General features: G+C 73.2%; 55 protein-coding genes and 2 pseudogenes (1 of these 57 only partly in view). 28 read left to right on the plus strand and 29 right to left on the minus strand.

All coding sequences use genetic code 11. The features are described from left to right. The coding region (locus ABTY56_RS06960; protein WP_350627321.1) for a serine hydrolase domain-containing protein at nt 1–981 on the minus strand (981 nt) is incomplete at its 3' end. Nucleotides 982–1236: 255 nt separating this feature from the next. Between ABTY56_RS06960 and ABTY56_RS06965 the strand changes: the two genes are divergently transcribed. Continuing rightward, nucleotides 1237–2580 carry a sensor histidine kinase gene (locus tag ABTY56_RS06965; RefSeq protein ID WP_350627322.1) on the plus strand — a complete coding sequence of 448 codons (1344 nt, stop codon included), beginning with the start codon at nt 1237–1239 and terminating at the stop codon, nt 2578–2580. Further along, nucleotides 2544–3194: a LuxR C-terminal-related transcriptional regulator gene (locus tag ABTY56_RS06970; RefSeq protein WP_350627323.1), complete on the plus strand. Its 651-nt coding sequence runs from the start codon at nt 2544–2546 to the stop codon at nt 3192–3194. The genes ABTY56_RS06965 and ABTY56_RS06970 overlap by 37 nt, the downstream gene beginning before the upstream one ends. A 7-nt stretch (nt 3195–3201) precedes the next feature. Here ABTY56_RS06970 and cutA read toward each other — a convergent pair whose 3' ends face one another. The 6 genes and pseudogenes from cutA to ABTY56_RS07000 form a co-directional block, all read right to left on the minus strand. Continuing rightward, nucleotides 3202–3531: a divalent-cation tolerance protein CutA gene (cutA, locus tag ABTY56_RS06975; RefSeq protein ID WP_350627324.1), complete on the minus strand. Its 330-nt coding sequence runs from the start codon at nt 3529–3531 to the stop codon at nt 3202–3204. Nucleotides 3532–3648: 117 nt separating this feature from the next. Continuing rightward, complete coding sequence (locus tag ABTY56_RS06980; protein ID WP_350627325.1) at nt 3649–4581, minus strand: class I SAM-dependent methyltransferase; 933 nt, start codon at nt 4579–4581, stop codon at nt 3649–3651. Nucleotides 4582–4924: 343 nt separating this feature from the next. Then, on the minus strand, nt 4925–5518 hold the full coding sequence (locus tag ABTY56_RS06985) for a GNAT family N-acetyltransferase (protein WP_350627326.1): 594 nt from the start codon (nt 5516–5518) through the stop codon (nt 4925–4927). 23 nt (nt 5519–5541) lie between these two features. Then, nucleotides 5542–5791 (minus strand): annotated as a pseudogene (locus ABTY56_RS06990) (imine reductase family protein); the annotation flags it as partial. 14 nt (nt 5792–5805) lie between these two features. Further along, a complete protein-coding gene (locus ABTY56_RS06995; RefSeq protein WP_350523740.1) occupies nt 5806–6228 on the minus strand; it encodes a DUF350 domain-containing protein in 423 nt (140 codons plus the stop codon). Nucleotides 6229–6367: 139 nt separating this feature from the next. Further along, nucleotides 6368–6856 (minus strand): LURP-one-related/scramblase family protein, encoded by a 489-nt coding sequence (locus tag ABTY56_RS07000; protein WP_350627327.1) that lies wholly within the window; start codon nt 6854–6856, stop codon nt 6368–6370. Between the two features lie 142 nt (nt 6857–6998). Here ABTY56_RS07000 and ABTY56_RS07005 point away from each other — a divergent pair. Together ABTY56_RS07005 and ABTY56_RS07010 are read left to right on the plus strand one after the other, a co-directional pair. Further along, a pseudogene (locus tag ABTY56_RS07005) lies at nt 6999–7496 on the plus strand (GNAT family N-acetyltransferase); the annotation flags it as partial. Nucleotides 7497–7806: 310 nt separating this feature from the next. Beyond that, nucleotides 7807–9627, plus strand: a complete 1821-nt coding sequence (locus ABTY56_RS07010; RefSeq protein ID WP_350627328.1) for an NHL domain-containing thioredoxin family protein — start codon at nt 7807–7809, stop codon at nt 9625–9627. A gap of 112 nt (nt 9628–9739) precedes the next feature. On the opposite strand, the gene ABTY56_RS07015 is transcribed toward ABTY56_RS07010, so the two are convergent. Beyond that, the gene (locus ABTY56_RS07015; protein ID WP_350627329.1) at nt 9740–11047 is read right to left on the minus strand and encodes a M18 family aminopeptidase; all 1308 of its coding nucleotides are present in this window, start codon (nt 11045–11047) and stop codon (nt 9740–9742) included. A 400-nt stretch (nt 11048–11447) separates the two neighbouring features. Continuing rightward, complete coding sequence (locus ABTY56_RS07020) at nt 11448–13277, minus strand: acyl-CoA dehydrogenase (protein ID WP_350627330.1); 1830 nt, start codon at nt 13275–13277, stop codon at nt 11448–11450. Between the two features lie 213 nt (nt 13278–13490). On the opposite strand from ABTY56_RS07020, the gene ABTY56_RS07025 reads away from it, so the two are divergent. Together ABTY56_RS07025 and ABTY56_RS07030 are read left to right on the plus strand one after the other, a co-directional pair. Beyond that, nucleotides 13491–13994, plus strand: coding sequence for an SseB family protein (locus ABTY56_RS07025; protein WP_502893040.1), 504 nt, complete (start codon nt 13491–13493; stop codon nt 13992–13994). A gap of 161 nt (nt 13995–14155) precedes the next feature. Beyond that, nucleotides 14156–15124 carry a pirin family protein gene (locus ABTY56_RS07030; RefSeq protein WP_350627331.1) on the plus strand — a complete coding sequence of 323 codons (969 nt, stop codon included), beginning with the start codon at nt 14156–14158 and terminating at the stop codon, nt 15122–15124. Nucleotides 15125–15215: 91 nt separating this feature from the next. Here ABTY56_RS07030 and ABTY56_RS07035 read toward each other — a convergent pair whose 3' ends face one another. The 5 genes from ABTY56_RS07035 to ABTY56_RS07055 form a co-directional block, all read right to left on the minus strand. After that, the gene (locus tag ABTY56_RS07035) at nt 15216–15920 is read right to left on the minus strand and encodes a hypothetical protein (protein ID WP_350627332.1); all 705 of its coding nucleotides are present in this window, start codon (nt 15918–15920) and stop codon (nt 15216–15218) included. 19 nt (nt 15921–15939) lie between these two features. After that, on the minus strand, nt 15940–16650 hold the full coding sequence (locus tag ABTY56_RS07040; RefSeq protein WP_350627333.1) for a class I SAM-dependent methyltransferase: 711 nt from the start codon (nt 16648–16650) through the stop codon (nt 15940–15942). 434 nt (nt 16651–17084) lie between these two features. Further along, complete coding sequence (locus ABTY56_RS07045; protein ID WP_350627334.1) at nt 17085–17837, minus strand: DUF4097 family beta strand repeat-containing protein; 753 nt, start codon at nt 17835–17837, stop codon at nt 17085–17087. 19 nt (nt 17838–17856) lie between these two features. After that, the gene (locus tag ABTY56_RS07050) at nt 17857–18501 is read right to left on the minus strand and encodes a response regulator transcription factor (RefSeq protein ID WP_350627335.1); all 645 of its coding nucleotides are present in this window, start codon (nt 18499–18501) and stop codon (nt 17857–17859) included. Continuing rightward, nucleotides 18492–19817: a sensor histidine kinase gene (locus ABTY56_RS07055; protein WP_350627336.1), complete on the minus strand. Its 1326-nt coding sequence runs from the start codon at nt 19815–19817 to the stop codon at nt 18492–18494. Before ABTY56_RS07055 ends, ABTY56_RS07050 begins: the two co-directional genes overlap by 10 nt. A 201-nt stretch (nt 19818–20018) precedes the next feature. Between ABTY56_RS07055 and ABTY56_RS07060 the strand changes: the two genes are divergently transcribed. Beyond that, nucleotides 20019–20348 carry a hypothetical protein gene (locus ABTY56_RS07060; RefSeq protein WP_350627337.1) on the plus strand — a complete coding sequence of 110 codons (330 nt, stop codon included), beginning with the start codon at nt 20019–20021 and terminating at the stop codon, nt 20346–20348. Nucleotides 20349–20454: 106 nt separating this feature from the next. Here ABTY56_RS07060 and ABTY56_RS07065 read toward each other — a convergent pair whose 3' ends face one another. From ABTY56_RS07065 to ABTY56_RS07075, 3 genes are all read right to left on the minus strand, one after another. Further along, entirely contained in the window at nt 20455–21276 is an 822-nt protein-coding gene (locus tag ABTY56_RS07065; protein WP_350627338.1) for a protein phosphatase 2C domain-containing protein, read from the minus strand. A gap of 318 nt (nt 21277–21594) precedes the next feature. Further along, nucleotides 21595–22230, minus strand: a complete 636-nt coding sequence (locus tag ABTY56_RS07070) for a TIGR03086 family metal-binding protein (protein ID WP_350627339.1) — start codon at nt 22228–22230, stop codon at nt 21595–21597. Beyond that, nucleotides 22227–23102, minus strand: a complete 876-nt coding sequence (locus ABTY56_RS07075; protein ID WP_350627340.1) for an alpha/beta fold hydrolase — start codon at nt 23100–23102, stop codon at nt 22227–22229. Before ABTY56_RS07075 ends, ABTY56_RS07070 begins: the two co-directional genes overlap by 4 nt. A gap of 166 nt (nt 23103–23268) precedes the next feature. On the opposite strand from ABTY56_RS07075, the gene ABTY56_RS07080 reads away from it, so the two are divergent. Continuing rightward, nucleotides 23269–23910: a TetR/AcrR family transcriptional regulator gene (locus ABTY56_RS07080; RefSeq protein ID WP_350627341.1), complete on the plus strand. Its 642-nt coding sequence runs from the start codon at nt 23269–23271 to the stop codon at nt 23908–23910. Here the strand turns inward: ABTY56_RS07080 and ABTY56_RS07085 are convergent. Together ABTY56_RS07085 and ABTY56_RS07090 are read right to left on the minus strand one after the other, a co-directional pair. After that, entirely contained in the window at nt 23907–25223 is a 1317-nt protein-coding gene (locus tag ABTY56_RS07085; RefSeq protein WP_350627342.1) for an amidase, read from the minus strand. The two genes, ABTY56_RS07080 and ABTY56_RS07085, sit on opposite strands and share 4 nt — an antisense overlap. Nucleotides 25224–25245: 22 nt before the next feature. Further along, the gene (locus ABTY56_RS07090; protein WP_350627343.1) at nt 25246–25476 is read right to left on the minus strand and encodes a hypothetical protein; all 231 of its coding nucleotides are present in this window, start codon (nt 25474–25476) and stop codon (nt 25246–25248) included. 264 nt (nt 25477–25740) lie between these two features. Between ABTY56_RS07090 and ABTY56_RS07095 the strand changes: the two genes are divergently transcribed. Beyond that, complete coding sequence (locus ABTY56_RS07095; RefSeq protein WP_350627344.1) at nt 25741–26664, plus strand: LPXTG cell wall anchor domain-containing protein; 924 nt, start codon at nt 25741–25743, stop codon at nt 26662–26664. A 69-nt stretch (nt 26665–26733) separates the two neighbouring features. Here ABTY56_RS07095 and ABTY56_RS07100 read toward each other — a convergent pair whose 3' ends face one another. Further along, nucleotides 26734–27372, minus strand: a complete 639-nt coding sequence (locus ABTY56_RS07100; RefSeq protein WP_350627345.1) for an ATP-binding protein — start codon at nt 27370–27372, stop codon at nt 26734–26736. A 230-nt stretch (nt 27373–27602) separates the two neighbouring features. Between ABTY56_RS07100 and ABTY56_RS07105 the strand changes: the two genes are divergently transcribed. The 11 genes from ABTY56_RS07105 to ABTY56_RS07155 all read left to right on the plus strand — a co-directional run bounded on the left by ABTY56_RS07105 (nt 27603) and on the right by ABTY56_RS07155 (nt 40277). Then, the gene (locus ABTY56_RS07105) at nt 27603–28442 is read left to right on the plus strand and encodes a hypothetical protein (RefSeq protein ID WP_350627346.1); all 840 of its coding nucleotides are present in this window, start codon (nt 27603–27605) and stop codon (nt 28440–28442) included. 201 nt (nt 28443–28643) lie between these two features. Beyond that, a complete protein-coding gene (locus ABTY56_RS07110) occupies nt 28644–29399 on the plus strand; it encodes a YcnI family copper-binding membrane protein (protein ID WP_350627347.1) in 756 nt (251 codons plus the stop codon). A 77-nt stretch (nt 29400–29476) separates the two neighbouring features. Continuing rightward, the gene (locus tag ABTY56_RS07115) at nt 29477–30154 is read left to right on the plus strand and encodes an SCO family protein (protein ID WP_350627348.1); all 678 of its coding nucleotides are present in this window, start codon (nt 29477–29479) and stop codon (nt 30152–30154) included. After that, nucleotides 30154–30660: a copper chaperone PCu(A)C gene (locus ABTY56_RS07120; protein ID WP_350627349.1), complete on the plus strand. Its 507-nt coding sequence runs from the start codon at nt 30154–30156 to the stop codon at nt 30658–30660. The genes ABTY56_RS07115 and ABTY56_RS07120 overlap by 1 nt, the downstream gene beginning before the upstream one ends. 13 nt (nt 30661–30673) lie before the next feature. Then, nucleotides 30674–32704 carry a copper resistance CopC/CopD family protein gene (locus tag ABTY56_RS07125; protein ID WP_350627350.1) on the plus strand — a complete coding sequence of 677 codons (2031 nt, stop codon included), beginning with the start codon at nt 30674–30676 and terminating at the stop codon, nt 32702–32704. A 14-nt stretch (nt 32705–32718) separates the two neighbouring features. Then, entirely contained in the window at nt 32719–34107 is a 1389-nt protein-coding gene (gene efeB, locus ABTY56_RS07130; RefSeq protein ID WP_502893049.1) for an iron uptake transporter deferrochelatase/peroxidase subunit, read from the plus strand. 213 nt (nt 34108–34320) lie between these two features. Next, a complete protein-coding gene (gene pheA, locus ABTY56_RS07135) occupies nt 34321–35256 on the plus strand; it encodes a prephenate dehydratase (RefSeq protein ID WP_350627352.1) in 936 nt (311 codons plus the stop codon). Nucleotides 35257–35773: 517 nt separating this feature from the next. Next, nucleotides 35774–37048 (plus strand): serine--tRNA ligase, encoded by a 1275-nt coding sequence (serS, locus tag ABTY56_RS07140; RefSeq protein ID WP_350627353.1) that lies wholly within the window; start codon nt 35774–35776, stop codon nt 37046–37048. A gap of 98 nt (nt 37049–37146) precedes the next feature. Further along, nucleotides 37147–38004, plus strand: coding sequence for an HAD family hydrolase (locus ABTY56_RS07145; RefSeq protein WP_350627354.1), 858 nt, complete (start codon nt 37147–37149; stop codon nt 38002–38004). Nucleotides 38005–38243: 239 nt separating this feature from the next. Beyond that, a complete protein-coding gene (locus tag ABTY56_RS07150; protein ID WP_350627355.1) occupies nt 38244–38975 on the plus strand; it encodes a FadR/GntR family transcriptional regulator in 732 nt (243 codons plus the stop codon). A 63-nt stretch (nt 38976–39038) separates the two neighbouring features. After that, a complete protein-coding gene (locus ABTY56_RS07155) occupies nt 39039–40277 on the plus strand; it encodes a CynX/NimT family MFS transporter (protein ID WP_350627356.1) in 1239 nt (412 codons plus the stop codon). A 104-nt stretch (nt 40278–40381) separates the two neighbouring features. On the opposite strand, the gene ABTY56_RS07160 is transcribed toward ABTY56_RS07155, so the two are convergent. From ABTY56_RS07160 to ABTY56_RS07190, 7 genes are all read right to left on the minus strand, one after another. Next, nucleotides 40382–41098 (minus strand): ABC transporter permease, encoded by a 717-nt coding sequence (locus ABTY56_RS07160; RefSeq protein WP_350627357.1) that lies wholly within the window; start codon nt 41096–41098, stop codon nt 40382–40384. A 67-nt stretch (nt 41099–41165) separates the two neighbouring features. After that, nucleotides 41166–42083, minus strand: coding sequence for an ABC transporter ATP-binding protein (locus ABTY56_RS07165; protein ID WP_350627358.1), 918 nt, complete (start codon nt 42081–42083; stop codon nt 41166–41168). Between the two features lie 11 nt (nt 42084–42094). Then, nucleotides 42095–42994: an ABC transporter permease gene (locus ABTY56_RS07170; protein ID WP_350627359.1), complete on the minus strand. Its 900-nt coding sequence runs from the start codon at nt 42992–42994 to the stop codon at nt 42095–42097. Beyond that, nucleotides 42978–43991 (minus strand): ABC transporter ATP-binding protein, encoded by a 1014-nt coding sequence (locus ABTY56_RS07175; RefSeq protein ID WP_502893041.1) that lies wholly within the window; start codon nt 43989–43991, stop codon nt 42978–42980. The genes ABTY56_RS07170 and ABTY56_RS07175 overlap by 17 nt, the downstream gene beginning before the upstream one ends. Nucleotides 43992–44164: 173 nt before the next feature. After that, entirely contained in the window at nt 44165–44782 is a 618-nt protein-coding gene (locus ABTY56_RS07180; RefSeq protein WP_350627361.1) for a hypothetical protein, read from the minus strand. A 155-nt stretch (nt 44783–44937) separates the two neighbouring features. Further along, nucleotides 44938–45825 carry an LLM class flavin-dependent oxidoreductase gene (locus ABTY56_RS07185; RefSeq protein WP_350627362.1) on the minus strand — a complete coding sequence of 296 codons (888 nt, stop codon included), beginning with the start codon at nt 45823–45825 and terminating at the stop codon, nt 44938–44940. 70 nt (nt 45826–45895) lie between these two features. Next, complete coding sequence (locus ABTY56_RS07190) at nt 45896–46819, minus strand: serine/threonine-protein kinase (RefSeq protein ID WP_350627363.1); 924 nt, start codon at nt 46817–46819, stop codon at nt 45896–45898. Nucleotides 46820–46906: 87 nt separating this feature from the next. Between ABTY56_RS07190 and ABTY56_RS07195 the strand changes: the two genes are divergently transcribed. The 7 genes from ABTY56_RS07195 to ABTY56_RS07225 all read left to right on the plus strand — a co-directional run bounded on the left by ABTY56_RS07195 (nt 46907) and on the right by ABTY56_RS07225 (nt 54466). After that, nucleotides 46907–47452: an RNA polymerase sigma factor gene (locus tag ABTY56_RS07195; protein WP_350627364.1), complete on the plus strand. Its 546-nt coding sequence runs from the start codon at nt 46907–46909 to the stop codon at nt 47450–47452. After that, nucleotides 47449–48330 (plus strand): hypothetical protein, encoded by an 882-nt coding sequence (locus ABTY56_RS07200; protein ID WP_350627365.1) that lies wholly within the window; start codon nt 47449–47451, stop codon nt 48328–48330. The genes ABTY56_RS07195 and ABTY56_RS07200 overlap by 4 nt, the downstream gene beginning before the upstream one ends. Before the next feature lie 94 nt (nt 48331–48424). Continuing rightward, the gene (locus ABTY56_RS07205; protein ID WP_350627366.1) at nt 48425–49111 is read left to right on the plus strand and encodes a hypothetical protein; all 687 of its coding nucleotides are present in this window, start codon (nt 48425–48427) and stop codon (nt 49109–49111) included. Between the two features lie 412 nt (nt 49112–49523). After that, nucleotides 49524–50171 (plus strand): DUF433 domain-containing protein, encoded by a 648-nt coding sequence (locus ABTY56_RS07210; protein ID WP_350627367.1) that lies wholly within the window; start codon nt 49524–49526, stop codon nt 50169–50171. Further along, nucleotides 50168–50629 carry a DUF5615 family PIN-like protein gene (locus ABTY56_RS07215; RefSeq protein WP_350627368.1) on the plus strand — a complete coding sequence of 154 codons (462 nt, stop codon included), beginning with the start codon at nt 50168–50170 and terminating at the stop codon, nt 50627–50629. Before ABTY56_RS07210 ends, ABTY56_RS07215 begins: the two co-directional genes overlap by 4 nt. 121 nt (nt 50630–50750) lie before the next feature. Continuing rightward, nucleotides 50751–51395: an SIMPL domain-containing protein gene (locus ABTY56_RS07220; RefSeq protein WP_350627369.1), complete on the plus strand. Its 645-nt coding sequence runs from the start codon at nt 50751–50753 to the stop codon at nt 51393–51395. Between the two features lie 404 nt (nt 51396–51799). Next, nucleotides 51800–54466 (plus strand): S53 family peptidase, encoded by a 2667-nt coding sequence (locus ABTY56_RS07225; RefSeq protein WP_350627370.1) that lies wholly within the window; start codon nt 51800–51802, stop codon nt 54464–54466. A 100-nt stretch (nt 54467–54566) separates the two neighbouring features. Here ABTY56_RS07225 and ABTY56_RS07230 read toward each other — a convergent pair whose 3' ends face one another. Further along, on the minus strand, nt 54567–54755 hold the full coding sequence (locus ABTY56_RS07230) for a hypothetical protein (protein ID WP_350627371.1): 189 nt from the start codon (nt 54753–54755) through the stop codon (nt 54567–54569). Nucleotides 54756–55009: 254 nt separating this feature from the next. Here ABTY56_RS07230 and ABTY56_RS07235 point away from each other — a divergent pair, with 254 nt between their 5' ends. Next, entirely contained in the window at nt 55010–55876 is an 867-nt protein-coding gene (locus ABTY56_RS07235) for an HAD family hydrolase (protein ID WP_502893042.1), read from the plus strand. Between the two features lie 4 nt (nt 55877–55880). On the opposite strand, the gene ABTY56_RS07240 is transcribed toward ABTY56_RS07235, so the two are convergent. Continuing rightward, nucleotides 55881–56103 carry the end of a phosphate ABC transporter ATP-binding protein gene (locus tag ABTY56_RS07240; RefSeq protein ID WP_350627373.1) on the minus strand. Its footprint extends 683 nt past the window's final position, so the window shows 223 of its 906 coding nt (coding positions 684–906); the start codon falls outside the window, past its right edge — the gene reads right to left on this strand; its stop codon occupies nt 55881–55883.

The following is a 56103-nucleotide window of genomic DNA, read 5'->3' on the forward strand; positions in this document are numbered from 1 at the left end:
CAGCTGCGCGGTCATCGCCGGGTCGAGGATCCGCCGGCCGTCCGCACCGCCCTGCGGGAGCAGGGCCACCAGCAGCTTCGCCAGGTCGGCGGCGGTGGTGACGGCGGCGGCGCCGGTGGGCGTCCAGGGGCCGTAGAGGCCCTTGGTCTCGGTCTGGCCGTCACCCTCGGGCCGGTAGCCGTGGGCGAGTTCGGCGTCGACGGCGGCCGGGTGGGGCTGGGTGAAGGTGGTCCGGTCCATGCCGAGGGGCTGCAGGACGTGCCGGGCGACGTACTCGTCGAAGGGCTGTCCGGCGACCACCTCGACCAGGTAGCCGGCGAGCGCCACGCCGTAGTTGTCGTACGCCGCGGCGGTGCCGGGGGCACGAACCCGGTCGGGCTGGTGGGCGGCGAGCGAGGCGCCGAGGCCGGCGGTGTGCTCGGGTCCGGCCTCGGCGAGGCCCATGAAGGTGTCGTCGAATCCGCCGGTGTGGGTGAGCAGGTTCTCGACGGTGACCGGCCGGCCGGGGTAGCTGTCCCTGATCCTGAAGGCGGTCAGGTAGCGGTTGACGTCGGCGTGCAGGTCCAACCTCCCTGCCCCGACCTGCTGGAGGACGGCGATCGCGGTGAAGACCTTGGCGTCGGAGCCCATGAAGAAGGCGGTCCGGCTCGGGTCGACCGGCTTGCCGGTCGGCACCTCCGCCACCCCGTAGCCGCCGGAGAAGACCTCGTGCCCGCCGGCCACCACGGTCACGGCGGCGCCCGGGATCCGGTGGTCGGCGAGCAACTGCGGGAGGAGCCGGTCGAACAGGGTTCTGACGCCGGCGGTGTCCGGCGGTGCCACCGCACCCCCCGTCGACCCGGTGGCGCTCCCCGCCGTCGACCCGGTGGCGGCCCCGCTCGCCGCGTGGGCCGGAGTCAGGCCGTAGAGGAAGAGACCGAGCGCGGCCAGGACCAGGATCAGGCGGATCAGCGGACGGCGGGCGGCGGGGCGCTTGGGCATGGCGAACTCCCTTGTCTGAAGGCGTGGTTGCGGAAGCTCGGAGATCCCCGTGGCGGGCCGCTTCCCGATACCGGGGACACTAGGCCGGGGGCCGGGTGCCGGGGCATGGCCCCTGGGCGTCGATCGGGAGGTGTACCCAGGTACCCCCGACAGGGGTCCAGGGCCCAGTGATCGCCCCGGGGGAGTACGGCAGTCTGGGTGACCGAAGGGCAGGGACGGCGGCCGCGAGGCCGGCACCGAGGGGGAGGAACGGTCATGGGCGGCAGCACCGGCACCACGGTCGGGAACGAGGAGCGCGGCACCCACAGGGATCCGATCGGCCATCTGCGCAGGGGCGTACGGGACATGCTGCGCAGCACGGCGCTGTCCTGGTTCGTGCTGCCGCAGCTGCTGCTGTCCGTCGCCGTCTCCGTCACCGCGAGCCTGGGGGGCCTCGGGGTGGGCGCAATGCTGGTGGCGCCGACCACGATGGCGGTCCGCCGGCTCGCCGGAAGGCGGCGGGACCTGGCCGAGCGCTGGTCCGGCGTCCGGATCGCCGACCCGTACCTGCCGCAGCCCGAGGTCGAACCGGGGTTCCGGGGCGCCTGGCTGCGCTGCCAGGCGCTGCTGGCCGATCCGGCGACCTGGCGGGACCTGGCCTGGCTGGTGGTCGATCCGGCGATCGGCCTGACCCTGGCGCTGGTCCCGGTCGGGCTGGTCCTCTGGGGCGCGTTCGGCCTGCTGCTGCCGTGGCTCTGGGAGCCGATCGTCTCGCACGGCGGCAACAACTGGTACCTGTGGATCCACGTGACCGACGCCGCGAGCGGCCGGCTCGCCGCGGTGTTCGCCGTCCCGGTCGCGCTGGCCGGCGTGGCCGTCGCACCCGCCGTGCTGCGCGCCCACACCGCGCTCACCAAGTCCCTGCTCGGTCCGACCGCCCGGGCCGAGGCCCTGGCCGCCCAGCGCAAGGTGGCCCACCTGACCGAGACCCGGCGGGACGCGCTGACCACCCAGGCGGCCGAACTGCGCCGGATCGAACGGGACCTGCACGACGGCGCGCAGGCCCGGCTGGTGGCCATGGGGATGAACCTGGGCGTCGCCGAGCGGCTGGTCGAGCGCGACCCGCAGGCCGCCAAGCAGCTGCTCGCCGAGACCAGGCAGGCCTCCGCCAGCGCCCTCGACGAGCTGCGCGACCTGGTCCGCGGCATCCACCCGCCGGTCCTGGCCGATCGCGGACTCGCCGACGCCGTACGGGCGTTGGGCATGAACAGCCCGCTGAACGTGACGGTCTCCGCCGAACTGCCCGGCCGCGCCGAGCCCCCCGTCGAGTCGGCCTTCTACTTCGCCGTCTCCGAAGCCCTCACCAACGCCGCCAAGCACTCCGGCGCCACCCACGTGGACGTCCAACTCTGGTACGAGGACGGACTGCTGAAGGCCCAGGTGACCGACGACGGCACCGGCGGCGCCGACCCCTCGCGCGGCACCGGCCTGCGCGGCATGGAACGGCGGCTTGCTACCTTCGACGGCGTCCTGGCCGTCCGCAGTCCGCTCGGCGGCCCCACGACCCTGACGATGGAGCTGCCGTGCGAGTTGTCCTCGCCGAGGACCTCTTCCTCCTGAGGGACGGTCTGGTCCGGATGCTGCAGGCCTACGACTTCGAGGTCGTGGCCGCGGTGGACACCGGACCCGACCTCCTGCAGGCCCTCCTCACCGAGCGCCCGGACGTGGCCGTCGTCGACGTGCGACTGCCCCCGACGTTCACCGACGAGGGCCTGCAGGCCGCCCTGGAGGCGCGGCGGCAGGTGCCGGGGCTGCCGGTGCTCGTGCTCTCCCAGTACGTCGAGCAGCTCTACGCCAAGGAGTTGCTCGCCGACGGCACCGGCGCCATCGGCTACCTGCTGAAGGACCGGGTCTTCGACCCCGACGAGTTCGTGGCGACGGTCCGGCGGGTGGCGGCCGGGGGCACCGCGCTCGACCCGCAGGTGATCGCCATGCTGGTCAGCAACACCGAACGCTCCAAGCCGCTGGACCGGCTGACGCCGCGTGAGCGCGAGGTGCTGGAGCTGATGGCGGAGGGCCGCTCGAACGGGGCGATCGCCGAGCGGATGGTGATCACCGAGCGGGCGGTGAAGAAGCACACCGCCAACATCTTCCTCAAGCTCGACCTGCCGCCCTCCGAGGAGGACCACCGGCGGGTGCTCGCGGTGCTGGCCTTCCTGGACGTCGCGCCCTGATCCGCCGCTACCGGGCCGTCTCCGCGGCCAGCCACCCCAGGTAGCCGGGGCTGCCGGCCACCACCGGCACGGCGATCACCTCGGGCGTCTCGTACGAGTGCCGCTCGGCGACGAACGCGCCGAGCCGGTCGGCCAGTTCGACCCGGGTCTTGAGGTCGATCCGCCACTCCTCGGCGTCCTGCACCTCGCCCTCCCACCAGTACACCGACCGCACGGGGTACACCTGGGCGCAGGCCGCCAGCCGCTCCCGCACCACGGCGGACGCCAGGGCCCGGGCCTGCTCCTCGCTCCCGTGGGTGGTGGTCACCACGACGAAGCGCTGCTCGCTCGCTGTCATGCCCCGACGGTATCCCGGTCACCGCCGGGCCGGCGGGGCTCCCGTCCGGAGCTCCCGTACGGAGCGGCCGCCCGGTGGCGGCTGCCCTTCGAGGCGGCCTCCACCGGGCGGCGGCGGTCAGGCCTTGCGGGCCGTGTGGACGGTCATGGCGGAGAGGTAGAAGGCGTCCGGACGGCGGAGGATGCCGGTGGGGGCCTCCTCGTCGAGGAGGGCTTCGAGGGTGCCGCGGTCCTCCGGGTGGAGGCTCTCGGCGAGCTGGTCGTGCAGGCGGCGGAGCTGGGTGTGCAGGTACTCCCGGGTGGGGCGGTCGAGCGGGGCGGGGCGGTCGACCAGGAAGGTGCGGGTGCCGCTCGGGGTCAGACCGGCACGCTCCAGCATGGTCGGCCAGTCCTCGATCTCGGCGGTACTGCCCGGCAGCTCGGCCCGCATGGTGCTGAAGCCGTCCTCGTGCGCCGCGTCCAGCCGGGCCTGGAATCCGGGCCGGCCGAGGCCGAAGTCCCGGGGCAGGAAACGCGCGGGCAGGCCGCGCTCGGCGACGGCGAGCAGCCCGCCCGGCCGCAGCACCCCGGCGAGCGAGGCGAGCGCGGCCTGCTGGTCGCCCAGGTGGTGGATCGCGTTGCCGGACCAGATCAGGTCGGCCTCGCCGAGCTTGTCGAACTCGGCGGGCAGGTCGACCTGCTGGGTGTCCAGCCGACCGCCGGAGCGGGTCCGGGCGCGCTCCAGCAGGGCGGCCGACTGGTCGACGGCCACCACCTCGGCCGTGGCGAAGGTGTCCGCCAGGATGCCGGCGATCACCCCGGGGCCGCTGCCGACGTCGAGGATCCTCCGTACGGCGCCGGCCGCCCCGTCGCCGGCCGTCCCACCGCCGGCCGCCCCGCCGTACAGGCCGGACAGCCACCGCGCCGCCTCGGTGACCGCGCCGGCCCGCAGGTCGGCCTCGTGCTCCAGGTGCGCGGCGAGCGCGTCCCAGTCGAAGTCGGCGGCGGGGACGTTCCCGTGCGCGTGCCCGTGCTGGTGGCCGTGGCCGTGCTGGTGGTGCTGCGAGGTCATGTCCGATCTCTCCGTTCGTGGGTGCCGAAGGCTTCCCCGCTCATGCGGGCACCGCGGCGCCGGACGCGCGGTGGGGCCGCGGTGCCCGTCCGCGGTCCTCCTCCGCCAGGCTGCAACCGCCCTCCCCCCACCGGCAAGCTTTGTTGCCACCCCAGCAAATCGGGCCGCCCGCCGGACCGCCCCGCCCGGCCGCACCAGCCCCCGGAGCAGGAGGACCCCCGACCGGAACGCGGGCGACTTCGTCGGCGTGGAGGACGGAATCGACGTCATCCCGGCGTGACGGGGCCCGCCCGGCCGCTGTCGGCCGGGCGGGTCTGCCGGATCGTGCGCGCCCGGGCGGGTGCTACCCCCTCGGGGCGGCGAAGCAGTGGACGGTGACCGTGCGGCCCGAGGGCCACTGCTGGTCGCCGCTGCCGAGGTGGGTCCAGCCGAGGCGGCGGTAGAGGGCGACGGCCGCGGTGTCGGTGGCCAGGACGTCGAGGACGGGGTGCAGGCCGAGCGCCCGCGCGTGCGCCACGGCGCAGGCGAGCAGACGGGCGCCGATGTGGTGGCCGCGCGACCCGGGGTCGACGTAGAGGCGGCCGATCACGGCCGCGAGTTCCGGACGGCCCCCGGTGCGGTGGCTCCACCGGGCGGGGGCGAGGTCGCCCGGGGCGCTGCGGGCGAGGCCGACGTGGCCGGCGAGCCGACCGTCCGACTCGGCGATCCAGGCGGCCAGCAGACCGTCCGGGGTGAGCCAGGAGGCGGGGCGGTCGGGCCAGTCGACGGGGTAGCCGTCGACGCGGTGGACGTCGTCCAGCACCCGGACGCAGGCAGCGAGGTCGTCACCGCGGCGCGGTCTGACCAGGACTCCCGCCCCGGCCCGTGGTGAGCCCCGCCGGGCGGCGGTGCTGGATCCGGACGCGACGTCGTCGGCGCGTTCTTCGAGGTCTGTCATGCCGGTACGTTACCGGCCGCCCCTCACCGTCGCAGCAGGTCGACGACCCCGGTCAGGTCCTCCTCGCCGCCGCCGACCGCCAACCGGCGCTCCATCAACCGGAAGTAGGGCTCCAGCAGTTCGGCGCTCCCCCTGCTCCTCGGCGGTGCGCAGCAGCGTGCCCTTGCCGGCCACCTGCATCGCCAGGCTGGACACCACGTCCTTGGTGTAGTCGCCGCTCTCCAGCTGCTCCGCGGTCCTGGCCACCGACCCGGACATCGCGGTGAGCCAGCTGTCGGCCGCGGCCGCTACGCGATCGCGGCCGACACCACCGCCGCCACCGCGATGTTGCAGCTCGCCGACACCCACACCGCCGGGTGCGGCTCCGGCTCGACCAGGATCGCGCCGAGCTTGCCGGGCGTCAGCAGGTCCACCAGCCAGAACGCGACGGCCATCAGCACCAGCCCTAGCACGCCGTAACAGGCCGTCGAGATCAGGCCCTTGGCGAAGTCGGCGTAGGTGTACATGATCGCGGTGAAGACGATGCCGCCGATGCCGAGCAGCGCGGAGCTGAGCAGGACCGCGGCGTTGCGGTTGCGCTCGACCCAGATCTGGTGGCCGAGCCGGCCGGGCGTGAGGACGTCCACCAGTCCGACGCCGAGGAGCAGCAGCACCACCCCGAGGGCTCCGTAGGCCGCCGCCGCGCCGAGCCCGTGCAGGATGTCGTTCATCGTGGTTCCAGCCCCCGGTCCGCTCTCGCCGTAAGCCCTCGACCGGCGGTCAGGGCCCCTCGACCGGCCTGGTCAAGGGTTGGCAAAAGATACCCCACACGGGTGAGAGGGGGACCGGGGATCCGGAAACCGGGACGGGTCAGTCCTCCTCGTGCGCCAGGTGGTCGACACAGGCCGCGACGGCCAGCAGCAGCCCGGTGTCCGCGCCGTCGGCGATCTCCACCCCGTAGGTGTCCCGGATCCGGAACCACTTGCGGCTGATCCGGGCCAGCTCGTCGCCGTGGTCGTTCTCGATCCGGTAGTCCTTGTCGATCAGGTTGCCGTGGATCTTCAGCTCGCCGCCGGAGGCCAGGTCCACCAGGTACTTGTCGCGGAACGGCGTGAACAGCTTCTCCCGGACGGTCGCGATCACCTCGCCGTCGGCGTCCTCGATCTTCATCGCGTCGCGGACGGTGAGCATCTTCTCCTTCACCACCGCGACCACCCGGTCGTCCGCGTCCCTCAGCTCGAAGGTGTGCCGCAGTCGCAGCACCTTGCCGTCCACCAGGTACGCCTTGTGGCCCTGGTCGTCCTCGATCCAGTAGTCGTCGCCGACCGCGAACAGCTTCTCCCTGACCAGATACCGCACTGCAGGACCTCCTCCGTGTCGACGTCTCCGTGTTGACGTCGCCCCATTCGACCCCGATCCCCCGCCCGCCGAAAAGCACCGCCACGAAGCACCCGCGGAAAACCCCGTCGCACGGCGGCACCCGGTCGCGTTCAATACCGCCATGCGCCCCGACCCCACCGCCGTCCCGCTGCTCGGCGAACGCCTCGACCTGCTGCCGATCGGCCCCGAGCACGCCGAGGAGCTGGCGGCCGCGCTCGCCGATCCGGCCCTGCACGCCTTCACCGGCGGCCGTCCGGCCACCGTCGAGGAGATGCGCGCCCGCTGCGCCCGGTTGGCCGCTGGCTCCCCCGATCCGGCCGAGCGCTGGGGCAACTGGGTCCTGCGGCTGCGCGCCGCCGGCGCCCTCGTCGGCTACGTGCAGGCCACCGTCCGCGCCGAGGAGACCGAGGTCGCCTGGGTGGTCGGCACCCCCTGGCAGCGCCGCGGCCTGGCCGTCGAGGCCGGCCGCGCCCTGGTCGCCCACCTCACCGCGGCGGGCGTCACCACCGCCGTCGCCCACATCCACCCCGACCACCGGGCCTCCGCCAGGGTGGCCGTCGCCCTCGGCCTGCGCCCCACCACCCGTACCCAGGACGGCGAGACCCGCTGGCAGGCCGACCTCACCCGCCCTGACGTCTTCCCGAAGGGCGACGGCGTGACAGCCGAGCACATCGCCCACCTGACCGCGCTGGTCGAGGAGTGCCGCCCGGTCCTCGCCGCCGACGGCATGGAGGCGGTCCAATGGCTGCTGGCCGAGCGCGGGACGGGCATGATCCCCGCGATCTTGGTCACCAAGGCCCTGCTCGGCTGGGCCGACACCTCGCTCCACGCCGCCCGGGAAGCCGTCGAACTGAGCGCCGCCCGTCGGCCGCGGCCCTGAACCCGGTGCGCCCGGAATGCGGACAGCGGGCGTGGGGTTTCATTGGGGCATGGCATCTCGTGCACGTGTACGCGCCCCCGAGCTGGTCGGGGCAGGCGGTTGGCTGAACACCGGTGGCAAGGAGCTCACGCTCGCCGACTTCCGGGGCAAGATCACCATCCTGGACTTCTGGACCTTCTGCTGCATCAACTGTCTGCACGTCCTGGACGAGCTGCGGGAGCTGGAGGAGAAGCACCGCGACACCGTGGTGATCGTCGGGGTGCACTCACCGAAGTTCGTGCACGAGGCCGACCACCAGGCCGTGGTGGACGCCGTCGCCCGGTACGAGGTGCACCACCCGGTGCTGGACGACCCGGCGCTGGCCACCTGGAAGCAGTACGCCGTCCGCGCCTGGCCGACGCTGGTGGTGATCGACCCGGAGGGCTACGTGGTCGCCCAGCACGCCGGTGAGGGCCACGCCCACGCGATCGCCCGCCTGGTCGAGGAGCTGGAGGCCGAGCACGCCGCCAAGGGCACGCTGCGCCGCGGCGACGGCCCGTACGTGGCGCCGGAGCCGACCGCGGGGGACCTCAAGTTCCCCGGCAAGGCGATCCGGCTGCCGGACGGCCACTTCCTGGTCGCCGACTCGGGCCACCACTCGCTGGTCGAGCTGGCCGAGGACGGCGAGACGGTGGTGCGCCGGATCGGCGACGGGCAGCGCGGCCTGGTGGACGGCGCCGGCCCCCGGTTCAGCGAGCCGCAGGGCCTGGCGCTGCTGCCGGAGGGCCACCCGTACGACTACGACGTGATCGTCGCCGACACCGTCAACCACGCCCTGCGCGGCGTGCGGCTCGCCGACGGCAGCGTGACCACCCTGGCCGGCACCGGCCGTCAGTGGTGGCAGGGCTCGGCTACCGAGGGCCCGGCCCGCGAGGTGGACCTGTCCTCGCCGTGGGACGTCGCCTGGTTCGACGGCCGGGTGTGGATCGCCATGGCGGGCGTGCACCAGCTCTGGGCGTACGACCCGGCGACCGGCGAGGTCGGGGTCGCGGCCGGCACCACCAACGAGGGCCTGGTGGACGGACCGGCCGCCGAGGCCTGGTTCGCCCAGCCGTCCGGCCTCGCGGTCTCCGCGGACGGTGGGAAGCTCTGGGTCGCCGACTCCGAGACCTCCGCGCTGCGCTCGGTTTCACGTGAAACCGGGACGGTCGAAACCGCCGTCGGCACCGGCCTGTTCGACTTCGGCCACCGCGACGGCGCGGCCGACCAGGCCCTGTTGCAGCACCCGCTGGGCGTCACCGTGCTGCCGGACGGCTCGGTGGCCGTCAGCGACACCTACAACCACGCGCTGCGCCGCTACGACCCGGCGACCGGCGAGGTCAGCACGCTGGCCACCGACCTGCGCGAGCCCTCCGGCGCGGTGCTGGTGGACGACGACATCGTGGTGGTCGAGTCGGCCCGGCACCGGCTGACCAGGCTGCGGCTGCCGGAGGAGGCGGTGCGCGTCGAGTCGGTGGCGCACCGCACCCAGCGCGCGGCCACCGAGGTCGCGCCGGGCGCCTTCCGGCTGGACGTGGTGTTCTCGGCCCCGAGCGGCCAGAAGCTGGACGAGCGCTACGGCCCGTCCACCCGGCTGCTGGTCAGCGCGACCCCGCCCGAGCTGCTGGTCTCCGGCGCCGGCGCGGACAGCGACCTCTCCCGCGAGCTGGTGCTCTCCGACGAGGTCGCCGAGGGTGTGCTGCACGTCTCGGCGATGGCGGCCTCCTGCGACGACGACCCGGAGATCGAGTACCCGGCCTGCCACGTGCACCAGCAGGACTGGGGCGTGCCGGTGAAGCTGGTCGCCGACGGCGCCCGCCGCCTGCCGCTGGTCCTGGCCGGGATGGAGTAACCCTCGTAGCCCTCGTAGCCCTCGTAGCCCTCGTGGGCCCTCGTGGCACTCGACGACGGGGCCCGGCGGAGAGACGCTCTCCGCCGGGCCCCGGTCGTACCGGAGAAGGGGCTCAGCCCTCCAGGAAGGCCTTGATCGCGCTCGCCAGCAGGTGCGGGTCCTCCGCGCCGCACAGCTCGCGCGCCGAGTGCATGGAGAGCGCCGCGATGCCGCAGTCCACCGTCTTGATGCCCAGCCGCGCCGCCGTGATCGGGCCGATCGTCGTACCGCAGGGCATCGCGTTATTGGAGACGAAGCTCTGCCACGGCACGCCCGCCTTCTCACAGGCGGCCACGAACACCGCCCGGCCGACGCCGTCGGTCGCGTAGCGGTTGTTGACGTTGACCTTGAGGATCGGCCCGCCGTTCGGCAGCGGGTGGTGGCCCGGCTCGTGCCGCTCGCTGTAGTTCGGGTGGACGGCGTGGCCCATGTCCGAGGAGAGGCAGACGGTGCCGGCCAGTGCCCGGGCGCGGTCCTCCACGGAGCCGCCGCGGGCGTGGATCGTCCGGTCCAGGACGTTGCCGAGCAGCGGGCTCTGCGCGCCGGTGTCGGACTCGCTGCCGGTCTCCTCGTGGTCGAAGGCGGCCAGCACCGGGATGTACGGCAGCTCGGCGGCGCCGGCCGCCGTGGCGACGGCGGCGAGCGCGGCGGTGGCGGCGTGCACCGACAGCAGGTTGTCCAGGCGCGGGCCGGCCAGCAGCTCGCGGTCCCGGCCGAGGTAGGAGGCGGGCTGGACGTCGTGCGTCATGAGGTCCCAGCCGACCACGTCGTCGACGGCCAGGCCGGCCCGCTCGGCGACGTACGAGATCAGCCCGCCCTCGTCGACCGGGCCGAGGCCCCAGATCGGGGTGAGGTGGCGCTGCCGGTCGAGCTTCATGCCGTCGTTGACCTGGCGGTCCAGGTGGATGGCGAGCTGCGGCACGCGCAGCAGCGGCTCGTCCAGCTGGACCAGCCGGGCGGTGCCGTCCTTGAGCGCGAGTCTGCCGGAGATGCCGAGGTCCCGGTCCAGCCAGGTGTTCAGCGGTACCCCGCCGTAGATCTCCACCGCGACCTGCCGCCAGCCGGCCGTGCCGGTGTCCGGCAGCGGCTTGACCCGCAGGTTGGGCGAGTCGGTGTGGGTGCCGACGATCCGGAACGGGGTCTCGGGGCCCGCGCCCTCGGGGAGGTACCAGGCGATCAGCGCGCCGCCGCGGATCAGGTAGCGCCCGCCGGCGGCGCCGTCCCAGGCGTCCGTCTCGGCGACCTGCCGGAAGCCCGCCTTCTCCAGCCGCTCCGCGGCGCTCGCGACCGCGTGGTACGGGGACGGCGAGGTGCCGAGGAAGGCGATCAGATCGTCGCTGTGCGTCCGGTCGAAGAATGCCTGGCGGGCGGCGGTCGACATACTGCTCCTGGGTCGAGGGAGGGCCGAAGCCGGATGGGGAACCGGCTTCGCACCTTGAGCATATGCCCGTACACGGACAGGGCATTCGGAAGCTTCCACCCCGTTCACGACCGCGAACCGCCCGCAACACCCGGCGCCCGTGCGGCGGATACTCCCTGGTCGCATACGGTCGGCGCGGCGTCAGCGCAATGTCGGCAGAACGTCGGCAGAACGTCAGCAGGACGTCGGCAACGCAGCGGACGGGTGACAGGCGGACGGGCGGCGGACGGGTGTCACCCGGGGCATGTGACGGTCCGGCGGAAGCGGGCCGGACGCGGAGCCCGGGGAAACACCGAAGGGCCCGGTGGCAGCCGGGCCCTTCGGTGTGAGGGTGTGTCAGGCAGTCGGAAGGGTGGTGGCCTTAGAAGGCCTCCTCCGCGAGCTCCATGATCTCGTTGTCGATGCCCTCGGCGATCACGCGCTGCGGCGCGACGGCCGGCAGGACGTTCTTGGCGAAGAAGCGGGCCGCCGCGACCTTGCCCTGGTAGAACGGGACGTCCTTCTCCGAGGCGCCGGCCTCCAGCTTGGCCAGGGCCACCGCGGCCTGGCGCAGCAGCAGCCAGCCGACGACGACGTCGCCGGAGACCATCAGCAGGCGGGTGGTGTTGAGGCCCACCTTGTACATGTTCTTGACGTCCTGCTCGACCGAGGACAGGTCGGCCAGCAGCTTGCCGACGATGGCCTCCAGGTCACCCGCGGCCTTGGCGAGCAGCTCGCGCTCGGCGGCCAGGGCGTCGCCGCCGGCGGCGGAGCCGAGGAACTTCTGGATCTGCTCGGACAGCGCGGTGAGCGCCTGGCCGCCGTCCTTGACGATCTTGCGGAAGAAGAAGTCCTGGCCCTGGATGGCGGTGGTGCCCTCGTACAGGGTGTCGATCTTGGCGTCGCGGATGTACTGCTCGATCGGGTACTCCTGCAGGTAGCCGGAGCCACCGAAGGTCTGCAGGGACTGGGCGAGCTGCTCGTAGGACTTCTCCGAGCCGTAGCCCTTGACGATCGGCAGGAGCAGGTCGTTCAGGCGCTCGGCGGCCTCGTCGTGCTCGCCGCGCAGCTTGGCGGCCATCATGTCGTCCTGGGTGGACGCGGTGAACAGCACCAGCGCGCGCATGCCCTCGGCGTAGGCCTTCTGGGTGAGCAGCGAGCGGCGCACGTCGGGGTGGTTGGTGATGGTGACGCGCGGGGCGGACTTGTCCAGGAACTGCGAGATGTCGGCGCCCTGCACGCGCTCCTTGGCGTACTCCAGGGCGTTCAGGTAGCCGGTGGAGAGGGTGGCGATGGCCTTCGTGCCGACCATCATGCGGGCGAACTCGATGATCTTGAACATCTGGCGGATGCCGTCGACCTTCTCGCCGAGCAGCCAGCCCTTGGCCGGGTGCTTGGCACCGAAGGTCATCTCGCAGGTGTTCGAGGCCTTGAGGCCCATCTTGTGCTCGACGTTGGTGGCGTAGACGCCGTTGCGCTCGCCGAGCTCGCCGGTCTCCCAGTCGAAGTCGAACTTCGGGACGATGAAGAGGCCCAGGCCCTTGGTGCCCGGCTTGCCGCCCTCGGGGCGGGCCAGCACCATGTGGATGATGTTCTCGGACATGTCGTGCTCGCCCGAGGTGATGAAGCGCTTCACACCCTCGATGTGCCAGGAGCCGTCCTCCTGCTGGATCGCCTTGGTGCGGCCGGCGCCCACGTCGGAGCCCGCGTCGGGCTCGGTGAGGACCATGGTGGAGCCCCACAGGCGGTCGGTCATCCGCTTGGCGACCTCGAGCTGCTCCTCGGTGCCCTCCTCGGCGATGACGCCGGCGAAGGCCGGGCCGGAGGAGTACATCCAGATGGCCGGGTTCGAGCCCAGGATCTGCTCGGCGAAGGCCCAGATCAGCGAGTTCGGGGTGACCTGGCCGCCGATGGACTCCGGGATGCCCAGACGCCACCACTCGGCGTCCATGAAGGTCTGGTAGCTCTTCTTGAAGGTGGCCGGGATCGGCGCGGTGTTGGTCTCGGGGTCGAAGACCGGCGGGTTGCGGTCGGTGTCGGCGAAGGAGGCGGCGAGGTCGTTCTCGGCCAGGCGCGAGATCTCGCTGAGGATGTTCTTCGCGGTCTCGACGTCCATGTCCGCGAACGGTCCGGTGCCGTAGACCTGCTCGCGGCCGAACACCTCGAAGAGGTTGAACTCCACGTCCCGCAGGTTGGACTTGTAGTGACCCATGGCCGTTTTCTCCGGTTCGTCGCTTCCGGGAGACCGCCGCGTTCGGGCGCCCCGTACCCACCAGTAGGCATCATGATGCTACCCAGCGGTAACTTGGGCAAGCCCTCGGCGGTGAATCCGCTATGAACGTGGTCACGTCCCACAGTCCGGGCGACCACTCCTTGTCAGGATCGGCGCCAGCGCGGGCGGGTGCGCTCCCGCTAGCCTGTCCGTGTGTACGGATATGACCAGAACGCATACCCGGGCGACCCCTACCAGCAGCAGGCGGGACCGCAGCCGGGCATGAACGGCATGCCCGGACCCGACGCCTACGGCACGCAGTCGCCGGGGTCGCAGCAGTCGCTCTACCCGGAGCCCTCCCCGCCGTCGCTGGCGGACGCCGTCCGGGCCTTCACCACCGGCTCGATGGCGGTCGAGGACTTCCAGGCGATCTTCATCACCTCGAAGGTGCACTGCCCGCGCGGCGAGCGCCCCGGCTTCCTCGCGCTGCACAACACCCCGACGCCGGTGATCCCGATGTTCAGCTCGCTGAAGGAACTGCGCCGCTACGCCGGCAAGGAGTCCAAGCACTTCACCGTCACCGGCGCCGAGATCCTGGACCTGCTGCCGACCGGCTACGGCTTCGCCCTGGACATGGAGGGCGAGCACCGGATGGTGTTCGACGCCAAGGCCGTCGAACAGATGGTCGACTTCACCATGCGCCGCATGTACGGCTGACAGCCGCCCCGCGGTGCGCCGGATCCACGCCTGACCCATCCTGGAGAAGAGGAGCCGCGCTCCTCCATCGACATATTGTTCAACTTTCAACTTGCTTGTTGTTGAGGATTGAACTAACCTCGTGGACGTAGGCCGCACACACCCCCTCGAAGGAGGCCGACATGCCCGCCGTGACCGTCGACAACCCGCTGACCCTCCCGCGCGTCACCACGCCGGACGCCGCCGTCACGAGCGCCCGTCCGGTCCGCACCGTGGTCACCGCCCCCGAGGGCTACGAGGGCGAGGGCTTCCCCGTCCGCCGCGCCTTCGCCAAGATCGACACCAAGTACCTCGACCCGTTCATCATGATGGACCAGATGGGTGAGGTGGACTACGCGGCCGGAGAGCCCAAGGGCACCCCCTGGCACCCGCACCGCGGCTTCGAGACCGTCACCTACATCATCGACGGCACCTTCATCCACCAGGACTCGCACGGCGGTGGCGGCGTCATCACCGACGGCGACACCCAGTGGATGACGGCCGGCTCCGGCCTGCTGCACATCGAGACCCCGCCGGAGTCGCTGGTGATGTCCGGCGGCCTCTTCCACGGCCTCCAGCTGTGGGTGAACCTGCCCGCCTCGGACAAGATGATCGCCCCGAAGTACCAGGACATCCGCGGCGGCAGCGTCAAGCTCCTCAGCACCGAGGACGGCGGCGCCCTGCTGCGGGTGATCGCCGGCGAGCTCGACGGCCACCAGGGGCCCGGAGCCACCCACACCCCGATCACCATGATCCACGCCTCGATCAACCCCGGCGCCCAGATCACCCTGCCCTGGCGCTCCGACTTCAACGCCCTCGCCTACGGCCTGGCCGGCAAGGGCACGGCCGGCCAGGAGCACCGCCCGTTCGGCATGGGCCAGGCGGTCCTGTTCGGCGACGGCGACTCGATCACCATCCGCGCCGACGAGAGCCAGGACTCCCGGAACGCCAACTTCGAGGTCGTGCTGCTCGGCGGCCTGCCGATCCGCGAACCGGTCGCCTGGTACGGCCCGTTCGTGATGAACAGCCACCGCGAACTCCAGCAGGCCATGGAGGACTTCCAGGCCGGCCGCCTCGGCACCGTCCCGGCCGGCACCAACCTGGGGCGCTGACCCCACGACACAGGGGCCCGGACCGGTACCACCGGTCCGGGCCCTCATCGCGCCAAACGACTCACTTTATGGCCCCCCGTCGGCGGTCAGGTCACCGCGGCCGGGGTGCCAAGGCGGCGGAGCCGTGCGCACCGCGGGCGGCCAGCCTGCGGGCGACCCCGTCCGCGAGCAGCAGCAAGGCGGCGGTCACCAGCGCGGCCATGTGCTCGTAACCCGCCAACTCCGGGTCCACCGCCGTGATCGCGGCCGTCAGCAGCACCACGCCCAGCGCGGTCCAGCGCGCCCCGAACCGCCAGGCGACCAGCAGGCCCAGCCCGACCACGGCCGCCGACGGCCCGGTGTCCCGGACCTGGGCGAATGCGGCGGGCAGGTGGAACAGGTGGCCGGGCGGCCGGGACACCCCGAAGCGCGCGTAGCAGGTGCCCACCAGCGAGCAGGTGTACCCGACGCCGAGCGTGCGCCACGGGCCGAGGGTCAGCTCTGCGGTCCCGAAGGCGAGGACCACCATGAACACGGCGGTCCAGCAGGGCAGATGGATGGCCGGCACGAATATCGAGACCGGCAAGCGCAGCAGCGCGACGTCCCACGGCTCGGTGGCCCGGACCACGCCCGTCCGGGAGACGAAGGCCGCCCCGCTCGGGAAGTCGTCGACCGCCGCGAACAGCAGCACGAGGCAGCTGGAGACCACGGTGAGGGTCAGTGCGGCGGCGCCCCTGGCCCGCAGCCGGGCGCGCGCCCGGCGGTAGAGCAGGCCCCACTCGCTCTCGGCCGCGCGCCGGATTCCGGGATTGTTCACGACGGTCCTCCAGTCCCGGTCAGGAGTCGATGGTGGCCGCACGCCGGTCCGCGGCACCGGCCTGCGGCCGGACGTCGGAGCCCGAGGTGCAGGGCCGCAGCAGCGCGAAGTAGGCCAGGGCCGGTCCGGACTGCCGGATGACGTGCAGGCCGACGGCGTTGGCGTGCCGGGCCAGGGTCGCCGGGCGGATCTGGTGGCGGTCGAAGAACTCGCCGACGACCAGGCGACCGGTCGGCTTGAGGACCCGGCGCAGCTCGCTCAGGGCGGCGGGGACGTCCGGGATCTCGCCCAGCGCGGTGACCAGGTAGGCGGCGTCGAACGTGGCGTCGTCGAAGGGGAGTTCGCGCGCGTCGGCCAGGGTGGGGACGATGGTGTCGAGGCCGGATCCGGCGGCCCGGCCCATCACGTGGTCGAGCATCTCCTGCTGGATGTCGACGATGTCCAGCCGGCCGTCGGCGCCGAGCCGGGGCGCCACCTGGAGCGACTGCAGCCCGGTGCCGGGACCGATCTCCAGCATCCGCTCGCCCGGCAGCGGCCGGAGCTGCTCGGCCAGCCGCTCCCAGGACAGGAACGGCAGTGGCAGGTCGAGCAGTCGGTGCTGCGCGTAGGGGTACGGCGCGGAGTCGGTCACCCACCAGGCGGTGGCCGCGGCCGCGACCGAGGTGCCCGCAAGGGCCCAGATGCCGGCCTTGCCGAACGGGGCGCGCGGGGGTGAGGAGGCGTGGCGCATGGTTCTTCTCCAACGTTGGTCGTCGGCGTGGGGCGGTGGTGCCCGCTCAGTGGATGTGGAGGCCGCCGTTGGAGGCGGCCACGGTGAGAGGCGGCCACGGTGAGAGAGGCCGACGCGCCGTCGGAGCTCGGCAGGTCGATCTGCGGCGCGGAGCTGCTGCTGTGGGCGTCGATCCGGTAGCCGGTGGCCCTCACCGGTGGTTCGCGGTGGCGCTGCGGGGCGGCGCACCTGCGCCGCCCCGCACCGACCATCTGCCCTCCAGCCAACAGCAGTTCGGCCTGGGCCGGACACGTGGCCGGCCCACCGAACCGGGGTAGGGATAACCCTCCTGTCAGCCCCAGCCGTTGTTGCCATGGCAGGGTGTTGCCGCCGAACGACGGTGGCGTCCCCGGGAGATCCCGGGGACGCCACCGTCGTTCGCGGCACGGGCGTGCTCAGTGGACCGTGATGCCGCCGCGCGTGGTCTTCACCACCACGCTGTGCGGCGCGTCCGTAGCGGTGTTCGGCAGCGAGACGCTCGGCGACGACCAGGAGCTCTGCGCGTCGACGTGGTAGGTGGCGTCGTGAGGCACCTTGAGGTCGACCCCGCCGTAGCCCGTGGTGACCTTCAGGGAGGCGGGTGCCGCCGTGAAGGAGGCGCTGACCGCGCCGTCGGTGGTGATCACCTCGGCGTTCGGGGCGCTGCTGTCGGTGAGGGTCACCGCGCCGTAGGTGCTCCGCACGGTCAGCGGGCCGGACGACCGGTCCACCTCGACCCCGCCCAGCCCGGTGGTCAGATCCAGCCGGCCGGTCAGGCCCTTCGCCTGGATCCCGGCGTGCCCGGCGTCCCCGGTACTCACCTGCGCGGCCAGGCCGGCCGGCACCGTGATCTGCAGGTGCCCCGAGCAGTCGTCGGAGCAGCCGGCGGTGACCGTGACGTCCGACCCGGACCGGGTGACGGAGACCTGCGGGACATGGCCCGTGTAGCTGCCGCTCATGGTCACCGTGACCTGCGAGGAGCCGTCCTGACTCAGCGTCACGCCGAGTCCGTCGGCCTGGACCGTCACCTGGCCGGCGCCGGCCGCGTCCTGCTGCCAGTTGCCGCTGTACGGGTGGTGCGCCGGAAGCAGGGCGACCACACCCCAACTGGCCAGGGCGACGACCACGACGAGGAGGGCCAGCCCTATGAGGAGGAATCCGCGGCGCATCTTCGGTGTGGTACTGATCTCAAGCTCCCAGGTAGCGCAGAACGGCGAGCACGCGGCGGTGGTCTCCCGCCTCCTGCTGCAGATCGAATTTCACGAAGATGCTGCGGATGTACTTCTCCACCGCCGCCGTGCCGATCACCAGATCGGCCGCGATCCCGGCGTTGGAACGGCCCTCCGCCATGGCCGTGAGGACCTCCCGTTCGCGCGGCGTCAGGGTGGACAGCGGATCCCGCTGCCGGCTGCCGGCCAGCAACTGCTTGACCACCTCCGGGTCGAGGACCGTCTCGCCCGCGGCGACCCGGCGCAGCGCGTCCACGAACTCCTCGGCGTCCGACACCCGGTCCTTGAGCAGGTAGCCGACCCCGTTGTCATTGGTGTTGACCAGGTCGATGGCGTAGCGCTCCTCGACGTAGTTGGAGAGCACCAGGACGCCGGTCTCCGGCCAGCGGGCGCGTACCGCCAGTGCGGCGCGCAGGCCCTCGTCCAGGAAGGTGGGCGGCATCCGGACGTCCGTCACACAGGCGTCCGGCCGGTGTTCGGCCACCGCGCGCAGGAGTTGCTCCGCGTCGCCCACCGCGGCGACCACCTCGATCCCCTGTTCGCTGAGCAGCAGTTCGATGCCCTGGCGCAGCAGCGCGGAGTCCTCGGCCAGCACTACCCGCACGGCAGTTCCACCTCGATCACGGTCGGTCCACCCACCGGACTGCTGAGCCGGAACCGCCCGTCCACCCCGGACACCCGGTCCGCCAGACCGGTCAGACCCGTGCCGGCCGCGAGGTCGGCTCCGCCACGCCCGTCATCGCCGACCTTGACGTCCAATCGGGCGCCCTCCCGCCGGATCTCCACCCAAGCGCGGGTCGCATGAGCATGTTTGGCCACATTGGTGAGCGCCTCGGTCACCGTGAAGTAGGCGACCGCCTCGATGGTGGAGGAGGGGCGCGGCTCCACCAGGACGTCAAGGCGCACCGGCACCGGAGCCAGCGCGGCGACGGCGGAGAGCGACGCCTCCAGGCCGCGGTCGGTCAGCACCGGCGGGTGCAGGCCACGGGCCAGGTTGCGCAGCTCGTTGATGGTGCCGAGGGTTTCCCGCCGGGCGTCCTCGACCATCTTGCCGGTCTCGTGGTCACCGGACTTCTTCAGCCGCGAGCCGGCCCGGCCCAGGGTGATCGACATCGCCACCAGCCGTTGCTGGGCACCGTCGTGCAGGTCCCGCTCGATCCGTTTGCGCTCCGCCTCGGCGGCGTCCACCACCCTGGCCCGGCTTTCCGTCAGATCGTTGACCCGCTGCTCCAGTTCCATGCCGCGGGGCCGGGAGAGCAGTGCGACGGCCAGCGCGGTGTCCAGCGCCAGCAGGAGTCTGACGATCAGTGGGGAGAGGACCCCGCCGACCAGCAGCGCCACCGCCGCGACCAGCAGCGCCCGGGGCAGGGAATCCACCAAGAACGGCCCGAGCTGGGCCTGCCCGCCGGGCAGGCCCCGGTAGTAGGCCGGAAGCAGCACCAGGGTCAACGGCACGGCCCAGACCAGCGCCACCCCGACCACGGTCACCACCGCCACCGGCAACAGCAGTACGAAGTAGCCGATCAGCCGCCAGGTGCAGAAGTTGTGGACGAGCGACTGCAGCGACTTGGCCAACCGCCACGAACAGACCGGCGCCGGCAGCTCGTCGAGCTCCAGCCCGCAGGTCACGGCGAACCGGGCGCGCTCGACGGCGGCCAGCCGGAACAGCGCCCACCCCGCCGCCACCGTGAGCGGCAGGCCCACCAGGCCGGCCGGCGCCAGGCAGACGGCGACGGCCAGCACGACCAGCACGACCAGTCCCGCCAGCGCCACCAGACCGTCAAGGACCAGGTGGATCGACGCCCGCCACAGCACGGGGGAGGCCAGCGCGCGCAGCGGATTGCCCGGCACCACCTCGCGGGGTGGCCGGGCGTCCGTCCGGGCTATGCCGGTGGCACGGCGGGCGATGTTCTCGGTCAACTGCTTCAGACCCGCTCTCGTGGGCAGTGCGGGCGGCGACCAGGTCTTCGTCCGCGCCTCGATTCGACAAGGGGACGGTACCCAACCCGACCACCCGTCGGCAGCGAGGAGAGCCCACGAGCGGGGGTAGGGTTTACCCCCCGTCCGGCCGGTGGGTTCACGCTGCCGACCCGGCGCCGCCCGGTGCGACATCGTGGGGACATGACCGATCGACACTCGAGCGCCGCCGGCCACCCCTGCCCGGCCGGCAGGACCGACGACATCGAGCAGTTCCTCGTGCACCACGGGGACGCCATCGACGACCGGGTCGCCGAGGTCGTCACCGAGATCGTCGAAGAGGTCCTCGGCGAGCAGCTGAGGCGGTACCGGCGCGACGTTGTGCTGCCGGTCACCGTCGCGCTGCTGGCGGCCGCGGCCGTCTCGCCGGCGCTCATGTGGTGGAGGCCGTGGACAGTCCCCCTGGTGTGGGCCGCCACCTCCGTCATCTGCGTGTCGCTGTCACGGACCGCCCGGATCCGGCGCCGCTCGTAACGGGCCGCAGGCGTCCGGGCTGCGGCCGTCGGCACGGCGGGTCGGCCGAAGGACTCCCTTCGGCCGACCCGCCGTCGCGCCGTCCGGGCCCGGCTGCGCGGCGGGCCTACAGCAGCGCGTACACGGCCGAGGCGTCGTCGTGCGCCTTGCCGCGCGGCCAGCGCTCGCAGGCGACGTCCGCCCGTTCCACCGCGCGGACCTGGGCGATCAGCTCGCCCGGGCCCGACTCCGCGAGCAGCCGCAGCACGTCGCCCCAACTGCCCAGCCCGAAGCGCTCGGTGAAGCGCGAGGCGCCGTCGGTGAGGGCGGCCAGCGCGTGCAGCCGGTCCAGCCGGACGAAACCGGTCTCGGCGTGCTCGGCCGCGCGCGGGCTGGCGGCCGCGATCCACGGGCCGGTGCCCCGGTTGCGGGCGGCGCGGACGGCCAGCGCGTACTCCAGGTGCAGCGCGGCCCGCTCGGCCGAGCCGGGCACGGTCGACCAGATCTGGCGGCGCAGCCCCTCCCCGCCGGGGAAGCGCTGGTTGTCCCCGATCACCTTCGGCGGGCCGTCCTTGAACTCCAGTACCAGCAGCGAGTCGCCGAGCACCAGGTACTCCAGCGCCTCGCCGTGCCGCCGGGCCGCGACCACCATCGCGGCGGGCGTGTTGGCATGGGCCAGGTCGCAACGGCCGCCGTGCAGCGCGGCCGTCTCCACGATGGCGTCGGCCAGGCACTCGGCGATCGAGCGGTCCGCCCGGTCGGTGAGCCGGGCGAGCAGGTGCACGCCCAGCCGGCGCACGTACCAGGCCGTCCCGTGCCGACACCCGGACTCCAGGCCGGCCGGCGAACTCGCGCCGTCCAGCAGGACCAGCGCCTCCGGCGAGGCCGCCGCGAAGTCCTCGCTCTCGCGGTCGGGCCGCCGTGCTTCCCCTGCGAGCTGTAGCTGCATCCCGACAGTGTGGCCGCCGCCCGCGGCCCGCGCCCAGACCCCTGCGCCGGTGGGCGCCGGGCCGGGGCCCGGGCCCCGGTGGCAGCCGGGGTGATTCGGCCATACCGTCGGAAAGTGACCGGACAATTCGGCCAATCGGGGCGGGTCAGGTTTGGGATCACCTTCGGGTGCCCGGGCGGCCCGTGACTGACGAGGAGCGGAAGATGTTCTGGCAGTTCATCGTGCTGGTGGTCGCCTCACTCGGCTTTCCGACCGCCGCACTGCTGTACCTGATCGGCGGGCCGCGCTTCCCGGACGAGCAGCGCGACCGGAGCTGAACTACCCCTTCCAGGCGGGATCGCGGCCGAGCAGCGCCAGTACGCGGTCGAACCGGCCCGCACCGTCTCCGGGCCGCAGGCCCGGACGGAAGGCCCGGCCCGGCGCCCGCGCCTCCGGGGTGTCCGGTACGGCCTCCGTCACCGCGACCAGGACCGACAGCAGTTCCCCGTCGCCCTCCACCGCCTCGACCAGCCCGTCCGCCGTGCCGAGCGCGGCGGCGACGTCCCAGCCGTGCACCAGGGTGTCGAGCAGGTGGAAGCCCACCGCACGGTCGAGCGGGAAGGGGCCGCCGTCGCGGATCTCGGGCAGCCAGAGCGCCCGGCCCGCCGCGGCCGCGTCCCGGAACGCGGCGGTGAGTTCGGCGCCCGTCCGGCGCACGGTGCCCGCCGGGTCCGGTCCGACCGGAACGGGCGCGAACAGGGCAAGGTCGGGGCCCGCCCCGCGGGCGGCCGCCGCGAAGCCGTGGCGTTGCCCGATCTCGTGTTCCAGCAGGTGCCGCAGCGTCCAGCCCGCGCACGGGGTCGGCAGCTCCAGCTGCTCCGGCCGGACGGCGTCGACCACCTCGGCGGCCAACTCCAGTGAGCGTGCGTGCAGTTCGACGAGCTCGACGATCTCCATGCGGTCGAGGGTACTCATCCGGCCGCCACCTCCAGCCCCGCGGCCAGGAATCCGATCACCTGGTCGACGACGGTCGGCTCCGCGATGATCCGGCGGTGGCCGAGCCCCCGGGTGACCACCAGGTCGAGCCGTTCCCCGTACGCCTTCCGGAGCCGGTGCGCCTGGCTCAGCGGGACGACGTCGTCGTCCTCGTCGTGCACCACCAGGACCGGAAGGTCGACCTCCGCCACCCGGCGGGCCGCGTCGTAGCGCTCCCAGCCGCCGGGGTCCCCGCCGAACAGCTCCCGCTCGATCCGGGCCCGCAGTGCCCCCTCGACCTGGGCGTTCAGGCCGAGCCCGGCGCAGAACGCGGCCGGGAAGAAGCCGACCCGGGACACCCCGGAGACGGCCGCCAGCCGGCCCGCCCGCAGGCCGTCGGCCAGCGCCCCGAAGGCGGCGCAGACGCCCAGCGAGTGCGCGACGACGGCCTCGAACGGCCCGTACCGCTCCTGGAGCCGCAGTGCCAGCTCGCGGAACTCCGGCACGCTGGTGGTCCGCCCGCCGGAGTCGCCGTGGCCCGGCGCGTCGAAGGAGACGGCGCTGAGGCCGAGCTCCTGCAGCCGGGGCACGAAGGGCGCGTACCGGGAGGCCCGGGAGCGCCAGCCGTGCAGCAGCAGGACCGGCCGCTCACCGCTGCCCCAGCGGTAGCCCACCACCGGCTTGCCGTTCACGGTGAGCCGCTCGGTGACGGCCCGTCGGTGGACCTCCGCCTCCGACGGGCGCACCCGGCTGCGCCGCACCGGGTGCATGAACAGCTCGTAGGCGGCCCGCCCGGCCACGCCGGGGGCGATGCGGGCGGCGGGGTTGAGGACGGTGCGGATCAGTGCCATCGGTGCCTGGGCCGGGTCCATCGGGTCTCCCTGTCGTACGGACGGGTGTTCCTGGCGGGGGTGGGGCCGTGGTGCTCGCGCTCGCGGCGAGATATTAGCACGACCGTTCGTGCAGTTTTACGGGCGCGGACCGGCCCACGCACTACCCTGGGCGACACGCACTGCGAGACGAGAACGGGGGCGGACGATGGCCCGAGCGACCACGGACGGACGGGTCCTGCGCGGCGAGGAAACACGCCGGGCGGTCCTGCACCGCGCCGTCGGGATCGCCTCCGTCGAAGGCCTGGACGCACTCTCCATCGGCCGGCTGGCCACCGACCTCGGGCTCAGCAAGAGCGGCGTCTTCGCAGGCTTCGGCTCCAAGGAGGAGCTGCAGCTCGCCACCGTCCGCGCCGCCCGCCGGATCTTCGCCGACGCCGTCGTCGCGCCGGTCGCCGACACCCCGCCCGGCCTCCCCCGGGTCCGCGCCCTGTGCGAGAGCTGGCTCGCCTACTCGCGCGCCCGGGTCTTCCCCGGCGGCTGCTTCTTCTACGAGGTCACCGCCGAGTTCGACGCCCGCCCCGGCACCGTCCGGGACGCCCTGGCCGGCTGCGCCCGGGAGTGGTCCGACACGATCGTCGAGGCCCTCACCGAGGCCCGCACCGCCGGCGCCCTGCGCCCGGACACCGACCTCGGCGACCTCGCCTTCGCCCTGATCGCGGTCCTGGAGACGGCCAACTCGCAGGCCGTGCTGCACGACGAGACCACCCCGTACGAGCGGGCCGGCCGCCTCCTGCTGCGCCTGCTGCGCGCCGAGGCCGCCGACCCGGCCGACCCGGCGCTCGCCTAACGCTCCGCCAACACCCGCTCCAGCCCCACGGCCTGGGCCAGCAGCCGCTCGTCGCCGCCCTCCGCGCCGACCACCTGGAGACCCAGCGGCAGCCCGCCCGGCGTCCGCCCGGCCGGCAGGCTCAGCGCCGGCCGGCCGAGGAAGCTCCACGGCAGCGACATCACCGCGTCCCCGGTGCCGTGCAGGCCCTCCGGCGCCCCGCCGGTCGCCGAGGGCGCCAGCCACAGGTCCACCCCGGCCGCCGCGCCCGCCGCGGCCACCCGATCGCGCAGCCGCTCCCGGAACCGCAGCGCGGCCGCCCGGTCCTCGGGCGCGACGCCCTGGCCGACCCGGATGCCCGCCACCGTCTCCGGCCGGTAGAGACCGCCGAACCGGGCGAACCAGTCGGCGTGGCTACGGGCCAACTCGAAGCGGTTGACCGCCTGCAACCGCCGCCCGACCTCGGCGAAGTCGGGGAACAGCTCGACCCGGCGCACCGTCAGCCCGGCCCGCGCCAAGCGCTCCAGCTGCTCCTCGAAGGCGCGCAGCGCGGCCGGCTCGGCGTGCTCCAGGTACGTCCCGTCCGGCACCCCGAGCACCGGCTCCGCACCCTCCGCGCCCTCCGCCGTAGGCCGCCAGTCGTCGCAGAGCAGCGGGGCCGCCAGCGCCACGCCCGCCAGGTCGGCGGTGAACACCCCCAGGGTGTCGAAGCTCGGCGCGTTCGGGATCACGCCGTCGACCGGGATCCGCCCGTACGTCGGCCGGAAGCCCACCACCCCGCAGTACGCGGCCGGGCGGATCACCGAGCCGACCGTCTGGGTGCCGATCGCGAGCGGTACCAGCCCCGCCGCGACGGCCGCCGCCGAGCCGCTGCTGGAGCCGCCCGGGGTGTGCCCCGGGTGGTGCGGGTTGCGGGTCGGCCCGGGGGCGCTCGCGGCGAACTCGGCGGTCACCGTCTTGCCCGCGACCAGCGCGCCCGCCGCCCGCAGCCGGTCCACCACCGCGGCCTGCGGCCCGGCCAGCACCCCGGGCGGCAGCGCCGACCCGCCGTGCGTGGGCAACCCGTCCACGTGCACGATGTCCTTGACCCCCACCGCCACCCCGTACAGCGGCGGCCGCCCGGCCGGATCCGGGTACCGCGCGGCCAGCTCCCCCGCCTGCGCCCGCAGCCGGTCGTGCCGCCCTGGCTCCGGCACGAACGCGTGGATCAACGGGTCCACCCGCTCGACCAGCGTGCAGAAGCGGTCGACGTACTCGGGCAGTTCGGGGCGGCCCGCGCGCAGCCCGGCGGCCTCGCCGGTCAACGACCGCGGCCGAACGAGGGGTTCATCCATGCCGGGCACTGTAGACCGGCGTCTACGGGTGCTCGGCCGACAGGTACGGCGCCTCGCGCAGGAAGTACGCCCCGCAGGTGTGACAGCACAGCTCCGGGGTCTTCCCCCAGTTCACCGCGTCCTGCACCGGCGCCTGCGGATCGAGCTCCCGGCCGCACATCGCCACGCTCTCCTCGCCCCGGACCACGTGCCACAGCCGCACCCCCTCGGCCGCGCCGCCGGCGCCGTACTCGGCTCGCATCTGGTGCATCATGCCCCCCATCGTCCGACCCCCTCCCACCCCCGGCAACCGGAGCCGCCCCACCCCCGCACAGCCACTGGTGCGCCCCCGAACGGCCACCCCCTTACCCCCGGCACCGGCATACCGGGCCCGACCGCCGGACCGCACGGCCCTGGGGCGAAATCCGGCCGCCGCGGCCGGGTAGGGTACGCGGGCGCGACCAGGACCTACGGCCTCGCCGCAGTGCCAAGTCGCCCGATTTCAGCCATATTTCATCCTTAATGGGGGACTCTCACCGTGCGCACTTCCCGCCTCCTGGCCGCGTCCACGCTGGTGGCGCTCTCGCTCGGCGCCACGGTCGGCGCCGCCACCGCCGGCGCCGTCAGCGTCACCCCGACCCCGACGGCCACCGCGACCGCCACGGCCACCCCGTCGGCCACGGCCACGCCCAGCGCCACCGCGACCACCCCGGCCCCGACGGCCACCACCAAGCCGACCAAGCTCCCGACCCTGCCGGTGCCGACGCCCACCAACAGCGACCGCTGCCACGGCGGCGTCTACCAGAGCTCCCTGCTCAAGGTCACCGGTAGCGGCCTGTACGGCACCACCCTGGTCAAGGGCGGCCCGGCCGCCGAGATGACCATGACGTGGCAGAACAACAGCGGCGTCGACCTGCCGACCGTCCACAACAGCCTCTACGTCACCGACGAGTTCGGCGGGGACTTCCCGGTCCAGTGGAGCACCGAGTTCTTCGACGTCCAGCTGGACACCGGCTCCGGCTGGAAGCCCGCCAAGCTCGATGACCGGGATCTGCGTGTGCCCGACTTCAAGCTGGCCAAGGGCGAGAAGCTCACCTACAAGGTCCGGATCGCCGCCACCGCCAAGGCCCCGGTCGGAAAGTACGGCGCCAACTACGAGGCCGGGTCGGACGCCTTCGACAACGACAAGGTCCCGACCCCGGCCAACAACAAGCCGCAGGCCTGCACCCAGTTCCTCGACGACTATCTGGGCGAGTTCCACGTCGCCGAGGCCGGTGCCGCAACGGCCACCACCGCACCGGTCGCGACCGCCTCCCCCTCGCCCTCCGGCGGTCCGCACCTGGCCGAGACCGGTGCGAGCTCCGGCACCCTCCCGATCGCCCTCGGCGGCGCGGGCGTGCTGGCCGTGGGCGCGGGCACCCTGGTTGCCCTCCGACGCCGCAAGTCGGCCGCCCGAGGCTGACCCGCCCGCTCGGCGCCGAGGGGCGCGGACCGTCGGTCCGCGCCCCTCGGGCGTTTGCGGGACGTCCCGTCAGGACGCGGCCCGCAACAACGCGTCGTCCTGCCACTTCAGGATCTTGTCGAAGCTCACGATGGCCCCCCGCAAGGGGTGGTTGCGGAGTTGCACGTGGTCGGTGAGGGCGTGGATGAGGAAGAGGCCGCGGCCGGACTCGGCGGTGAGGTCGGGGAGGGTGTCGAGGTCGACCGGGCGGAGGGTGGGGGCCGTGGGGCGGCAGGGGAGGACGTGGGTGTCGTACGGGTGGTCGTCGCGGCGGGGGCGGTGGCCGGTGAGGACGCGGGCCGGGACGGTGGCCCGGCCGCGGCGGGAGCGGCGGGGCCCCCGGCCCGTCGCCGCCGGGCGGGTCGGCGCGGCGGCGACGGGGCGCCGGACCGGCGGGGCCGCGGGGGCCGGCAGGCCGGGCCCGGAGTCGGTGACCTCGATCCGCAGCCGGTCGCCGCTGATCGACGCGGTGACCTGGAAGCCGTCGTCGGGCCGCCCGGTGGCACCGTGTTCGACCGCGTTGGCGCAGGCCTCGCTGAGGGCGACGCCGAGGTCGTCGGCGATCTGCGGGTCGACGCCCGCCGTCGCCATGGCACCGAGCAGGATGCGCCGGGCCAGCGGCACGCTGGCCGGGTCGCGCTTGAGGTGCAGAGTCCACCAGATGTCCACGGGAGGTCCCTCCTGGCTGCGGCTCCACATACAACTAGGTATCTCCGGGCGATTCGGCGGTGAACCGTGCCCGGGGGCCGCTACCGCCCGTTCGGCGGATGGACTGGGGGACGGGGTCTGTGCCGAGCGGCGCACACCCGGTCCTGCACGCCGCTGCCGAAAGGGGCATTCGTAGGGATTTCCCACCCTCCCCGTGTCGGCGGCGTACGCAATGAGAGGATGGCCCGGCCATGACTGCCCTCGCTGCCGCCCCGTCCCCGGGCGCCCCCGGACCGGCCCAGCCGGTGGGGTCCGCCGCCTGGGACCTGCGGCTTGCCCGGGCCGTCCCGTTCGCGCTGGTCTGCACGCTGATAGCGGCCGCCGGGCACGCCCTCGCCGGTGGCGGGAACGTACCGGCGACCGCCCTGGCGGCGGGTTTCGCCGCGGTGCTGGCGTTCGCCGCGGTCTGTGGCGGCCGGGAGCGTTCGCTGGCGGGCATCGCCGGGGCGCTGGGTGCGGGGCAGCTCGGACTGCACTGCCTCTTCCACGGCTTCACCGGCCTCACCGGCCTCACCGGCTCCTCCGCGATGTCGGGCATGCACCACGGCGGTTCCGGTTCGATGACCGTTCCGCAGGTGGCCGGCCGGCTGATCTGCAACGAGGCCCGCCCGGGCACGCTGGTCGGCCTGCCCGGCAGCCCGACCCCGGAGCAGCTGGTCTCCTCCGCGGGCCTGGACCCGCACGCGTTCGCCGCCGCGCCGTGGTGGCAGACCGGCGTGTTCGGGATGACACCGTCGATGCTGGCCGGGCACCTGGCCGCCGCGCTGGTGGCGGGCTGGTGGCTGCGGCGAGGCGAGGCGGCGCTGTGGCGCCTGCTGCGGGTGGCGGCATCGACGGCCCGGGAGCACTGGGCGACGCCGCTGCGGTCGGCGTTCGCGCTGGTGGCCGTGCTGCTGCGCGGTCTGTTCGGAGTGGCCGGTCCGGTCCGCCGGTTCGGGGCCCGGGGCGGGGAGAGCCCGCTCCCGGCGGGTGCCGTGCTGCGGCACAGCGTGGTGCGGCGCGGGCCGCCGCGTGGGGCCTTCGCGTACTGATCCGCTTTCCCCGGCGGCCTGCGGGCCGTGCCGGGCGCGGGTGTGCGCACCGTCCGGGCCGTTTCCCGACCACCGGGTCCGGCCCCGAGGCTCTGCCCCCACACGTCCCCACGCGCGGCACCACGAGGCGCGGCCGAGGCGCGGCCCAGTCCGTCGCCCGGCCCCGGCCTGCCGCCGAGCTCCGATCGGAGACCCCGCATCATGCGTTCCCTTCCCACCCGCCGTCTCGCCGCCGTCGCCCTGGCCGCCGCCGCCTCCGTGGTGGCGCTGGCCGGCCCCGCTTTCGCGCACGTCACCGTGAACCCGGGTGCGGCCCCCCAGGGCGGCTACACGGCCGTGGACTTCCGGGTGCCGAACGAGAGCGACACCGCGAGCACGGTGAAGCTGGAGGTCAACCTCCCGCTGGACCACCCGCTGGCCTCGGTCCGGACCCTGCCGCTGCCGGGCTGGACGGCCACGATCGAGAAGTCGAAGCTCGACAAGCCGATCAAGGTGCACGGCAACGACGTCAACGAGGCCGTCTCCAAGATCACCTGGACCGCCGACGCCGGCATCAAGATCGCCCCCGGCCAGTTCCAGGAGTTCCGGGTCTCGCTCGGCCCGCTGCCGACCGACTCGGACAGCCTGGTCTTCAAGGCCCTGCAGACCTACGACAACGGCGACGTCGTCCGCTGGATCGACGAGACCAAGGACGGCCAGCCCGAGCCGGCCAAGCCCGCTCCCGTCCTGAAGCTCACCAAGGCCGCCGCCGGTGACGACGACCACGGCGTCACCGCCTCCCCCGCCGCGGGCGCCCACGGGGCCAGCTCGGACCACGCCGCCTCCTCTGACGGCGGCAGCAAGGCCAGTGACTCCACCGCCCGCACCCTCGGTGTGGTCGGCATCGTGGTCGGCGTGATCGGCACCGCCGTCGGCGTGCTCGGCCTGCGCCGCAAGAACGGCGGCTCCGCCTCCTGACCCCCGCGCCGGCGGGGCCGTACTCCCACCACGGGTACGGCCCCGCCGGCCGTCCACCGCGCACGATCGGAACCCGCATGTCCCGCACCGCCCGTCCTGCCCGCACCGCCCGCCTGGCCGGCGCGGCCGCCCTCGCGCTGGCCGCCGCCCTGACGCTGTCCGCCTGCGGCTCCTCCGGCGGCGGCTCCACCGCCGCGAAGGTCGTCCAGCAGAAGGAGGACACCCCGTACCAGGGCACCAAGCTGGCGAAGAACTTCGAGAAGCCGGACCTCCAGCTGACCGACACCTCCGGGCAGCCCTTCGACCTGCGGCAGCAGACCAACGGCAAGGCCACCCTGCTGTTCTTCGGCTACACCAGCTGCCCCGACGTCTGCCCGACCACCATGGGCGACATCGGCGTCGCGATGAAGGCGCTCTCCGCGGAGGACCGGCAGAAGATCAACGTCGTCTTCGTCTCCACCGACCCGCAGCGCGACACCCCCAAGGTGCTGCGCACCTGGCTGGACTCGATGGGCAGCGACTTCATAGGCCTCACCGGCGACCTGGCCAAGGTGAAGACCGCCGCCAGGTCGCTCGGCATCATGATCGAGGACCCGGTGGTCAACGCGGACGGCACGGTCACCTCGACCCACGGCGCACAGGTGCTGGCCTTCCTCCCCTCGGACGACAAGGCGCACGTGCTCTACATGAGCGGCACCGAGGAGAAGACCTACGAGCACGACCTCGCGCTGCTCGCCAAGGGGGTCGCGGCGTAATGGCGGGGAACGCAGCGCACCGCTTCCGGCGGACCGCCCTCACCGGTGCGGTGCTGGCCACGGTCCTGGGCGGCGGCGCCATCCTGGCCGCCTGCGGGACGGGCGGCCAGAGCGGCCCGGACGGTGCCGGCAGCGGGCCGGCCAGGCTCAGCGTCGCCGACTCCTACATCCCGCTGCCCCCGGCCGGCGGCATGGCCGCCGGCTACCTGACCGTCCGCAACGACGGCGGTCAGGACCAGCTGGTCAAGGTGACCAGCCCCGGCGCCGAGTCGGTCACCATGCACCGCTCGACCCCGTCGAGCATGGAGCAGGTCGACAGCCTGAACGTGCCCGCGCACGGTGCGCTGCAGTTCGCGCGCGGCGGCACCCACCTCATGATCATGGGCTGGCAGAAGGCCCCCGCCCTGGGCGACGAGCTCGAACTGGACCTCACCTTCGCCAAGTCCGGCACCATCTCGGTCAAGGTTCCGGTCAAGGAGCTCACCTACCGCCCCAGCCAGAGTTAAGGGGACCGTCACCATGCAGTCGGCCGGCCTGGAGAAGGCCTCGCACCGCCGGATCGCCGGGGTGCTCGGAGTGCTCGGCGCGTTGCTCGCGCTGATGCTCGCGGGCGCCGGACCGGCCTCCGCGCACGCCACCCTGGATTCCACCGACCCCCGGCAGAACTCGGTGGTCGCCACCGCCCCGTCGGAGGTCACGCTGACCTTCAGCGAGTCCGTGTCGCTCTCCCCGGACTCCGTCCGGGTGCTCGACCCGGCCGGCAAGGCCGTGGACACCGGCAACCCCGCGCACGCCGACGGCAGGGGCAACACCGCCCGGGTCGGCCTCAAGGGCGGGATCGCCAACGGCACGTACACCGTCGCCTGGCGGGCCGTCTCGGAGGACTCGCACCCGGTCGGCGGGGCGTTCACCTTCTCCATCGGCGCACCCTCGGACACCTCGGTGTCGGCCACCGCGCTGCAGGGCGCCAAGGCCGACGGCCTGGTCGCCGCCCTGTACGGCACCGGGCGCACCGTCGCCTACGCGGCGTTCGCGCTGCTGGCCGGCGTCGCCGCCTTCGTACTGATCTGCTGGCCGGCCGGCACCGCCCGGCGCCCGGTGCAGCGGCTGCTGATGACCGGCTGGACGGCACTGCTGGTCTCCACCGTCGCGGTGCTGATGCTGCGCGGGCCGTACGAGCGCGGCTCGGGGATCGGGCAGGCCTTCGACCTGTCGCTGGTGCGCGCCACCCTGGACGAGCGGATCGGCACCGCGCTGGCCGCCCGGTTGCTGCTGCTCGCGGCGGGCGGGGTGTTCCTGTCGCTGCTGGTCGGCCAGCTGGGGCAGCCGCCGCGGCCGCTCCCCGCGGAGCCCGCCGAGGACCGGCGCGTCGACGGCGGGGGCCGGGGTGCCGACGGCGGGGGCGAGGACGCCGAGGACGCCGAGCTGCGCGAGCTGGAGCAGCGGGCCGCCGAGCGGCCGCAGCGGGAGGCCCGGCTCGGCCTCGGCGTGGCCGGGCTGGTGCTGGCGGTCGCCCTCGCCGCGACCTGGGTCGGCGCCGACCACGCCTCGGTGGGCATCCAGGTCTGGCTGGCGCTGCCGCTCGGCATCCTGCACCTGATCGCGATGGCGCTCTGGCTGGGCGGGCTGGCCACGCTGCTGGTCGCGCTGCGCGAGGGCGTGGGCGCCGAGGTGGTCGACCGCTTCTCGAAGGTCGCCTTCGGCTCGGTGGCCGTGCTGGCCGCGACCGGGATCTACCAGTCCTGGCGGGGCCTGGGCAGCTGGGGCGCACTGACCGGCACCGAGTACGGGCGGCTGCTGCTGGTGAAGAGCGGCTGCGTGGTCGTCATGCTCGGCGTCGCCTGGATGTCGCGCACCTGGCTGGCCCGGCTGCGGTCGGCCCCGGCCGAGGCGGCGGAGGTCGAGCAGGCCGAGGTGCCGGAGCCGGTCGGCGTCGCGGCGCACGGCGAGGACCCGGTCCGCCGGGCGCAGCTGGACCGCCAGCGGGCCGCCCGGGAGAGCGCCGGGCGCGAGCGCGGGCTGACCCCGACCCGGGCCGGGCTGCGCCGCTCGGTGCTGGTCGAGGCACTGGTCGCGGTGGCGGTGCTGGTGGTCACCACGATGCTGACCAACTCCCCGCCCGGCAGGGTGGCGAGCGAGGTCACGGCCGGGGCCGCCGCGCCGGCCGCCGGCGGGGCCGCGGCCGCGCCGCAGACCGAGCCCGGCCGCACCGTCGAGCTCAAGCTCCCGTACGACACCAAGGGCCGGACGCCGAACGCCAAGGGCACCGCGACCGTCACCCTCAACCCGGCCCGGACCGGCCCGAACGAGGTGAAGCTCGCGCTGGACGGCGTGGACGGGCAGCCGGTGGACGTCCCCGAGGTGGAGCTCGCCTTCACCCTGCCGGACCGCGACCTCGGCCCGCTGCCGGTGGCGCTCACGCCGGAGGGCACCGGCCGCTGGAGCGGCACCGCACAGCTGCCGCTGGCGGGCACCTGGGTGGTGTCGGTGCAGGTCCGCTCCTCCGAGATCGACCAGACCACGCCGACCCAGCAGTTCAAGATCGGCTGACGGCGGTGGACGACGTGACGACGACGGACCCGGCCTCGACGGAACCCTCGACCGAACCGGCCCCGGTCGGGCAGACGGCGACCGGGCAGACCGCGACCGGGCAGACGGCGACCGGGCAGACGGCGACCGAACCGGCCCCGGTCGGGCAGGCCGCTGCGGACCGGACCGGCTTCACCCGGCGCGCCCTGCTCGGCACCGCCGGCGCCGGGCTGCTGGTCGGCGCCGGGGCGGGCGTCGCCGGGGCGGTCGCCCTGGACCGCGCCGACCGCGCCGCCGGTGCGGCACCCGCGAACGGCGCGCTCGGCGCCGCCCGGGTACCGTTCCGCGGCGAGCACCAGGCCGGGATCCTCGAACCGCAGCAGGCCCGGGTCCAGCTGGCCGCCTTCGACCTGGTCGACGGGGCGGGCCGGGACGGGCTGCACGCCCTGCTGCAGCGCTGGACAAAGGCGGCCGAGCGGCTGACCGCCGGGGAGCCGGCCGAGGAGTTCGACGACCAGGTCGCGCTGGACGCCGGCCCCTGCTCGCTCACCCTCACGGTCGGCTTCGGCGCCGGGCTCTTCGACAAGGCCGGACTGGCCGACCGCCGCCCGCCCGGGCTCGAACCGCTGCCCGCCTTCCCCGGCGACGCGCTCGACCCGGCCCGCGGTGACGGCGACCTGTTCGTCCAGATCGGTGCCGACGACGCGCTGGTGGCGGTGCACGCCCTGCGGGTGCTGCAGCGACTGGCGGCCGGGACGGCGGCGCTGCGCTGGCAGTCGGCCGGCTTCGCCCGTACCCCCGGGGCCGCCGCGCGGCCGGTGACCGGCCGCAACCTGATGGGCCAGGTCGACGGCACCAACAACCCGAAGCCGGGCGAGGACGGCTTCGCCGCCAAGGTGTTCTGCGCCGCCGGCGGCGACCAGCCGGGCTGGCTGGCCGGCGGCTCGTACCTGGTGTTCCGGCGGATCCGGATGCTGCTGGAGCACTGGGAGGCGCTCCCGGTGGACCGGCAGGAGCGGGTGATCGGACGGCGCAAGGCGGACGGCGCCCCGCTCGGCACGCCCGCCGGGGCCGGGGAGCACGCTCCGGTCGACCTGTCCGCCCAGGGCCCGGACGGCGCACTGGCGATCCCCTCCGACGCGCACATCCGGGTCGCCGCGCCGACGGCCAACGGCGGGGCGGCCATGCTGCGGCGCGGCTTCTCGTACCACGACGGACTGCTGCCGGACGGCTCGCCGGACGCCGGGCTGCTCTTCGTGGCCTTCCAGGCCGATCCGCGCAAGGGCTTCACCCCGGTACAGCGCAAGCTCTCCCGGGGCGACGGCCTCTCCCGCTTCCTGCGGCACGAGGCGAGCGGCGTGTACGCGGTGCCCCCGGCCGCGCCGGTCGGCGGGTACCTCGGCGGGCAGCTGTTGGAGGGGTAGCGTCAGGGGCCCGCCGGCCGATACCACAGGCGGTCCCGGTCAGTGGAACGCTTTCCTGCCGGGACCGCGGAATCGTTAGGGTGACTGTTTCGGCACCACGCGAACGCAGCACCCGAACGCACCACCCGAGCGCACCACGCGAACGCACCGGCCGAACGCGGCACCCGAGCGCACCACCCGTTCCATGCAGCACCTAGCTCCCACGGAGGCGTCATGTCGGCCACCCGCTACACCTACCTCGGCCCGGCCGGCACCTTCACCGAGGCGGCGCTGCACACCCTGCCCGAGGCGGCGACCCGCGAGCTGGTGCCACTGTCCTCGGTGGCGCTGGCGCTGGACGCGGTGCGCGGCGGAGAGGCCGCCGGGGCGTTCGTGCCGATCGAGAACTCGGTGGAGGGCGCGGTCACCGCGACCAACGACGAACTGGCCTCCGGCGCACCGCTGATGATCTACCGCGAGGTGCTGCTGCCGATCGCCTTCGCGCTGCTGGTCCGGCCGGGCACCGAGCTGTCCGGGATCAAGACGGTGACCAGCCACCCGGTGGCCCAGCCGCAGGTGCGCCGCTGGCTGGCGGCCAACCTGCCGGAGGCGACCTGGGAGTCGGCCGCCTCCAACGCGGACGGCGCCCGGCTGGTCGCCGAGGGCCGCTACGACGGGGCGTTCGCGGGCGAGTTCGCGGCGCCGATCTACGGGCTGGACCCGCTGGTCAAGGACATCGCGGACGCGAAGAGCGCGGCCACCCGGTTCGTCCTGGTGGGCCGCCCGGGCCGGGTCTCCTCGCCGACCGGCGCCGACAAGACCTCGATGGTGGTCTGGCTGCCGGACGACCACCCGGGCGCGCTGCTGGAGCTGCTGCAGGAGTTCGCGGTGCGCGGGGTCAACCTGATGCGGATCGAGTCCCGGCCGACCGGTGAGGGCCTGGGCAACTACTGCTTCCTGATCGACTGCGAGGGCCACCTCTCCGAACGCCGGGTGGCCGAGGCGATGATGGGGCTCAAGCGGATCTGCCCGCAGGTGCGGTACCTCGGCTCCTATCCGCGCGCCGACCGGCAGGTGTCCACCCACCGGCGGCCGGGGACCTCGGACGAGGATTTCACCTCGGCGGCGGACTGGCTCTCCCGCGCGCTCGACGGGCGCGGGGACATCTGAGACATCCGGGCGACACCTGCCGTCTTTCTGACCTTTTCCGACCGTTTTGGATCGGTCCGATCAGGCGGGGCGGACGACCGCACCCGTCATCCACAGATCGCCCCGGCACCGGCGGCCGCTGTCCACAGGCCTCCCCGCTGTCCACAGCCGGAAGTTATCCACAGGCCTGGGGATGAGTCGACAAACCGGTATAGCCATTACCCAGAACCGGTCGGATCATCGGTTTGCGTCGCAGAGATGACTAATCGGACCAGAGTCACCCGCTTGCCAGCAAATCACCCGTCTGAGTACTTCAATTCCCTCACTCGGGAAGGTCGAATGAGGTTTGAAACCTCAATTCCCTGGTTCGGTCGCGCGGAGGGTGACCCTCCCCTTCGATCCACAACCCCGGCCCCCGGCCTGTGGATAACCCGCCCGAAGAGCGTTCCCCTCAGGAGTTATCCACAGGATCGGGGCGGTTATCCCCAGGGGAAAACCGGTACCGGTGGAGGAACGCCCGACCGGTACGCTTGGGCCTGTGATTGACCTTCGCCTGCTCCGTGAGGACCCTGACCGAGTGCGCGCCTCGCAGCGCGTCCGTGGCGAGGACGTCGACCTGGTCGACGCCCTCCTCTCCGCCGACGAGCGGCGCCGGTCCTCGGGCAGCCGCTTCGACGAACTGCGCAGCGAGCAGCGGGTGCTCGGCAAGCAGGTCGCCCAGGCCAAGGGCGACGAGAAGGCCGCCCTGCTGCAGCGCACCAAGGACCTGGCCGCCGAGGTCAAGGCCGCGGACGCCGAGCAGGGTGCCGCCAAGGAGGAGGCAGACCGCCTGCTCCGCTCGCTGGCGAACCTCATCGACCCGGCCGCCCCGGTCGGCGGCGAGGAGGACTTCGTCACCCTCGAGGAGATCGGCACCCCGCGCGACTTCGCCGCGGAGGGCTTCGAGCCGCGTGACCACGTCGAGCTCGGCCAGATCCTCGGCGCGATCGACACCGAGCGCGGCGCCAAGGTCGCCGGTGCCCGCTCCTACTACCTGACCGGCGTCGGCGCGCTGCTGGAGCTCGCCCTGGTCAACATGGCGATCGCCCAGGCCACCGCGGCCGGCTTCACCCCGATGATCACCCCGACCCTGGTCCGCCCGGCCGCCATGGACGGCACCGGCTTCCTCGGTCAGGCCGCCGAGAACGTGTACCACCTCGCCGAGGACGACCGGTACCTCGTCGGCACCAGCGAGGTCCCGCTCGCGGCGTACCACATGGACGAGATCCTCGACGCCGACAAGCTGCCGCTGCGCTACGCCGGCTACTCGTCCTGCTTCCGCCGCGAAGCCGGCACCTACGGCAAGGACACCCGCGGCATCATCCGCGTCCACCAGTTCGAGAAGGTGGAGATGTTCGTCTACACCACGCCCGAGGACGCCGAGAACGAGCACCGCCGCCTGCTCCAGTGGGAGAAGGACTTCCTCAACGCGCTGGAGCTGCCGTACCGGGTCATCGACGTCGCCTCCGGCGACCTCGGCGCCTCGGCCGCGCGCAAGTTCGACATCGAGGCCTGGATCCCCACCCAGGGCAAGTACCGCGAGGTCACCTCGACCTCCAACACCACCGAGTACCAGGCCCGTCGGCTGTCGATCCGGATGCGCGAGGAGGGCAAGACCCGCCCGCTCGCCACCCTGAACGGCACCCTGGTCGCCATCCCGCGCACCATCGTGGCGATCCTGGAGAACCACCAGCAGGCCGACGGCTCCGTCGCCGTTCCCGAGGCGCTGCGCCCGTTCCTCGGCGGACGGACCGTCCTCCAGCCGGTCAAGTAGGCCCGGCTCCCGGTGCGGGGAGCTTCCGCACCGCCCGCACCGCCCTGCACCACCCGCATGACCCGCACCACCCGCAACTCCCGGGAGACGACCGGCCCATGAGCACCACCAGCCCCAGCCCCGTCTCCCCGGAAGGCACCCGCGGCGGTGGCGACCTGCCCTACCGGCTGGTCGCCACCGACCTCGACGGCACCCTGCTGACCAGCGAGGAGACCGTCTCCGAGCGCACCCGCGCCGCCCTGGCCACGGCCACCGGCGCGGGCGCGCTGCACATCATCGTCACCGGCCGCTCGGCCGTCTGGGCCCGCCCGGTCTTCGACGAGATCGGCTACACCGGGATAGCCGTCTGCGGCCAGGGCGCCCAGGTCTACGACGCCGGCGCGCACAAGCTGCTCACCTCGCTCACCCTGGACCGCCGGCTCGCCGCGCTCGCCATCGAGAAGATCGAGGCCGAGACCGGCCCGCTCGCCGTCGCCGCCAACCAAGACGGCCTCGACGGCCAGGTCCTGGCCGGCCCCGGCTACGAACTGCTCATCGGCTCCGACCTGCCCGTCGTCCGGGTCGACCGCGGCGGACTCCTCGCCTCCCCGGTCAGCAAGCTCTACATCCAGCACCACGCGCTGACCGACGACGCCCTCGCCGAAGCCGCCCGCCGCGCGGCCGGCGACCTGGTCGGCGTCGTGATGGCCGGCCCCGGAGTCGTCGAACTGCTCCCGCTCGGCCTGTCCAAGGCCACCGGACTGGCCGTCGCCGCCCGCCGCCTGGGCCTGCGCGCCGCCGACACCATCGCCTTCGGCGACATGCCCAACGACGTCCCGATGTTCGGCTGGGCCGCCCACGGCGTCGCCATGGCCAACGCCCACGAGGAACTCCTCGCCGTCGCCGACACCGTGACCGCCGGCAACGACGAGGACGGCGTCGCGGTTGTCCTGGAGCGCCTCTACCCGCCGCGCTGACCGGGCCTGGCGGCCCGTGGAGTCCGGGAAGTCCGGGGATTCGGGAGGGCGCGGGGTCACCCGGGAGTGACATGCGCTCCCGTCCGTGGCCTTCCGCCGCGCGCAGATGGGGCGGGCGGCGTGTCGGTGGTGGGCGTTCACGGAGTGTCCCCGCGACCAGTTGTAGGATGACCGGGCAAGTAGTTGTAGGATGACCTACGACTGGTGTTGGCGGCTTCGGTGGCAGAGGGAGGTCCGGAATGAGCGGCGAGGGCAGCAGCCTGCAGGCGGCCGGACGGCGATCCCTGGTGGACACCGCGATCGACCAGCTGCGGGAGCAGTTGGCCGGCGGGGTCTGGCCGGTGGGGTCGCGGATTCCCACCGAGCACGAGCTGGCCGAGCAGCTGCAGGTCGGGCGGAACACCGTGCGGGAGGCGATCCGGGTGCTGGTGCACGCCGGAATGCTGGTCTCCCGCCAGGGCGAGGGGACGTTCGTCCGCTCGACCAGCGACCCGGCCTCCGTCCTGCGCGGCGTCCAGCGTTCGGGCATCCGGGACGTCCTGGAGGTCCGCGCGGCGCTGGAGGCCGAGGGCGCCCGGCTGGCCGCGCTGCGGCACACCCCCGAGGACATCCGGCGGATGCGGGCCGCACTGGCCCGCGAGGCCGAGGTGTTCGCGGCGCACCCCGAGCGGGCGAGCCGCGAGGCCACCGTCGAGCACGACCTGGAGTTCCACACCGCCGTCGTCGAGGCCGCGCACAACCCCGCGCTGACCGAGGTGTACCGCTACTTCGGCGCCTCCGTCCGCGAGGCGATGACCTCCGCCTTCGGCGACCACGACATGCCCGAGGCGGTCGTGGCCACCCACGAGGCACTGGTCGACGCGATCGAGAGCGGTGACCCGGACCGGGCCGAGGCGGCGTGTCGTTCGCTGCTCGCCGAGCCGACCGCGGCCGTCGAGCAGCTGCTCGCGGCCATCGCGGCCCGGAAGTAGGACGGCGCGAGCCTCCGCCTTCCCGCCCGCATCCACGCACATCCAGGAAAGAACAGCACACCCATGGCCGTCACCCGTGCCCAGCAGCCGGTTGTCACCACCCCTGCTCCGCTCCCCGTCCGCTCCCGGCTGGCCCATCCGGTCCTGCTGCTGACCGGCATCGTGCTGGTCGCGCTGAACATGCGGGCCTGCCTGGCCGCGATCTCCCCGATGGTCAACGAGATCCAGCGGACCCTCGGCCTCTCCGCGACCGCGAGCGGCCTGATCACGACCGTGCCGGTGCTGTTCCAGGGGGTCGGCGCCCCTCTCACCCCCCGCCTGACCCGCCGCTTCGGCGCCGAGCGGGTGGTGCTGGGCGCGGTGCTGGTGCTGGGCGCGGGCGTGCTGCTGCGGGTGCTGCCGTCGGTGGCGGCGCTGTACGCGGGCTGCGTGGTGATCGGCGTGGCCATCGCGGTGCTGAACGTGTCGATGCCGGGCCTGGTCAAGCGGGAGTTCCCGGACCGCGCGGCGACCATGACCGGCGTCTACTCGACCACCATGCTGGTCGGGGCCACGCTCGCCGCCGGCACCTCCGTCCCGCTGGAGCACGTGCTCGGCGGCGGCTGGCGGGCCTCGCTCGGCTCCTGGTCGCTGCTCGCGCTGGTCGCGGCGGTGGCATGGCTGCCGCAGGTGCTGCGCGGCCGTCAGGAGCGGGGGGCGGTGGCCGCGGCGGCGACGCCGAGCAAGCCGATCGAGGGCCTCTGGAAGTCCCCGCTGGCCTGGCAGATCAGCCTCTTCATGGGCATCTCGTCGCTGCTGGTGTACACCCTGGTGGCCTGGATGCCGACCATCCTGGCCGACCACGGCATGGACCGCGGCCAGGCCGGCCTGGTCTTCGCCTTCTCCAACCTGGTTCAGGTGGCCGGTGCCTTCCTGGTGCCGCTGATGGCCGGTCGGATGACCAGCCAGCGCCCCCTGGCGGTGACGATGGCGGCCCTGAACGGGCTGGGCATCGCGATGCTGCTGGTCGCCCCGGTGTCCGCGGCGTGGGTGTCGGCGACCGTCCTCGGTGTGGCCCAGGGCGGTTCGCTGGGCCTGGGCCTGGCGTTCATCGTGCTGCGCACCGGCAGCGCGGCCGGTGCCGCCCAGCTGGGCGGGATGTCGCAGGCGATCGGCTACCTGGTCGCCGCGGCCGGCCCGGTCGGCGCCGGTGCGCTGCACCAGCTCACCGGCGGCTGGGAGACCACCCTGGCGCTGATGCTGGTGCTGGTCGTGGTGGTCGGCGCGGCCGGCTGGGGCGCGGGCCGCAACCGTACGCTCTGAGGCCCTGAGGCCCCCTTCGCACGGCGCTTCGACGGCGCTCCGGACCGCTCCACGGCGGACCGGAGCGCCGTTCGGCTTCCTGTCGTGTGACCCGCCTGCCGGGCTCAGTCCTCGCCGGCCAGGGTCAGTCCGGCCAGCTTCACCGAGGCCAGCACCGTCGCCCCGACGGTGACCACCAGCAGCAGCGGGACGGCCGCCCCGAGCGAGACGTCGGCGCCGATCGCGGTGTCCCCGGCGACGGCCTCGGCCACCGCCCGGCCCCACTGCTGGACGCTCAGGGTCCGAGCGCCCTCGACGAAGTTGCCGACCACCGACTCCCAGATCAGGGCGTAGCCGAGCCCGGCCACCACGGCGTGCCGGGTGACCACGCCGAGCAGCAGGAACAGCGCGCTGTACGCGGCCCCGGCGACCATGACCGCCACGGTGTAGCCGAGCACCATGCCGTCCCGGTTGCCGTAGAGGATCAGCCCGGACAGCATCGTCGGGACGACCGAGAACAGCCAGGTGACGCCGATCGCGACGGCCAGCTTGGTGGTGATGATCCGCCAGCGCGGGAGCGGCTTGGCGAGCAGGTAGACGATCGAGCCGTCGTCGATCTCGGTGGCGATGGCGCCGGTGCCGACCACCAGGCCGAGGATCGGGACCAGGGTGCCGAGGCCGAGCTGGCCGAGGATCTTGACGGTCAGCCCGTGCGCGTCGGCGGTCGACCCGCTCGCGAGGGCGGAGACGAGCAGCAGCAGCGCGGGGACCACCAGCAGCAGGAGGCCGCGTCGGCGGCCCAGCAGCCCGCGCAGGGTGAGCCTGGCGACGGTGGGGTTCATGGTCGGTCGGCCCCTTCCTGGGCAGCAACGGTCACAGCGGCGGTCACAGCAGCGGTCGCGGCGGCGGTCACGCGGAGACCAGGTACGAGAAGACGCTCTCCAGCGACTCGTCGGCCGGGGAGACGGTGTACAGCCGGATGCCGGCTTCCCGGGCGACCTTGGGCAGCAGGGTGGTGAAGCCCTGGAAGTTGACCGCCTCGATCCGCAGCGCCCGCTCCCGCTCGTCCACCTCGATGCCGGTGGTGGAGCCGTCGGCGATCAGCGCGGCGGCGAGCCGGCGGTCGTCGCTGGAGCGGACCAGGTAGCGGTGGGGGCGGTCGGTCATCAGCCGGCGGATCCTGCGGAAGTCGCCCGAGGCCGCGTGCCGCCCGGCCACCACCACCTCGATGTGCCGGGCGAGTTGCTCGACCTCCTCCAGGATGTGCGAGGAGAACAGCACCGTGCGGCCGTCCGCGCCGAAGCGGCGCAGCAGCTCCATCAGCTGGAGCCGCTGGCGCGGGTCCATGCCGTTGAAGGGCTCGTCCAGCAGGAGCACGGAAGGGTCGTGGACGAGTGCGGAGGCCATCTTGACCCGCTGCTTCATGCCCTTGGAGTACGTCCCGGTGCGGCGGTCCTTGGCGTAGGCCATCTCCACCAGGTCCAGGGCCCGGCGGGCGGCGGCGCCCGGCTGGGGCAGGCCGTGGAGTTCGGCGTTGGCGAGGACGAACTCCCAGCCGGTCAGGTAGTCGTACATCGACTCCCGTTCGGGGACCAGTCCGATCTGCCGGTAGACCTGCTGGTTGCGCCAGATCGGCGCGCCGTCCAGGGTGACCGTGCCGCTGGACGGCGCGAGGAAGCCGCTCATCATGTGGATGAGGGTGGACTTGCCCGCGCCGTTGGGCCCGAGCAGGCCGGTGATGCCGGGGCCGACGGCCATCGTGATGTCGTTGACCGCGACCACGTTCCCGAACCAGCGGGACACCTTGTCGATGCTGATGGTGGCCATGCCGCCCTCTCTCAAACCTTCTTGTAGCGGCTCAGCAGCAGCCGGTACGAGCCGACCACCAGGGCCGCGGCCACCAGTGCGAACACCGTCAGGCCGAGCCCGCCCGGGGCGTGCCGGCGGTCGAAGCCGGTGCCGAGGTCGAACAGCTCGTTGACCAGGGACTCCACCAGGTTGGTGGGCGAGATCAGCGACGTCCACTGCGCGGTGTCGGAGCCGGTGGTGCTCGGGTCGCTGATGCCGACCGCGACGGCGGCCACCGCGGCGCTGATCGCCAGGTAGCCCATGATGGCGGCGACGCCGAAGCCCCGGCGCGGGGTGGCGGCGGCGATCACCAGCGCCAGCGAGGTCGGCACCAGGGCGTACAGCACGGCCGCGCACAGGCCGTACAGGAGATGCCCGGTGTTGTACGAGAAGTCCATCCCGCCGAGCAGGGCACCGAGGTACAGCACCAGCAACGGGGCCGTCATCAGCAGCAGTTGGGCGCAGACCATGGCCGCGAACTTGGCCCGGACGTAGTCGGTGCGGGTGATCGGGCGGGAGAAGTAGAGCGGCACGGTCTGGTACCGCAGATCCCGCGAGAGCAGCACCGGCGCCTGGGAGGCGAGGAAGACCGAGATCACCAGGTTGAGGCTGGCGAGGTAGCCCGCGTACTCGACGGGCAGTTCGTCGCGCTTCAGGGTGATCGCGACGGCCACGAAGATCATGGCGGGCACGGTGACCACGCCCAGCACCAGCATCGGCAGCACCTTGGACTTGCCGGAGCGGCCGAGTCCGTACGTGGCGCGCAGGCTCTGGGTGAAGAGCGCGCGGGTGGCGTAGCCGCGGCCGAGCCGGGGGCCGGTGTAGCCGCGGTAGCCGATGTCGTGGATGACGCCGGTGTCGGCGGGCCTGGTCTCAGGAGGCAGCGACATCGTCCGAACCTCCCCTGCTGTCCTGGGTGTTCCCGTCGTGCCGGCCGTCGTGGCCGGCCTGGTCGTCCCGGTTCTCGGTGAAGAGTTCGGCGACCCGGTGCCGGCGCTGTTCCAACCGGACCAGGCCGAGGCCCAGTTCGGCGACGGTGTCGCGGATGGTGTCGTACGTCGACTCGTCGGCCAGCCGGACCAGCACCAGGTGCGAGCCCTCGGACTGGACGTCGACGCCGGCCGCGGCGAGGCGTTCGCGCACCAGCGCGGCGGGCTCGACCGCGTGGTCCTCCGGGTGGTCGGTGACCTCGACCGCGAGGACGGCCGTCGCCTCGGTGAAGGAGGCGGTGGAGGAGGAGCGCAGCAGCTTGCCGCCGTCGATGACGACCAGGTGGTCGCAGGTGCGTTCCAGCTCGCCGAGCAGGTGGGTGGTGACCAGCACCGAGATGCCGAAGTCGGTGTGCACGCGGCGGATCAGGCCCAGCATCTCGTCCCGGCCGGCCGGGTCGAGGCCGTTGGTCGGCTCGTCCAGCAGCACCAGCCTGGGGTCGTGCACCAGCGCCTGGGCGAGCTTCACCCGCTGCTTCATGCCGGTCGAGTACCCGCCCATCGGCCGGTACCGCTCCTCGTAGAGGCCGACGTGCCGCAGGGTGTCCGCGGTGCGCTCACGCGCGGCGGTGGCGGGCAGGCCCGCCATCCGGGCCATGTGCACGACGAACTCGGTGGCGGAGACGTCCGGCGGCAGGCAGTCGTGCTCGGGCATGTAGCCGACCCGCTCGCGGATCTCGGAGCCCCGGGTGGCGATGTCCAGGCCGAGGACCTCGCCGCGGCCGGACGTCGCCGGGGCGAGCCCGAGCAGGATCTTGATCAGTGTGGACTTGCCCGCCCCGTTGGCCCCGACCAGCCCGACCACCCCGGGCTGCACCTCGACGGTGAGCTGGTCGAGGGCGGTGACCCGGGGGAACCTCTTGGTGAGGCCGTCCGTCTTGATGACAGCTGTGGACACGCCCATCAAGGTAACGGCCTTGCCCGGTACGGGTCATGAGCTGGAATGACGAGCCCGTCTGCTGCTGCGGTATGACGTCGGGGCTCCTCTCCCCTAGGGGTTCGCTCGGGTGCGCGAACGGCGCCGAGCGGCTCGACGTGGGGCGAGCGGCCCGGCGCCGTGTCCGGCCCGGCTCAGGAGTGCGCGCGCTCCCACAGCTCGGTGACCTTGCCGGAGGCGTCGATCGCCACCTTGTAGTCGCCGACCGAGCAGGGGTACGAGCCCTTCTCGTTGTAGGGGGTGGCGATGCACTCGTTGATGTGCTTCACCAGGTCGGCCAGGTTGACGTCCTTCGGCGCGGTCAGCACCGAGCTCAGGTGCCCCTTGGCGGTCGGGGCGAACGCGGCGGTCTTGTCGGCACCCACCGGCTCGAAGCCGACGTCGTTGACGCCGCAGACGTCCTTGGTCTCCTTGTAGACCAGGGTGGCCGCGGTGGTGCCCTTCACCGGGTAGATCCACTTCTGGCCGGCCGGCAGCGGGCCGTGGGTGCAGAAGCCCTCGGGCTCACCGGAGGCGCCGGGGGTGCCGGTCGGCGCGGCGGGCTTCCCGCTGCCGCCCGGGGCCGCGGGCTTGCCGGAGCCGGCCGGAGCGGCGGTGGGCGACGCCGGAGTCGCGGCGGTCGGGGCGGCCGTCGCGGTGGTCGACCCGCTTCCCGCGCCCTGGTCCGACGAGTCGTCCGGTCCGCAGGCCGCGAGACCGAACGCGGCGGTGGCGACCAGAGCGGTGGCGAGCAGTCTCCTGGAAGCAGACATGGCGAAGGAACCCCCGTTGTAACGCATGATCAGATTGAAGGTGCGGCGGACAGACTAGCGCCTCGCCCCGACGCCGACCCGGGGAATCACCGCCCCGTCCGTCGCGGCCCTCCCGCCGGGCCCCCCGCCGCGACGGCGCCCCGGCGGGACGGGGATCAACCCAGCTGCGCCAGGCCCTCGGTGGCGATCCGCTCGAAGACGGCGAGGTCGTTCTCGAAGATCGAGTCCGGGACCGGCCAGTGGATCACCAGCTCGGTGATGCCCAGCTCCTGGTACGCCCCCGCCCAGTCGACGAAGGCGTCCAGCGACTGCAGCGGCTTCTCCGCCGTCGAGCCCTGCAGCAGCACCTTCTCGAGCGTGGCCACGTCCCGGCCCTTCGCCTCGCAGGCCGCCGTCAGCTTCTCGATCTGCTTGGCGATCACCTCGGGCGCCTGCTGCACCGGCACGTCCGCCGGGCCGCGCGGGTCGCCGAACGTCACCCAGCCCTGGCCGTACTCGGCCGCCAGCTTCAGCCCGCGCGGGCCGGTCGCGGCGACGTAGAACGGCACCCGCGGCGTCTGCACGCAGCCGGGGATGTTCCGCGCCTCGACCGCCGAGTAGTAGGCGCCCTCGCGCGTCGTGGCGTCGGTGCGCAGCAGCTCGTCCAGCAGCGGCAGGAACTCGCCGAACCGGTCCGCCCGCTCCTTCGGCGACCACGCCTCCTGCCCCATCGCCGTCGCGTCGAAGCCCGTCCCACCGGCCCCGATGCCCAGCGTCAGCCGCCCGCCGGACACGTCGTCCAGCGTGATCAGCTCCTTCGCCAACGTCACCGGGTGCCGGAAGTTCGGCGAGGTGACCAGTGTGCCCAGCCGCAGCCGCTCGGTCGCCGTCGCGGCCGCGGTCAGCGTCGGCACCGACCCGAACCACGGCTCGTCCCGGAAGCTCCGCCAGGACAGGTGGTCGTAGGTGTACGCGGCGTGGAAGCCGAGGTCCTCGGCCCGCCGCCAGATCTTCTGCCCCTCGCTCCACCGGTGGATGGGGAGGATCACCGTGCTCAGTCGCATGCCGCCGACCCTACGGTAGCCGTCAGCGGCCGGCGCCCTCCGACCGGTGCGGACCGGCGCCCGGCCGGATTCAACGCTGCAGCCAGCCCAGCAGGGTCGTCGCCGTGAACACCGTGCCCGACGCCAGACAGACCGCGCGCGGGGTCAGCCACCCGGGGCCTTCCCGGACTGGCCCCAGCTGCTGGGGCTGCGGGACCGGAGCCAGCAGCGCGTCTGCGAAGGCCTGGGCGGTCGGCGGTCGGTCCGCCGGCTCGGCGGACATCGCGGTCCGTAGCAGCAGGGCGACGTTCGGCGGGAGCTCCACTCCGGCGGGGAGCGCCGGCAGCGTCGAGGCGGTCGGCTGGCCGGTCATCAGGGCTGTGGCGCGTCCGCCCGGGCCGAACGGCTTCTGCCCGGTCAGCAGCTCGTAGGCCACGACGGCCAGCGCGTACACGTCGGCTCTCCCGTCGAACCCGCCGGTCTGGAAGGCCTGTTCCGGTGCCATGTACGCGGGCGTGCCCGTGGTCACCGTCAGCCCGGACGCGTCGGCCAGCTGCTTCGCGCTGCCCAGATCCGCCACCAGCACCGCGGCGGGCGCAGGGCCGGTGGCGAGCAGAAGGTTGGACGGCTTGACGTCGCGGTGCACCACGCCCGCCTCGTGCAGGACCTGGACCGCGTAGCCCGCCTCCGCGGCCAGCCGCAGCGCCTCCTGCGGGTCGCACTGCCCGACCCGGTCCGCCAGGGTGCCGCCGCGCACGTGGTCCATGACGAAGTAGGGCCGGTCCTCCTGCACCCCGACGTCGTGCACCCGGACCACCCGCGGGCTGGCGATCCGGCGCAGCAGCCTCGCCTCCGCCAGGAACCGCTCGCGCACATCGGCGTTGGCGGCCCAGTTCTCGGCCAGCACCTTCACCGCGACCTCGGTGTCGAGCTCCGGATCGTAGGCCTTCCAGACCGTCGCGAAGGAGCCGGCTCCGAGCCGCTCCAGGAGGAGGTAACGGCCGAGCTTGCGCATGTGGCAGCATTTTGCCGGAGTCGGGGGGAGTGCGGAACTCCCGTTCGGCGGGTGGGGTGCCAGACGGGACGAAACGGGGGGATCCGGGTGTTCGAAGAAGGTGAGCTGGAACGGCTCGTGGCGGCTGCTCAGGCGGGGGACCCGGGATCGAGGGAGTACCTGCTGGCCAAGCTGCGGCCGGTGGTGCTGCGCCGCTGCTCGCGCTTCCTGCCCCACCACGCCGACGCGGAGGAGGCCGCGCAGGACGCGCTGCTGTCCATCAGCACGCACCTGGGCGAGTACGGTGGCCGCGGCTCCTTCCTGGGCTGGGTGACGGTGATCGCCTCGAACGCCGCCCGGTCCACCTACCGCTCGATGCGCCGGCGCGCCGAGGACAGCCACGCCGACCTCCCCGAGTCCGTCGACCCGCGCACCACCAGCGTCATCGCCGGGACCCGGCTCGACCTGATGGAGGCGCTGGCCGCGCTGGAGCAGCAGCACCCCACCCTGGTGGAGGCCTTCGTGCTGCGCGACCTGGGCGACCTGACCTACGTCCAGGTGGCCGAGGAGCTGGACGCCCCGATGAGCACGGTCAAGGACCGCATCGACCGGGCCCGCCGCTTCATGCGCGAGCGCCTGGTCACCGGTCTGTGAACGGCCGTCCCGCAGCGGGCGGCGGCCACGCCGTCGTCCGGCGCCGGTCCGCCGTCGCCGCCCTGGTGGCCGCCGCCGCGCTCGGGCTGGCGACCGGCCGATACGTCCTGCCGCCGCCCCCCGGAGCCACCGCGCACCCGGCAGCGGAGTCGGGTGCCACGGCCGGCGGGGTGTCCCCGGGTGTGTCCGCTCTCGCGACGCCCGGCGGGTCCGTCCCGACGCCCGCGTCCTCGGGCTCCGGCTCCGGCTCCGGCTCCGGCTCCGGCTCCGGCTCGCCGACCGGTGCGACCGGTGCGACCGGGCCGGTGACGACCGCGAACCTTCTGGGACCCGCGGCGTTCGGCCCGGACCTCGACACCGGACAGATCCACGTCACCGACCGGTACGGCGACGGGTCCTACGCCAACGCGGCCTGCACCGGCGAGAAGACCCTCGGTCAGACCCTGGGCGGGCCCGGTGCCCACTTCCGCGGACTGATGACCAGCCCCCGCACCAGCCCGGACGACCGCACAGTGTCCGCCGAGAGCGGCGGCCAGGTCGCCCGCGAGGTCGCCGCCGACGCCCGGAGCCCTTCCCTGGCGCAGAACTTCAACGAACGCCTGTGGCTGGAGGAAGTGCCCTGCCAGGAGCAAACGCCAGGGCACTGGGTCTACGGAAAGACCACGACGCTGCAGCTCGCCCCGGACGTCACCGCACGCTGGATGGGCGTCTACCAGGGATCGCTCAACACCACCGGCAGTGCGCCCGAGGGCGTGGAGCCCTGCGGCGGCATCGCCGTGCTGCGCAGCGGCAGCCACTACGGAGTGCTGGAGGTCCACGCCTGCCTGGGCACGGCCGCGATGGACCGCGTCGTCAGGGCCGCTCTGTCACAGCTGTGAAACAGCGGGTCGAGACTCCGACTTTCCCTCCTCCGGCGGCATCTCCCCGGTTGTACGAGGACGCAGCAGGCGTCCCGACCAGCAGGGGGACCAGATGACCGAGAACCGGACTGTCCAGCAGAAGTCCGTCCGCCGCAACCGGGTCGCCGCCGCGGCCTGCTTCGCCGCCGCACTGATCACGGCCAGCGTCGTCGGCACTCAGTCGGCCACCGCCGACGGGACCGCGCACAACGCCTCGGGCGCCGCCCGCCCGGCTGCGGGCGCAGCGGCCGGACTCGGCTCCGCCGGCCTCGTCCAGAGCGAGGACTTCCAGAAGGGCCTGAACCCGGTCGGCGCGACCGTTTCGCTGACCGGACGCCAGGGGCTGTCCGCGTGCTCCGGCGAGGAGACGATGCGCGACCTGACCAAGGACAAGGCCACCGCGTACGCGTCCGTGAACTGGACCTTCGACACCCCCGGCATGCTGATCGAGTCGGCCGCGAGCGCCCCCACCGGGGCCGAGGCCGCCACCTGGGAGAAGCAGCTCGTCGCGCTCGTCCAGGACTGCCAGGACGAGCCCGCCGGCCACTGGCACTACGGCGCGGCCCACACCCTGACCGCCGCCGGCGGCACCGGCCGCTGGTACCCGGCCTACAACGGCGACGGCACCGTCAGCGGCGGGGTCGCGGTCCTGCGCAGCGGCACCAGGGTCGCCATCGTCGAGCTCACCGGCCGGCCCACCGACGCCCCGGCCTACGTCGAAGGCATCGCCACCGCAGCACTGAACCGCCTCCACTCCTGAGCCGGTGATCCATCGGGCGGGCCCGACTCGAGCTCCGAGAACGACCTGACCGTCTTCGAGGAGATCGCCCCCGAGGGCCTCGCCCAGCCCGACTGAGAGTCACCGCCGGAGCGGGCCGTTCACCACCCGAGCGCGCTCCGGCGACCTCCGGGCGGGCCGTCACAGGCCGCCGCCGATCCGGTCCGCAGGTCAGGCCGTGATGCATGAAGAAGGATCGACCGAGGTGACCAGCGTGCCCAGCTGCTGCGGCAGCCCGGACTTGATGCCTTCGGAAGATCTCCTCTGGGTACCCGGCGGAGCTTCGGTCCCTGGCGAATCCCCGTTCGGGTGAAATCCTGGCGAGAGCGCCGGCTGCACGAGACCATGAAGTACGGTTCCGTACGCCGTCGGGTGAGATGTGGGAGGTGCCGCCGTGTCTTACGAGCCGAAGCTCGCTGCCGCGCTGTCCGGCGCCACCCTGCGCCAGCTGTCTCACTGGCGCAGGGCCGCAGGCCCGCGTGGTGCCGTCCTCGTGCCGGAGATCTCCGCCTCCCGGCCGATCCTCTACTCATTCCGGGATGTCGTCGCGCTTCGCATCTGCGTGAGACTGCGGGAGGAAGCGTCGCTCCAGAAGATCCGCCGCGCTCTGGGCACCTTGCGCGACGATCTCGACGAACGCGAGCATCTGTCCAGGTACCGGCTCGTGGCCGGCGACGGCACGATCTATCTGGCGGACCCGGATCACGCCGTGGACCTCGTGTGCAAACGAGGCAACGTGGTCATCCACGAAATGGTCGATGTCCTCCGACCGTTCTATCGAAACGGCCGACAGATTCCGAACCTGCTGCGTCCCAGGAACCACCTGTCCGTCGATCCCCTGGTCCGGGGTGGTGAGCCGGTGATCGAAGGAACGCGGATTCCCGCTTCGGAGGTCGCTGCTCTTCTGAGGGACGGCGTCCGACCGGAGTCCGTCCGGGACTTCTACCCCGGCGTCACTCCCGAAGCAGCTCGTGATGCGGCCGACTTCACCGACTACGTCGACAGCTACTCGGACGAGGGCCCCCGGCAGGCCGCCTCTTGAGGATCCTGCTCGACGAGAATGTCCCTTTGCCGTTGGCTCATATGGCCCGATTGCTACTGAAGCAACACGAACTCCAACACGTGGCAGAGATCGTCGGCTGGGCGGGTACCAAGGACATCGACCTCTACGCGCGAGCCGCCTCAGCCGGGTTCCAGGTCGTGATCACCAACGACACCAAGCAGATGGCTCGCCCCCTGGAGGTCGCGGCGATCGCCGAATCAGGGCTGCACAGGATCGAGTACCGCCACAACCACAAGCACGGTGGCCTCGTGGGTCTGGGCGCGGCTGTCGCCACCGTCTGCGCCGGCCTGCCGCATGCATTGACCGAGCTCGAACGTGCACCGGGCCAACTTCTGATATCCCTGACCTCGATCGACCCGTCGCATCAGAGCCGACTGCGGATCGTGGATCCCTCCACGATTCCTCCGAAGCACTGGCCCACGTCCGGGAGTGCCTGAGGGGCAGGGCCGGCTGCCCGCTGGACGAGCTCCTCGTCGTACCGGCGTGAGCGCGGCCCTGCGCGGCCTTCCCGTGACAACTCAGCTGCCCCGCAGGGGACTTCGTGGTTGACTGCCGGCCATGCAGACAACGATCAAGGCCCCGTGGGGTGTCACCGGCTACGGTGCGGCGAGTGTGCAGGCGGCGCCGGACCTCGCCCGGATCCGACTCGGCGTGGAACGGACCGAACAGACGCCGCAGGAGGCTTTCGCCGCTGCCCGTGCGGCGATAGCCCGCCTGCGCGAGGCGGCCCGGACCCATGGCGTGCAGGACGCGCAGGTGTCGGCGTCGCGGCTGGACCTCCAGACCGCGTGGAGCGGCTACGGCGCGGACCGGAAGTTCATCGGTTACCGCTGCCACGCCGCGTTCGTCATCGAGTACCACGACCTGGACTCCCTCGAACCGTTCCTGATCGCGGCGGTCGAGGCCGGGGCGAACGAGCTGGACGGCGTCGACTTCGACGTGCGGAACAAGCCGGAGCTGCGGGCCAGGGCCCGCGAGGACGCCGTACGCGCGGCGAGGTCCAAGGCCGAGCTGTACGCCGCGGCGGCGGGCGTCAGGCTGGGCGCCGTGGTCCACATCGAGGACGTCGATCCCGAGAGCATCCGTTCGGGCCGCTACCGGGGCCACGGCTCCCCGGACAGCGTCTCGGAGGCGGACCTCGCGCCAGGCGCCGTGGTGGTGTCGGCCGCGGTGATGCTGGGGTTCGCGATCGCGGCCTCGTAGCGCCGAGGGTCTGTCGGTCCGTCCGCTCGGCTCGGCTCGGGGGGAGTGCATCAGCGGGTCGGGCGGGACGGGGTGGGCGGGTCGCCGGCGGGCCGTGGTCGGCGGCCCGCCGTGCGGTCCGGGTGGCGTCGACGGCGCTGGACCGAACTCGGCGGCCGGAGCGGACGGATGACGATCCACCACTCCGCGCCAGCCCCGGGTCGCCGGCCCCGCGTCCGGTCCCGTCCGCGCTGATCCGGGGCGGTGCTCGGTCGCATGCCGACGGCCCTTCGGGGGGCGCTCCGGCGGCCCCGCCGCGGACTCAACGGGGTATTCGCTTGCGGAGGTGTCGGCCCGGCCTGATAGAAATCCCGTCGGACTCTCGTTCGAGAGTCCCTCGGATTATCAAATTGGGGGGAGCGCGGATGTCTCATCCGACGCCACAGACCCGGCCGCAGCGGAGCACGGCTCCGCTGTCGCGCGCGGCCACCCTGGCCATAGCCACCGCGGCCATGGTCACCTACGTCGGCCTGCCGGCCGCCCACGCGGACGCGCCGACGACGCAGCGCGTCGGCAGCGCGCCGACCGCGATCCCGGCCGACGCGACCAAGACCGCCGCTCCGGCGGACGACACCCCGGTGCAGCTGAGCGTGCACCTGAAGTCCCGCGACGAGGCCGCCGCCAACGCGCTGGCCGCCGCGGTGAGCGACAAGGCGTCGCCGCAGTACCACCGCTTCCTGAAGACCGGTGAGTTCGCACAGCGCTTCGGCGCCGACCCGGCCACCGTCGCCAAGGTCAAGCAGGCCCTCACCGCGCAGGGCCTGAAGCCCGGCGACCTCGCCGCCGACGGCCTGACCATCCCGGTCTCCACCACCGTCGCGCAGGCCAAGAAGTCCTTCGACGTGGACCTGGCCGGCTACCAGACCTCCGACGGCCGCACCGGCTTCCTGAACACCGCCGCCCCCGCGGTGCGTTCCGACGTGGCCGGGGCGATCACCGGCGTCGTCGGCCTGAACACGCTGGCCCAGGCGCACAGCAGCCACGTGATCGGCGCCACCGGCCAGGGCGGCACGGGGCTCGCGCACCCGGCCGCGACCTCCGCCGCGACCGGCGCGTACCCGGCGATGTGCGCCGGCGCGGCCGGGCAGTTCCCGGGCAAGACGGACGGCAAGGACTACTTCAGCCCCTCCGCGCTCGCCTCGGCCTACGGCCTGAACGGCATGACCGACGGCGGCTACGGCACGACCGTCGCCGTCTTCGCCCTGGAGGACTACTCGGACGCCGGTCTGAGCGCCTACCAGTCCTGCTTCGGCACCAACGCCTCGGTGCAGCGGGTCCGGGTCAACACCGGCTACCAGGCCCCGCCGACCAACAACGGCGTCGGCGTCGAGACCGCCCTGGACCTCGACACCGTCATCGGCCTCGCGCCCCGCGCCAACGTGCTGGTCTATCAGGGCCCGGACGCCTCGCGCGCCACCCAGGCGGACATCCAGAACACCTACCGCCAGATCGTCTCGGACAACCGCGCCCAGGTGGTCACCACCAGCTGGGGCGTCTGCGACCAGGTGATGGCGGGCAGCGACCTCTCGGCCGAGCGGGACATCTTCCTCCAGGCGGCGCTGCAGGGCCAGACCGTGGTGGCGGCTTCCGGTGACGACGGCTCCAGCGGCTGCAACTACCTGAAGAACATGGGCGCTCCGGCGAACATCACCAACCTGCTGAGCACCTCCGACCCGGCGAGCCAGCCGCTCGTCACCGGTGTCGGCGGCACCACGCTGAGCAGCAACGGCGGCGTCGTCTCCGAGTCGGTGTGGAACCGCAACGGCGGGGCGAGCGGCGGCGGCGTCTCCCGCTGGTCCATGAACGGCAGCTTCTACCAGACCGGCTTCACCGGCCCGGGCTACACCAACCAGTGCCAGGGCGCGGCCGGTACGACCTGCCGCCAGGTGCCCGACGTGGCGGCCAACGCCGACCCGTCGACCGGCTACGTGGTCTCCACCGGCGCCGGCTCCTGGATGATCGTCGGCGGCACCAGTGGCGCCGCTCCGCTCTGGGCCGCCATCACGGCGCACCAGAACAACCCGGGCTGCTCCGGCCGCGTGGGCTTCGTCGCCCCGGCGTTCTACTGGGCCGCCAAGCACGGTCTCGGCGCGCTGCGCGACGTCACCTCCGGCAACAACGACATCGGCATCCAGGGCGGCCTGTACTGGGCCGGTTCGGGCTACGACATGGCCACCGGCCTGGGCACCCCGAACGCCGACAGCGTCATGAAGCTGGTCTGCAACCCGGACGCCGGCATGGACCGGACGATCGAGGCCGTGGAGAACGGTCAGCTGCACGAGGTCTACACCGACACCACCGGCTGGCACGACGGCCTCGTTCCGGGCGTCAGCGGCGTCTCGGCGCTGAGCTTCACCTACAACGCCAACGGCAACCGGGTGATCGAGGCCATCGAGAACGGTGAGCTGCACGAGATCTACACCGACGCCACCGGCTGGCACGACGGCCTGATCCCGGGCATGACCGGCATCACCGCCATAAGCTTCAGCTACAGCCCCTCGGGCGCCCGCGTCATCGAGGCCATCAAGGACGGTGAGCTGCACGAGATCTACAGCGCCTCCGACGGCTGGCACGACGGCGTGATCCCGGGCCTGTCCGGCATCACCGCCATGAGCTTCAGCTACAGCGCCTCGGGCGCCCGCGTCATCGAGGCCATCAAGGGCGGCGAGCTGCACGAGATCTACAGCGCCTCCGACGGCTGGCACGACGGCGTGATCCCGGGCCTGTCCGGCATCACCGCGCTGAGCTTCAACTACAACTCCGCCGGTGTCCGCGTGATCTCGGCCGTCAAGAACAGCCAGCTGCACGAGGTGTACAGCGCCTCCGACGGTTGGCACGACGGCGTGATCCCCGGTGTCGGCGGCAACATCACCGCACTGTCGGGCAAGATCAACCCGCACAACGACCGCGTGATCGAGGCCATCGTGGACGGCCAGCTGCACGAGGTGCACAGCGCCGACGGCTACTGGTTCGAGGGCGCGCTGCCCGTTCCGAGCTCGGGCACGACGGCCCTGTCGCTGGCGCTCCACTAAGGACGCCGCGGGGAACCCGTGAAAGGGGCCTCCCGGCAGCTCGCATCGCGGGCTGCCGGGAGGCCCCCGGCGTTTTCACGGGCACCGCAGGGCCCGGCCGCTACGGGTGCGGGCGGGTGCGCTGGGCGGGGAGGGCGGGGGCCTCGGTGCGGCGGGCGAGGTCCGCGAGGGTGTGGAAGAGGACGTCACCGAGCAGGACCGGGTCGCGCGAGGTGTCGGCCGGGTCCGGGCCGGCGGAGTCGGGGCGGACGGTCGGGGGCGGCTGGTCACGGAGCTGGCGAGTGGGCATGGCTCTTCCTGCCGACGGGGTGGCCGTGGGCAGTCCTGCCCGCCGTACCGGGCCCGGATACCCGGGGCGGGGGCCGATCGGCCGGAAACGGCGTACGAAGGGCCGGATCGGGCCGCGCAAAGGCCCCGCAGCGGCCCCGGAGCAGCCCCGCAGCAGCCTCGGAACGGCCTCGGAGGGTCCAGGAGCGGTCCGGTCGAGCCGGCGGCCGCACGGGCGACGGAGCCGGTGACCGCGCCGGTGACCGGGCGGCGCCGATGGGCGAAGATGGACCGGTGACCGAACCCCGTACCGCTCCCCGCCTCGTCGCCACCGATCTGGACGGCACCCTGCTCTGCTCCGGCGGCACCGTCACCGACCGCACCGCCGCGGCGCTGGCGGCGGCCGAGGCGGCCGGGGTGCAGGTGGTGTTCGTGACCGGGCGGCCGCCGCGCTGGATGCAGCAGGTGAGCCCGCACATCGGGGGCCACGGGGTGGCGATCTGCTCGAACGGCGGCGCGGTGGTGGACGTGCGGCGCGGCGAGCTGCTGGAGTCCTTCCCGCTGCCGACGGAGACCACGCTGGCGGTGGTCGAGGTGCTGCGGGCCAAGCTGCCCGGCACCGCGTTCGCCTTCGAGTACCCGGGCGGCTGGGCCCGCGAGGACGGGTACGCGGTGCCGATGTGGGGCGACGAGCTGGAGCACGCGGTCGGCTCGGCGGAGGAGCTGCTGGGGGCCGGCGGGCCGGTCCGGGGCCTGTTCAAGCTGCTGGCCAAGCACCCGGAGCTGGACCCGGACACCTTCCTCGCCGAGGCCCGCTCGGCGGCCGGGCACCTGGCCGAGATCACCCGCTCGGCGCCGATCGCGCTGCTGGAGATCAGCGCGCCCGGCGTCACCAAGGCCAGCACGCTGGCCCGCTGGTGCGCCGGGCACGGGATCGACCGCAGCGAGGTGGTGGCCTTCGGCGACATGCCGAACGACCTGGAGATGCTGGCCTGGGCGGGCACCGCGTACGCCGTCGCCAACGCGCACCCGCAGGTGCTGGCGGCGGTGCCGCTGCACACGGTGAGCAACGAGCAGGACGGCGTCGCGGCGGTGCTGGAGGAGCTGCTCGGCCTCGACCGGCCGAGCAGCCCCCGCTGCTGATCCCTTACCCGAAGCGCCCGTTGACGTAGTCCGAGGTCCGCTGGTCGCGCGGGCTGCCGAAGATCTGCTCGGTCGGCCCGGCCTCGACGATCCGGCCCGGGGTGTCGTGCGTGGCCAGGAAGAACGCGCAGGTCTGCGAGACCCGCTGGGCCTGCTGCATGTTGTGGGTGACGATCACGATGGTGAGCCGCCCCCGCAGCTCGGCGATGGTCTCCTCGACCCGGCGG

This window comes from Kitasatospora sp. NPDC097691 (assembly GCF_040302665.1).
GTDB lineage: Bacteria > Actinomycetota > Actinomycetes > Streptomycetales > Streptomycetaceae > Kitasatospora.

Coding starts and splice junctions, on each gene's coding strand:
- ABTY56_RS07075 (WP_350627340.1), bottom strand. CDS start 23,102: ATGGACCCGGCCCAGGCACCGATGGCACTGATCCGCACCGTCCTCAAC.
- ABTY56_RS07015 (WP_350627329.1), bottom strand. CDS start 11,047: ATGTCGACCGCCGCCCGCCAGGCATTCTTCGACCGGACGCACAGCGAC.
- ABTY56_RS07220 (WP_350627369.1), top strand. CDS start 50,751: ATGCAGACAACGATCAAGGCCCCGTGGGGTGTCACCGGCTACGGTGCG.
- ABTY56_RS07090 (WP_350627343.1), bottom strand. CDS start 25,476: ATGATGCACCAGATGCGAGCCGAGTACGGCGCCGGCGGCGCGGCCGAG.
- ABTY56_RS07230 (WP_350627371.1), bottom strand. CDS start 54,755: ATGCCCACTCGCCAGCTCCGTGACCAGCCGCCCCCGACCGTCCGCCCC.
- ABTY56_RS07225 (WP_350627370.1), top strand. CDS start 51,800: ATGTCTCATCCGACGCCACAGACCCGGCCGCAGCGGAGCACGGCTCCG.
- ABTY56_RS07145 (WP_350627354.1), top strand. CDS start 37,147: ATGAGCACCACCAGCCCCAGCCCCGTCTCCCCGGAAGGCACCCGCGGC.
- ABTY56_RS07080 (WP_350627341.1), top strand. CDS start 23,269: ATGGCCCGAGCGACCACGGACGGACGGGTCCTGCGCGGCGAGGAAACA.
- ABTY56_RS07165 (WP_350627358.1), bottom strand. CDS start 42,083: ATGGCCACCATCAGCATCGACAAGGTGTCCCGCTGGTTCGGGAACGTG.
- ABTY56_RS07205 (WP_350627366.1), top strand. CDS start 48,425: ATGACCGAGAACCGGACTGTCCAGCAGAAGTCCGTCCGCCGCAACCGG.
- ABTY56_RS07235 (WP_502893042.1), top strand. CDS start 55,010: ATGGGCGAAGATGGACCGGTGACCGAACCCCGTACCGCTCCCCGCCTC.
- ABTY56_RS07155 (WP_350627356.1), top strand. CDS start 39,039: ATGGCCGTCACCCGTGCCCAGCAGCCGGTTGTCACCACCCCTGCTCCG.
- ABTY56_RS07125 (WP_350627350.1), top strand. CDS start 30,674: ATGCAGTCGGCCGGCCTGGAGAAGGCCTCGCACCGCCGGATCGCCGGG.
- ABTY56_RS07020 (WP_350627330.1), bottom strand. CDS start 13,277: ATGGGTCACTACAAGTCCAACCTGCGGGACGTGGAGTTCAACCTCTTC.
- ABTY56_RS07150 (WP_350627355.1), top strand. CDS start 38,244: ATGAGCGGCGAGGGCAGCAGCCTGCAGGCGGCCGGACGGCGATCCCTG.
- ABTY56_RS07105 (WP_350627346.1), top strand. CDS start 27,603: ATGACTGCCCTCGCTGCCGCCCCGTCCCCGGGCGCCCCCGGACCGGCC.
- ABTY56_RS06980 (WP_350627325.1), bottom strand. CDS start 4,581: ATGACCTCGCAGCACCACCAGCACGGCCACGGCCACCAGCACGGGCAC.
- ABTY56_RS07160 (WP_350627357.1), bottom strand. CDS start 41,098: ATGAACCCCACCGTCGCCAGGCTCACCCTGCGCGGGCTGCTGGGCCGC.
- ABTY56_RS06965 (WP_350627322.1), top strand. CDS start 1,237: ATGGGCGGCAGCACCGGCACCACGGTCGGGAACGAGGAGCGCGGCACC.
- ABTY56_RS07045 (WP_350627334.1), bottom strand. CDS start 17,837: ATGCGCCGCGGATTCCTCCTCATAGGGCTGGCCCTCCTCGTCGTGGTC.
- ABTY56_RS07030 (WP_350627331.1), top strand. CDS start 14,156: ATGCCCGCCGTGACCGTCGACAACCCGCTGACCCTCCCGCGCGTCACC.
- ABTY56_RS06985 (WP_350627326.1), bottom strand. CDS start 5,518: ATGACAGACCTCGAAGAACGCGCCGACGACGTCGCGTCCGGATCCAGC.
- cutA (WP_350627324.1), bottom strand. CDS start 3,531: ATGACAGCGAGCGAGCAGCGCTTCGTCGTGGTGACCACCACCCACGGG.
- ABTY56_RS06995 (WP_350523740.1), bottom strand. CDS start 6,228: ATGAACGACATCCTGCACGGGCTCGGCGCGGCGGCGGCCTACGGAGCC.
- ABTY56_RS07040 (WP_350627333.1), bottom strand. CDS start 16,650: ATGCGCCACGCCTCCTCACCCCCGCGCGCCCCGTTCGGCAAGGCCGGC.
- ABTY56_RS07180 (WP_350627361.1), bottom strand. CDS start 44,782: ATGTCTGCTTCCAGGAGACTGCTCGCCACCGCTCTGGTCGCCACCGCC.
- ABTY56_RS07065 (WP_350627338.1), bottom strand. CDS start 21,276: ATGCAGCTACAGCTCGCAGGGGAAGCACGGCGGCCCGACCGCGAGAGC.
- ABTY56_RS07185 (WP_350627362.1), bottom strand. CDS start 45,825: ATGCGACTGAGCACGGTGATCCTCCCCATCCACCGGTGGAGCGAGGGG.
- ABTY56_RS07120 (WP_350627349.1), top strand. CDS start 30,154: ATGGCGGGGAACGCAGCGCACCGCTTCCGGCGGACCGCCCTCACCGGT.
- ABTY56_RS07190 (WP_350627363.1), bottom strand. CDS start 46,819: ATGCGCAAGCTCGGCCGTTACCTCCTCCTGGAGCGGCTCGGAGCCGGC.
- pheA (WP_350627352.1), top strand. CDS start 34,321: ATGTCGGCCACCCGCTACACCTACCTCGGCCCGGCCGGCACCTTCACC.
- ABTY56_RS07060 (WP_350627337.1), top strand. CDS start 20,019: ATGACCGATCGACACTCGAGCGCCGCCGGCCACCCCTGCCCGGCCGGC.
- ABTY56_RS07170 (WP_350627359.1), bottom strand. CDS start 42,994: ATGTCGCTGCCTCCTGAGACCAGGCCCGCCGACACCGGCGTCATCCAC.
- ABTY56_RS07070 (WP_350627339.1), bottom strand. CDS start 22,230: ATGAGTACCCTCGACCGCATGGAGATCGTCGAGCTCGTCGAACTGCAC.
- ABTY56_RS07110 (WP_350627347.1), top strand. CDS start 28,644: ATGCGTTCCCTTCCCACCCGCCGTCTCGCCGCCGTCGCCCTGGCCGCC.
- ABTY56_RS07115 (WP_350627348.1), top strand. CDS start 29,477: ATGTCCCGCACCGCCCGTCCTGCCCGCACCGCCCGCCTGGCCGGCGCG.
- ABTY56_RS07010 (WP_350627328.1), top strand. CDS start 7,807: ATGGCATCTCGTGCACGTGTACGCGCCCCCGAGCTGGTCGGGGCAGGC.
- ABTY56_RS07085 (WP_350627342.1), bottom strand. CDS start 25,223: ATGGATGAACCCCTCGTTCGGCCGCGGTCGTTGACCGGCGAGGCCGCC.